The organism is Mycobacterium sp. IDUB_9 (assembly GCF_055419505.1).
The window spans coordinates 172,485-229,060 of the sequence record NZ_JBVAXU010000007.1; the positions used below are offsets into that span (position 1 = coordinate 172,485).

The window sequence follows — 56,576 nt, forward strand, 5'->3', positions numbered from 1 at the left end:
GGGCCAGCGAGTCTGCCAGCGGGAACTGGATGCCCTGGTTCATGCCGATCGGCCGGTCGAATACCACCCGTTCGTTGGCGTACTTGACCGCACGGTCCAACGCCACCCGACCGATGCCCAGCGCCTCGGCGGCGATCAGCATCCGCTCCGGGTTGAGGCCGTGCAGGATGTACTTGAAGCCCTTGCCCTCCTCGCCGATCAAGTGCTCGGCCGGCACCCGCAGATCGTCGATGAACAATTCGTTGGAGCTCACCGCGTTTCGTCCCATCTTGTTGATGGGACGAATCTCGACGCGTTCGCGGTCGAGATCGGTCAGGAACAGCGAGAGTCCGTCGGTCGGCTTTCCTCCGCGCTTCTCGACGTCCTCGCGGGACTCGGTGCGCGTGAGCAGCAGAATCTTCTCGGACTCGAGAGCTTTGGAGATCCACACCTTACGGCCGTTGACCACATAACTGTCGCCGTCTTTCTTGGCGAACGTGGTGATGCGCGAAGTATCCAGGCCCGCACCGGGTTCGGTGACTCCGAAGCACACATGCAGATCACCGTTGACGATGCGCGGCAGCGTCTCCTTCTTCATTTCCTCAGAGCCGTACACCACCACCGGCTGCATGCCGAATATGGACATGTGGATCGCGCTGGCCGCGTTCATGGCGCCCCCGGACCGGGCCACCTCCTCGGCCAGGATGGTGGCTTCGGTGATTCCCAGCCCGTGGCCGCCGTACTCCTCGGGGATCGTCATCCCGAGCCAGCCCCCGCCGGCGACGGCGTCGTAGAACTCCTGAGGGAACTCGTGGGCCTGGTCCTTGGTCATCCAATAGTGATCGTCGAACTTGCCCGCCAGCTCCGCAACGGATTTGCGGATCAGCTGCTGGTCCTCGGTCAGTTCGAAATTCATACCGCCCGACACTGTGTGCTCTCCTAGCTGTTCTGGTGGATCAGTCCTGTGCGCCGGCAACAACTTTGGCGTTGGCCTGAAAATCGGCGAAGCTGACTTTGTCACCACTTCGCTCATGGCTCAGGGCGCGGATCTCCACATCATGACCTTCGGCCTGCTTACGCAGCGCACCGACGGTCGCCTGCTCCTTGGGGAAGTGCACGAACGGATCGAAGTGGTACAGCCGCATGGCGTTCTCGTGAGTCATCTTGTTGATCTCGTCGTCGGGAACGTCGTAGGTGTCGAACACCGCGCTCAATTCCTCGGGGGCGCCCGGCCACATCGAGTCACTGTGCGGGTAGTCCATCTCCCAGCAGATGTTGTCCACGCCGATCTCGTGGCGGTTCTTCACCCCGACGGGGTCGGAGATGAAGCAGGTCATGAAGTGCTCGCGGAACACCTCTGAGGGCAGCTTGTCACCGAAGTCCTGGTGCGTCCACGTCGAGTGCATTTCATAGGTGCGGTCCACCCGGTCCAAGAAGTACGGAATCCAGCCCGTGCCACCCTCGGACAACGCGATCTTGAGGTCCGGGTAGGCCTTGATCGGCGCCGACCACAACAGGTCCGCGGCGGCCTGCACGATATTCATCGGCTGCAACGTGATCATCACGTCCATCGGCGCATCCGGGGCGGTGATCGCGAGCTTGCCCGACGACCCGATATGCACGTTCATCACGGTGTCGGTGTCGACGAGGGCCTCCCACAACGGCTTCCAGTACTCCAGGTCGTGGAAGGACGGGTAGCCCAGCGTCGACGGGTTCTCGGTGAAGGTCAGCGAGTGCACGCCCTTCTTCGATACCCGCCGGATCTCGGCGGCACACAGCTGTGGATCCCAGATCGCGGGAATCGCCATCGGAATGAAGCGCCCCGGGTTGGACCCACACCACTCGTCGATGTGCCAGTCGTTGTAGGCCTGGACCAACGCCAGCGAGAACTCGGCATCCTCGGTGGCGAACAACCGCGCGGCGAAACCCGGGAATGACGGGAAGTTCATCGTCGCCAGCACGCCGCCGGCATTCATGTCCTTGACCCGCTCGTTCGGGTCATAACACCCCTTGCGGATCTCATCCAGCCCCTGAGGCTCAAGGCCGTACTCCTCCTTGGGCCGCCCCGCCACGGCGTTGAGCGCCACATTCGGGATCACGGTGTCACGGAACTGCCAGGTGTCGCTGCCGTCCGGGTTGTGCACCAGACGAGGCGCCTCATCTCGGTACTTGGCCGGCAGATGGTTCTTGAACATGTTGGGCGGTTCGATGATGTGGTCATCGACGCTGATCAGGATCATGTCGTCTTTGTTCACTGCCTCGCTCCGTTCACCCGCGGTCACATTGATTCTCTATGAGAGGAAACTAGCTTCTCATCTGGAGAGAATCAATGTCTGACGGGGCTGACAAGGAGATTTGGCCAGGTCGCGGCACAACCTGAGGCGTTCTTGTTGACCATCGGCACAAAAGGTGGAAACCTGTTAGTCGGAAATGAGAACCTGATTCTCGTCACCGAGAGTCACTGACGGGTCAATCGAGAGGAGAACCACCCCGTGCGCTTGGCCCCCTTGCCCGCCGAGGAGTGGGATGACGACGTGCGACGAGCACTGTCGGTCATGCTTCCGGAAGAGCGGCTGAATCCTGAGGGAGCGGGCACCGCACTGTCGACACTGGCCCGCCATCCGGCGCTGACCAAGGCTTTCCTGCGGTTCAGCAATCACCTGCTGTTCCGCTCGACCCTGGAACCGCAGATGCGTGAATTGGCCATCCTGCGGATCGCCCACCGTAAGCAATGCGAGTACGAATGGACGCACCACGCCTTCATCGGTAAGGCCGAGGGGCTCACCGATGAACAGATCGCCAGCTCCACGAGCGGCCAAGGCTCCACTCCCCTGGATCAACTCGTGCTCGACTCTGTCGACGAACTCGACGGCCAGTCCGAGATATCGGACGTCACCTGGGCTGCACTGAGCGAGCACCTCTCCGAACGTCAGCGCATGGACCTGGTTTTCACAATCGGCGGTTATGGCGTGATGGCCATGGCCTACAACACCTTTGGAATCGCGCCGGAATCCGGCCACTAACCTGAAAGAAAGAGGAGACAATGGCGCACTTCCCGAAGCCGGCTGTCGGTAGCTGGACCGAGAACTGGCCCGAATTGGGCACCGCCCCGGTCGATTACACCGATTCGATCGATCCCGAGCACTGGAAACTGGAGCAGCAAGCCATCTTCCGCAAGACCTGGCTGCACGTAGGGCGTGTCGAACGGCTGCCCAAGGCCGGTAGCTACTTCACGCGTGAAATGCCGTCGGTGGGTACGGGCACGTCCATCATCATCAACAAGGACAAGGAAGGCGTGATCCATGCCTTCTACAATCTGTGCCGGCATCGCGGCAACAAGCTGGTCTGGAACGACTACCCGGGCGAGGAAGTCTCGGGCAGCTGCCGTCAGTTCACCTGCAAGTACCACGCGTGGCGCTATGACCTGAAGGGTGATCTGACCTTCATCCAGCAGGAGCAGGAGTTCTTCGACGTCGACAAGGCGGACTACCCGCTCAAGCCGGTCCGCTGCGAGGTGTGGGAAGGCTTCATCTTCGTCAACTTCGACGATGACGCCAAGCCGCTGGTCGAGTCGATGGGCGATTTCGGGAAGGGTCTCGAGGGCTACCCGTTCCACGAGATGACCGAGGTCTACAGCTACAAGTCCGAGATCAAGGCGAACTGGAAGCTGTTCATCGACGCGTTCATCGAGTTCTATCACGCGCCGATCCTGCACATGAAGCAGGCGACCAAGGAGGAAGCCGAGAAGCTCGCCAAGGTCGGCTTCGAGGCGCTGCACTACGACATCAAGGGCGATCACTCGATGATCTCCTCCTGGGGTGGCATGTCCCCGCCCAAGGACCTCAACATGGTCAAGCCCATCGAGCGGATCCTGCACAGCGGTCTGTTCGGCCCTTGGGACCGCCCCGATATCAAGGGCATCCTGCCCGACGAGCTCCCGCCGGCCGTCAACCCGGCGCGCCAGCCCACCTGGGGCCAGGACTCCTTCGAGTTCTTCCCCAACTTCACTCTGCTGCTGTGGGTTCCGGGCTGGTACCTCACCTACAACTACTGGCCGACAGGCGTGGACAGCCACGTCTTCGAGGCCAACCTGTACTTCGTACCGCCGAAGAACACCCGTCAGCGCCTGAGCCAGGAGCTGGCCGCGGTGACCTTCAAGGAGTACGCGCTGCAGGACGCCAACACTCTGGAGGCCACCCAGACCCAGATCGGGACCCGGGCGGTCACCGAGTTCCCGCTGTGTGACCAGGAGGTCCTGCTGCGCCACCTGCACCACACCGCGCACAAGTACGTTGACGAGTACAAAGCAGCCCAAGCCGAGAAGGCCGCCGCCAAGACCAACGGGAGCGTTGCCCATGTCTGAGACCAAAGAAGCCCTGCTGCCGGCCGAATTCGCCGACCTCGAGCGCTTCAGCGATTGGATCCTGGCCACCGAGCCGGAGCGCTACGCCAAGCGGCTGGCCTCGACCATGGAGGAGATGCAAGATCTCTACGACGTCGGCCTGGCTCGGCTCGAGGAGGTCATGGTCTACCTGGACGCCCGTTTCCCGTTGCACGACATGCCCGATGACGCCAAGCGGCTCATGCATCTGATGCAGTCGGTCGTGATGGTGAGTTTCCCGGTGGAGGCCTGGAAGCAACCGCGCGTGCTCGACAGCGGTGCGGCCTGGGTCGAGATCACCCGGGAGCCGGTGGTCTGAGGATGCTGACCCTCAAGGCTGCGGGTCTGCTCGACGTCGATGCCGGGGCGATCATCCGCCCCGGCATTGTCCGTGTCGACGGTGACCGAATCGTTGGTGTCGGAGGCGAGATTCCGACCGGCTCCGAGGTGATCGATCTGGGTGACTCGATCCTGCTGCCCGGCCTGATGGACATGGAAGTCAATCTGCTGATGGGCGGCCGGGGCGAGAACCCGGGCCTTTCCCAGGTGCAGGACGATCCTCCGACGCGCGTGCTGCGCGCGGTGGGCAACGCTCGCCGCACCCTGCGCGCCGGATTCACCACGGTGCGCAACCTCGGATTGTTCGTCAAGACCGGCGGATACCTGCTCGACGTCGCCCTCGGCAAGGCTATTGACGCCGGCTGGATCGACGGTCCGCGCATCATCCCCGCCGGCCACGCCATCACCCCCACCGGCGGGCACCTGGATCCGACGATGTTCGCGGCGTTCATGCCGGGCGCCCTCGAGCTGACGGTCGAGGAAGGCATCGCCAACGGCGTCGACGAAATCCGTAAGGCGGTGCGCTACCAGATCAAGCACGGCGCCCAGCTGATCAAGGTGTGCGTGTCCGGCGGGGTCATGTCCCTCACCGGCGAGGCCGGCGCACAGCACTATTCCGACGAAGAGCTCCGGGCCATCGTCGACGAGGCGCACCGTCGCGGGTTGCGGGTCGCCGCCCACACCCACGGCGCCGAAGCCGTCAAGCATGCCGTGGACTGCGGCATCGACTGCATCGAACACGGATTCCTGATGGATGACGAGGCGATCCAGATGCTGGTCGACAACGACCGCTTCCTGGTCACCACCCGCCGACTGGCCCAGGCCATGGACGTGTCGAAAGCCCCGAAGGTGCTGCAGGACAAAGCTGCCGAGATGTTCCCGAAAGCCGAGACCTCCATCAAGGCGGCATACGAGGCCGGGGTGAAGATCGCCGTCGGCACCGATGCGCCCGCCATCCCGCACGGCAAGAACGCCGACGAGCTCGTCACGCTGGTCGAGTGGGGCATGCCGCCTGCCGCGGTACTGCGCGCCGCGACCGTGGTGGCCGCCGACTTGATCAACGTCACCGACCGCGGCCGGCTGGCCGAGGGACTACTGGCCGACATCATCGCCGTACCGGGCAATCCACTCGAAGACATCACCGTTACACAGCGTGTGGATTTTGTAATGAAAGGCGGTAAGGTCTTCCGCAATGAGCACATCAACTGATTCCCCAACGCGGACCGAGGATCTGATCGAGATCCAGCAGGTGCTCGCCAAATACGCGGTGACCATCACCCAGGGCGACATCGACGGACTCATCAGTGTTTTCACCCCCGACGGCACCTACAGCGCATTCGGCGAGACCTACACGCTGAATCGCTTCCCGGTCCTGGTCGACGCCGCCCCCAAAGGCCTGTTCATGACCGGTACCGCGCTGATCGACCTGGTGGAAGGTGCCGATACAGCTTCGGGAACCCAGCCGCTGTGCTTCATCGAGCACTCCAAGCACGACATGCGGATCGGCTACTACCGCGACACCTACGTCCGGACCGCCGAGGGCTGGCGGCTGAAGACGCGTGCGATGACCTTCATCCGGCGCAACGGCGATCACGACCACGGCCGCCCGCACGCGATCGGCAGGCCGGAAGCGGGATGAGCGAGCGTAGCGCAGATCTGAAATGCGGGATCCGAGCATGGGAGGCAACCGCATGACCGACCTGTTCGAACCGGCGAGATTCCGTACGGCGCTGCAGGATTGGCTCGCCGAAAATGATCTGACACCGCCGGATGACGATTCGCTGGAAAGTCACATGCGCCAGTACGCCCGGGTGCAGAAGGCGCTGTACGACGGCGGCTGGAGCCGTTACGGCTGGCCCGAACACGCCGGCGGTCTGGGAGGACCGGCGATGCTGCGTGCGATCGTCGGCGAGGAGGTAGTGGGGCGCCGACTGGCCGAACCCGGTCCCTACTCGATGCTCGAAGTGCTGACGCCGACGATGATCGACTATGCGCCCGAGGAACTGGCGGCCGAGATGGTGCCGAAACTCCTGTCCGGCGAAGAGCAGTGGTGCCAGGGGTTCTCCGAACCCGGCTCGGGCAGTGACCTGGCGTCGCTGACCACCCGCGCCGTCCAGCGCGAGGACGGCAAGTGGGTCATCAACGGCCAGAAGGTCTGGACCAGCTTCGCCCAGTACTCCCGCCGCTGCATCCTGCTGACCCGTACCGGCGACGCGGACACACCCAACCACCGTGCGATCACGGCCTTCTTCGTCGATACGGACGCCCCCGGCATCACCGTGCGACCGTTGCGCACCATGCACGATGTCGATGAGTTCTGTGAGGTGTACTTCGACGATGTCGAGGTCGACCCGAGCCGGATGCTGGGCAAGCCCGGCGACGGCTGGCAGCTGGCGATGGACCTTCTGCCCTACGAACGTTCGACCTGCTTCTGGCAGCGCATCGCCTACCTGTACTCACGGTTCGACGCGTTGGTGGAAGCGGTGAAACGGCAAGGGCAGGTGGTGGATCCGGACCTCGGCGAGGTCTATCTGGCCCTGCACACGCTGCGGTGCCGGTCGGCGGCAACCCAGCACCGGCTGGCCCTGGGCCACAAGCTCGGACCGGACACCTCGATCGACAAGGTCTTGTTGGCCGGTGCCGAGCAACTGCTCTACGATGCCGCCCGTAATCTGCTGCCCGGCGTGATCGAGCTCGAAGATTCCGAATGGCGCACGGAGTACCTGTATTCGCGGGCCTCGACGATCTATGGCGGCACTGCCGAAGTGCAGCGCAACATCATCGCGCGCCGACTGCTCGACCTCGGGAAGGAGTGATCTGGTGACCGAATTGGATACCGAATCACTGGGCCTGCTTGAAGACGCCCTCCGCAAGACCATGCTGTCGGTCTCGGGCGCCGAGTTGGACGCCGCCCTGGCCGAGCTCGGTTGGGCCGAGATGTTGTCGGACATGCCTGAGGTCGCCATGCCGCTGGTGTTCCGGCTGCTGGGCGAAACAGGTTCGCACGCCTCAATTCTCAACGATGTACTGCTGGAGACCATCGGCGGCCTGCCCGGCGGTACCCCGCCGATGCCCTATGCCGGTGGCACCTGGGTGGTATGGGAGCGTGCGGACGGCCAAGCCGGCAGCGCCTCGACAATGGGCGGCCTGCCGCTGCGCCCAGTACCCGACGGCCAGCTGCTCCGCATATCAGAGGCCCGCCGCGCGCTGGGCTGGTGGCTGGTGGGCTCCGCCCGTGCAATGCTCGCGCTGGCGCGACAGCACGCACTGGACCGGGTCCAGTTCGGCAAGCCGATCGCATCTTTCCAGGCGGTGCGGCACCGACTGGCCGAGACGCTGGTGGCCATCGAGGGTGCCGAGGCGACGCTGAGCCTGCCCGGCGCCGACAACGTCGACCTGAATTCGCTGCTGGCCAAGGCCGCCGCAGGCAAGGCCGCTCTGACCGCGGCCAAGCACTGCCAACAGGTGCTCGGCGGGATCGGTTTCACCGAGGAACACGAGCTGCACAACCACGTGAAGCGGGTCCTGGTGCTCGACGGATTACTGGGCAGTTCAAGAGAACTCACCCGCAAAGCCGGCGCCGGGCTGCGCGCCCGCGGGACCGTGCCGCGTCTGGCGCAGCTCTAGATCTCCTCGCCGAGCAGACGTAAACCTGCCCTTTTCGCGCGAATAGGGGCAGGTTTACTGGGGGCCCCACCCGCTTGCGGGGGACTGCTCGCGCCTAAGGGGTGACCGGTTCGGCGAAGACCGTGGCCGTCGAGCGGCCACGCAGCACGGTCGAGCCACGCACCACCCAGTGTTCGCCCTCGTCCGCGTCGGCGTGGGCCAGGGCACTGCCCGAACACAACACAGTCGACTCGCGGTCCTTGGCGTGGTCGGCCAGCCGCGCCGCTTCGTTGACCGCGTCACCGATCACCGTGTACTCGTAGCGATTCTCGGCGCCGATGTTCCCCGCGAACACCGAGCCGCACGAAATGCCCACGCCGAACTCCACATCCGGTAGATCGTGGAGCCTCGGCACCAGCGCTCGCGCGGTGGCCAGCGCCGAGGACGCCGGATTGTCCAGCCGCAGCGGTGCACCGAACACGGCAAGCACGGCGTCGCCCTCGAACTTGTTGATCAGGCCGTGATGGCGCTCGACTGTGTCCACCACGATCTTGAAGAACCCGTTGAGCAGCTGCGCCACCTCCTGCGGCGGACGCGAGGCACCCAGCGCGGTCGAGCCGACCAGATCGACGTAGAGGACGGCAGCCTCTCGGACGTCGCCGCTGACCGCCGCACCACCCTGCTCCAGCGCATGACGGGCCACGTCGACTCCGACGTACCGACCGAACAGATCACGCAACCGATTCCGCTCGGCCAAGCCGGCCAACATCCGGTTGAATCCGTACTGGAGTCGGCCTATCTCCGACGATTCGTACACCTTGATCGAGACACCGGACCAGCCTCGTTCCACGGCCTTCATGGCCAGCACGACCTCCCCGATCGGATCGGAGACAGATCGCGCCACCAGAACCATCGATCGAAGGCCGAAGACCAGCGAGACGATGGCCAGCACGAGCACCGCGGCTTCGACCGGCGCCGTCTTCTGCACGAACCAACCGTTGGAACGGGCCAACACGATCAAGGCGATCCCCACCATGGGCAGCCCGCTGAACAGGGTCCAGATCGTGATGAGCCGGGCCAGGACGCCGGGCATGCGGACCATCGTGGAGGAAGAGGCGGTCAGCGAAGCCGCGACGATCGGCCGCAACATGCGTTGGGTCACCAGGAATCCCATGCAGGCGGCCGCGATGCCGCCGAAGAGGATCGCACCGCCCATCACGTAGGCGACGCCTCCCCCGGCGTCGAGGTTCAGCAGGGTGTAGACAAGCGCGCTCACCGCCCACGTGGTGAACTGGATGATGGTCTGACGCGGCGCGATGCGCATGGCGGCGCGCTGCTGCTGCGGAGTCGGATCCTCCCCGGCTGCAAACCATTTGAACGTCGGATGGACGTTGACCCAACCGACGACGGTATCGACGATCGCGGCCGCGACCATCAGCGAGATCAGCGCGACGAGATTCGCCTGGGTCAGCAACTCACGCGCATCGCCCACGGTGTTGCGGCTCAGAGCCAGCACGACGAGCGTCACGGCGGCCGCCGCGGTGGTCTGCGCGTAGATCTGCCTGGCCGCGTAACTCACGCTGAGCCGGATCGCCCCCATCTTCAGAGGCCCAGGCCTACTTGATGTTCTGCTTCATTCCGTCGATATCCATCAGTACCGGCCATCCGCTGACGCTAAGCGCATTGCCGTGCCCAGTCTGGTGAATATCGAACACAGATTGGATGGCCGCGTAGAACCCCTGTACGTCGAGGGTCTGGTTGACTGCGCGCTTGGCCTGACGCAAGGCAAATGCCGGCATCTGAGCGATCTGCGCGGCCAGTTCCGCGGCCTGGGCGTCGAGTTCTGCGCGCGGCACCACCCGGTTCACCATGCCGGTGCGCTCCGCCTCCTCCGCCGTGAGCGCCCGGCCGGTGAACAGGATTTCCTTGGCCTTGCGGGCGCCGAGCTCCCAGGTGTGACCGTGGTATTCGACGCCGCCGATACCCATCAGCGCCACCGGGTCAGAGAACAGCGCGTCATCGGCGGCCAGGATCAGATCGCACGGCCAGCAGAGCAGCAGGCCGCCAGAGATGCAGCGCCCCTGCACTGCGGCGATCGATGGCTTGGGCACATTGCGCCACCGCAGCGTGTATTCCAGGTATCGCCGCGACTCGTGCTCGATGAGGAACTCCAGCGTGATCTTGTCGGGCACCGGGCCTCCGCCACGCAGGTCATGGCCTGCGGAGAAGTGCTTGCCGTTGGCCCGCAGCACGATCACCTTCACCTCGCGGTCGTCCGCGGCCCTGGTCCAGGCGGCGTCGAGCTCGTCGAGAAGTTCGGGGTTCTGCGCGTTGGCGGCTTCCGGCCGGTTCAGCGTGATCGTGGCGATCGAATCGGCGACGTCGTAGTCGATGTACACGTGTTTCCTTCTGCTTGCCGCTGCCAGCCGACAGCCGTCTTCGCGATGCGGCAACCGCCGGCAGAAAGCGCCCCGGTGGCGCCAATTTTGATGCGAAACCCTTCTTCTCAAAGGACTTCTATAATTCCCTTCATGAGAATACTATTCTCGCAGTACGAAAGTTACAATCTCCGACACGTTGACCGCGAGGGGGTCTGGCACCACGATGGCAAGGCGTTCTCCGGTACAGTCTGTTCATGTTCTCCCCACTCGACAAGCGTCGGAGCGGCCAGTGACCACTGCTGGCGAAGAGCCCGCTTGGAAGCAACGAGCGGTCGAACGGTCGATCAAAACCGCCAAACTGCGCGCCGCGCAGCGCGTGCAACGCTTCCTGGACGCCGCCCAGGCGATCATCATCGAAAAGGGCAGCACCGACTTCACGGTCCAGGAGGTCGTCGACCGCTCCCGCCAGTCGTTGCGGAGCTTTTACCTGCAATTCGACGGTAAGCACGAGCTTCTGCTGGCGCTGTTCGAGGACGCGCTGAGCCGCTCGGCCGAGCAGATCCGTGCGGCCACCTCCACCCAGGGCGAGCCGATCGAGCGACTCAAAGTCGCCATTCAGCTGCTCTTCGAATCTTCCAGGCCGGATCCTGCCGCCAGGCGTCCGCTGTTCACGGACTTCGCACCCCGGCTGTTGGTGTCGCACCCGTCCGAGGTGAAGGTCGCCCACGCTCCACTGTTGGCCCTGCTCACCGAGCTCATGGAGGAAGCCTCCGAGGCCGGTCAGCTGCGCTCGGGGATCAACCCGCGGCGGATGGCGGCGATGACCATGCAGACGGTGATGTTCGTCGCGCAATCGAGCGGCGGTGCCGACGAAGCATCGATGCGCCCGATCAGCGCCGACGAGGTCTGGGATTTCTGCGCGAACGGATTCGCCGCCAGCTAGTTGAGAACTTTGTTCTCGTAGAGACAGAATTCTCCTTGCATCCACGCGTGTGTCCGATCTCCGGACTCACCGATACCGCGTCGCGCAACGGGCAACCGGCACCATCGGAACCCAGCCGTCGCGCTCGATCATCGAGCATCACACCCCGCAACTGACCGCTGTTCACGTCTCTAGCGCCGACCAGGTCGGCGCTGTGCCGGCTCACTGTGCAGCCTTGGAGACCACCGGATGACGCCACCGGTGGATGGCCGATGCGCCCCCGGCATCCACTCGACGTGGATCTGCCGCTGATCGCCGTCGCCATGGTGAGCCTGAGAAGTCAATTCTCCTAAGCGAAGAGTACAAATTGCCTGAAACGTATCTGTCGTTGACATGACGGGCGACGCGGTGACAGAGTTGCTGAGCAGGTGCACAGTATTTCACCGAACCATGTGGCAGACACGAAAAACAGAACTGGGGTAATCAATGACTGGACGGGTGGAAGGCAAGGTCGCGTTCGTCACCGGCGCGGCCCGCGGCCAGGGGCGTAGCCACGCGGTACGGCTGGCGCAGGAGGGCGCCGACATCATCGCGATCGACATCTGTGGACCGATCCGACCCGGCGTGGAGACCGCCATCCCGGCCTCCACCACCGACGACCTGGCCGAGACCGCGAATCTCATCAAGGGACTCAACCGCCGTGTCGTCACCGCCGAGGTCGACGTCCGCGACGCCGATGCGATCAAGGCCGCCGTGGACAGCGGTGTCGAGCAGCTCGGTCGCCTCGACATCATCGTGGCCAACGCCGGTATCGGCAACGGCGGCGACGTCCTGCACGAGACCAGCGAGTTGGACTGGGACGAGATGATCGACATCAACTTGTCAGGCGTCTGGAAGTCGGTCAAAGCCGGTGTGCCGCACCTGATCAAGGGCGGCAACGGCGGATCGATCATCCTGACCAGCTCGGTCGGCGGACTCAAGGCCTACCCGCATTGCGGTAACTACGTTGCCGCCAAGCACGGCGTAGTCGGCCTGATGCGCGGGTTCGCCGTGGAGCTTGGTCAGCACAATATCCGTTGCAACAGCGTGCATCCCACGCATGTCGCAACTCCGATGCTCCACAATGACGGCACATTCAAGATGTTCCGGCCCGACCTGGAGAACCCGGGTCCCGACGACATGGCGCCGATCTGCCAGCTGTTCCACACGCTGCCCATCCCGTGGGTCGAGGCCGTGGACATCAGCAACGCCGTGCTGTTCCTGGCCTCCGACGAGGCCCGCTACGTCACCGGTGTGACGCTGCCGGTCGACGCGGGAAGCTGCCTCAAGTAGGTCCGGAGCCTGCGCCCGGACCGAGTGTTGCCGCACCGGTCTGCGGGTGGCGGTACCAGCCACCCGCAGCCCGAGTGCCACCGTCGACGTGAAGCGTCTGTCCGGTGACGTAGCCGGACAGGCCGGACGCCAGAAAGACTGCCGCCCCCGCGATTTCGTCGACGTGCCCGGCCCGGCCCAGCGGGATGGCATCAGCGATACCCGGCGGCGGCCCGTCTGGCGAGAGAGCCATGAGTCCCTCGGTGAGGGTGAGATCGGGTGCGATCGCGTTGACCCGGATGTTGTGCGGCGCAAGCTCGAACGACGCGGTCTGCGTGTAGTTGATGACGCCGGCCTTCGCTGCCGCGTACGCGGCATAGCCGGGGGCCGCACGCACTCCCTCGATCGACGTGAGATTGATGATGCTGCCGGGCAATTCGTCGGCCACCAGCCGACGTGCCACCCGCTGTGTGCACAACAGCACATGGCGCAGATTGCTCTTGTAGAGCGCATCCCAACCGTTCTCGCTGGTCTCCAGCAGCGACGAGGCGAAGACACCGCCGGCGTTGTTGACCAGTATGCGGACCGGCCCCAACTCGGCGGCGGTCCGCGCCAGCGCGGCATCCACCTGCTCGCCATCGCGCACGTCGGTGACAACCCCCAGTGCACCGATCGACGCCGCGGCATCAGCACAGCTCTCCTGGTTGCGTTCCCAGATCGCCACCGAGGCCCCGAACGCTGCCAGGCCGGCGGCAATACCCCGGCCGATACCGGAGCCGCCGCCGGTGACGACAGCCACCTGTCCGGTGAGCAGAATGTCAGAAGGATTGATAGCCATGGTCATTGACGTTAGCGGTGCGACGGATCGGGACGCTAGATGCAACGTTGGGTAACCGGGGACAATACCGGGCTGCGATTTCCGGCCGATCCGGACACCCTGCGCGAAACCGGCCCCGGCTTCCTGACCGCAGCACTGCATGCTTTCAACGTTCTCCCAAAAGGCGACCGGGTCAGCGCGATCACCCGCTTCGAGGACTGCTCTGGAGGAAGTACCGGGCGCAAGGCCCTACTGGATGTGTGTTACGCGGATCCGGCCAACGGACTACCCACCGAACTCTTCGTGAAGTTCTCCCGCGACTTCGACAGCCCGCGGCGCGATCGGGGCAAATCGCAAATGGAGCTCGAGGTGGCATTCGGAGCGCTGACGGCCGAAACCAAGCTGCCCATCGTGGTGCCGCTGTGTCTATTCGCCGACTACCACCAAGCCTCGTGCACCGGGATGCTGTTGACCGAGCGGATCTCATTCGGTAAGGCCGGCATTGAACCGCACTACGACAAATGCCTCGACTACCGGATGCCCGATCCCCTCGGCCACTACCGGGTTCTGCTGACATCGGTCGCCCGGTTGGCCGGCGCCCACCAAGCCGGGGTCCTTCCCGATACCACTGCCCACCGATTCCTTTACGATGCGGCCAAAGTGACGGTCGGCAGCCGGGTGCGCCACTCCCCCTCCGAACTCACCGAGCAGGTTCACCGGCTGGTCGCATTCGCCATGAGGTACCCGGCGTTGCTGCCGCCGGCAGTCGGACAGCCAGAGTTCACGGCCCGAATGCTCGCCGACGTGGCCCGGATCGCCGCGGCCGAGGACGCCATCATGTCCTGGCTGCACTCCACTGACGACCAGGTCGCGTTGTGCCACTGGAACGCCAACGTCGACAACGCCTGGTTCTGGGCCGAACCGGACGGGATGTCGGGATGCGGGCTGATGGACTGGGGTTGCGTGAGCGTGATGAATGTCGCGATGGCCCTGTGGGGTTCACTCTGTAGCGCCGAGACCGAACTCTGGGACCAGCACCTCGATGCGCTCCTGAATCATTTCGCCGCCGAGTTCATGTCCGCTGGAGGGCCGGAACTCGACCTCGTCAGGCTACGCACTCAGCTCATGCTGTACGCCGCGGTGATGGGTGTGGCCTGGTTACTCGACGCGCCCGCCCACCTTGAGCCGGCACTGCCCGAAGAACAAATTGACCGCTTCGACCCGCGGATTGCCGACAACGAGCCGGTTCGGGCGCAGCTGCTGATGCTGAGCAACGTCCTGCATCTATGGAACACAGAAGATTTCGGAGCGTTGATCGACGGGTTCCAGCGGGGTTGAGCCTGCCTCAGCGAGCCGCCTTGCGGCGTCCGCCCACCCCCGGTTCGGTCCCGATCACGCCATCGGCGGCCAGTGCGGCGATCTCGTCGTCGGACAGCCCCAGCTCGGACAGTAGTTCGTGATTGTGCTCGCCGAGCAGCGGCGCGGCCCGCCGATGCAACGCCCGTGGGCCGTTGGCCAACGAGACTGGCAGGGTGCTGTGCGGCGCGGCGTTGTTGACCGGATGCCCGACGTGTTCGAAGAACTGCCGGAACCGCAGCTGCGGCAGCTCGAGCTGACGATGCGGCTGCATCACCTTGGCCACCGGCACACCGGCCGGCCACAAGGTTTCGACGATCTCGTCGCCGCTTCGGGGTAGACACCAGGCGGCCAGCTTCTCATCGACCAGATCGTGGTGGGCCCGGCGCCCAGCAGCGGAATCCAGTCCCGGGACCATGGCCCAATCCGGCTGCCCGATCGCGGTACGCAATGCCGTCCACTGGGCATCGGTACTGACTGCGATGGCGACCCAACTGTCGGCGCGGCCGAACTCATCGATATCAGCGCTCTGGTAGATGTTCTGCGGCGCCGCGGCCGGCCCGCGATTGCCGTCTCGCTGCAGCAGAGCACCGTACGCCGAGTACTCGATGACCTGCTCGGCAGCGATGTTGAGCGCGGCGTCGACCATCGCGGCCTCCACCAGCACCGCCTCTCCTGTGCGGCGGCGGTGCTCGAGTGCGAACATCAGTGCCGACAGCGCGTGCACCCCGGCATTGGGATCGCCGATCGAATACGGTTCGAACGGAGTGCGATCCGGGTAACCGGTGAGCCAGCTCAGCCCCGAGGCGTCTTCGATGATGTACGCGAATGCCGGGTTGTCCCGCCACGGCCCATCGAGCCCGAAACCGGGCATGCGCACCATGATGATGTCCTCGCGCAACTGCCGCAGCGAATCGAAATCGAGGCCGATCTGTTCGATCACCCTCGGGGTGAAATTCTCCACCACCACGTCACAGGTGGCGATCAGCCGGCGCAACAGATCCCGGCCCTGCTCCGTCTGGAAATCCAGCGTGAGGCCCTTCTTGTTGGTGTTGAGCGCACTGAAGATCGGTGAGCGCTCCCACCACTGCTCCACGGTGGCCGGGATACCCGCGATCAACCGAGTGCCGTCCGGGCGCGGGGTCGACTCCAGATGGATCACCTCGGCGCCCAGCATGCCGAGCGGATGGGTACACGAGGGTCCGGCCCAGAACGTGGTCATGTCGAGCACCCGTAACCCGCTGAACGGCAACCGATCGCCTCTCGGCTCACCGGCCGGGACTTCGCGCGGACTCAGCTCGGCCGCCCGGATCTCCCCGGTGTGCTCGCCGAGCCGGGGAGCCGGCGCCGCCTCCCGCAGCGACACACCGGACAGCCGGTACGCCGCGGCGGGCTGGGTGAACCCGTGCTGTGGATTGCGGACAAACGCCTTCCGCTCCACGAAATGGTCCATGGCGGTGATGTTTTCACCGTTGCCGACCGGTGAGTTCGGGATCCGGAAGGCCGCTGCCAGGTCGCGGAGTTCTTCGGCCTGCTGCTCACGCACCCACGCAAAAAGCTCCTCCGCATGCAGATTGGCTTGTTCGGTGATGGTGAGTTCGGAGTTCTCGTCGATCCACTCGTCGTGGCCCGACATCGCGCACAGGTCCCACCACTGCTGGGCGGTACCGCATCCGAGCGCCACCAGGCCGTCGGCCGCCTCGGCAACCCCGGGAACAGTGGGCCTGCGCTCGCTGCGCCACGGGCGGCCCAGCATTTCGAAGTAGGTAACCGGGTAATAGGTCAGGCCCAGGATCTGCGCCTCCAACGCCGACAGGTCCACCAGCTCGCCGTGGCCGTCGCGCAGCGCACGTGCCCGGAACGCCAGGGTCATCGCTGCCGCGTAGGCACCGGCCAACCACTCGCCCACTTGGCCCCCGATGGACACGGGTGCCCGGTCCTGCACACCACGGCCGATTCCGATCGCCCCGCCCGACCATGCCTGAAGCGTGAACTCCGTGGCGGGCCGGCCGCTCCACGGACCGTCCAACCCGAACGGCGTGATCGTGGTGACGATCAGATGTGGGTAGCGCCGAAATACGTCTTCGGGCGCAACCGACTGCGCAACGACTGATTCCGGCGACCAGATCACCGCATCAGCTGCGGCCACCAACCGGTCGAGCAGCTCTCGGTCACCGGAGGCCTCCTGGTCAACGATCACACTGCGTTTACCACCGGCCAGGTAGCCGAACAACGCGCCGTCCTCGTCCGGGCCGATATGCGCGCCCGACGCCGACCAGCGACGCAGCGGGTCACCCCCGGGCGCTTCGACTTTGATCACATCCGCGCCGCCGTCGGCGAGAATCTTGGTGGCGTACGCCCCAGCGATCCCGCTGGACAGGTCGATGACGGTGTAGCCGTCAAGTGGTGGTGGTGTCATATCCGCTCTCTCGCCGAAACCGCATTCCAGCAGGCCGACACTCGGACTTTCTCTGCTGGAATGCCGTTTCGCCGCTATTCGGGTTTCGCCCGGTTCTTCTTCGACAGCCGGAAATCGGGCGGGAACTTGCTGTCGTTGTCGTTGACCGCAGCCGACAGGCCGGAATCGATCGACTCGAACATGTCAAGGTCGTCGTCGCTGTCGTTGGCCACCCCGTTGCCCATCGACTCGAAGAACGCGGACAGCAGGCTACCCATGTACTCACCCTGCTGCTGCTTGAAGATCTCGAAGAACATCTTCTGCTGAAAGACGGTGTCCACCGGCCGGTTCCGGGTACAGGCCAGCGCATACTTCTGCACTTCGACTTCCAGCTGATCGCGGGCTACCACCTTGTTCAGGAAATTGCAGTCGTACATCTCCGCCGCCGTGAACGGGCGCCCGGTGAAGACCATCTCCTGAAACTTGCGCAGGCCCATCATCTGGACCCAGGTCCACATGCGTGGCCCCCAGCCGTGGTACCGGAAAGACGGATGACCGAACAAAGCGTCGTCAGACGAGATCACCAGATCAGCATCGGCGCACTGATAGAAATGCCAGCCGTAGCAGTACCCCTTGGCCTCGACGATGCTGATCTTCTTGAAGTCCTGCAGCGCACGGTTGCCGGCCTGGGAGTTCGCATACCACGAGCTGATGGTGGCCCCGTTACGGAACGTGCCCTTCGGCGGGTACGTCACCTCGCCCACCCCATCGTCCTCCAGCCGCAACTCCGCCAGCCGCACCGCCGGATTGTCGTTGCCCTCCATGAATTCCGGAAGATCCGCCCCGCTACCCAGGTTGTCCCCGACACCCCGGATGATCACCACCTTGACGTCGTTGTCGGCGTTGGCCGCCCGCAGCACATCGGCGTAGCGCAGCCGGGCCATCGACGTAGGCGCGTTGAGGAACTCCGGCCGGTTGAACGTGATGGTGGCGATCTTGGTCCTGGGGTCCTTCTCGTAGAGGATGATCTCTTCAGGTTTGGGCCGATCTGCGGCAGAGGGCTGGAGACGCTCAGACATGTGCGACCTCGCTGTCGGACGGGGCCCGGGTGAGCACCTCGGGACCATTGGCGCCGATAACCACGGCGTCACGGGTGAACACCGCACCGACGCCCGGCTCCCAGACGTAGCCGGTGACGGCGAGGACCATCCCCTCCTCAAGGACGTCGGCCTCGGCGGTCGCCCGCAGGCTCGGGGACACCACCGGCGGGTCGAATCCCAACCCGAGCCCGTGTGCCACCGGCATCGCCGGTACCGATTCGCCGGCCTGGTTGTACGCATCGAGCAGGGCACTCGCCGGCTTACCCGCACGGCAGGCATCAAGCAGCCTGTCCCACAGCTCATCCCGTCGCCGGTACAGCGATCTGACCGCATCTGTCGGTTCACCCACGTACACGGTGCGCGCGACCTCCGCCACGTAGCCGTCTGCGAGCACACCCGCCGACAACGCCACGAGATCGCCCTCGCTCACCCGGCCGTCTCCTTCGGCACGACGCCACGGATGATCCTTCGAGGTGACCCATGCGGCATCCTGTGTGGCCGGGGTGCTCACCCCACCGGCGGCTTCGGCCTCCAATATGGCACCGGCAAGGCTCTTCTCGGTGGTTCCCGGAACCAACCCGGCCACACCTTTGGCCAACCCCTCCCCGGCGACGGCCAAAGCCCGCCGCAATGCCAGGATCTCCTCGGGCGTCTTGACTCGACGCGCGGCCCGCATCGCCTGCTCACCGTCGACCAGTTCCGCGTTCGGGAACGCCATCGGCAGCAGCTTGGCGAAGGTCGGTGTCAGAGCATCGGTTCCGATGCGCCATGCCGAATCGGCGCCCTCGATGCTCTGCAGCACCCCAACCAGAGTCATCGGGTTCCACGCGAAGCCGTACAGATTCTCGTGTGGGATCTCCTCTGGGATGCCCTCGTCCCACGTGCTGTTCAGGTGGATCGCACCCGTGGCGCGGACGAACGTGCAGATCGGCCCGAAAGGCCGGGTACCTACCACCCACAGCTGTGGGGCGCCGGAGATGTACCGGACGTTCGCCTGCCTGCCGAGCACCAGCGCGTCGAGGTCATGGGCCTCCATCTGTGCGATGGCACGCGCCCGACGGCTGACCCGCAGCGCCCGGCCGTCGGCCTCGATTTCAGTTCCCACGGGACACCTCATAGGGGTCGTACGGATATGCAGTCAGCGGCATCCAGCCGCCCTCGGTCACCACCACGATCTCCTCGCCGCGATACCCGCCGGTGCCGTCCTCCCAGACCACCGGCTCGAACACCAGCAACATGCCCTCCGGGAAGACGAAGCTGTCGTCCCACTCCTGCCCGAGATCCGTTCCGATCATCGGCATTTCAGCTGCGCTGGTGCCGATACCGTGTCCCAGGTAGAAATGCGGCAGCCAGGGCTTCTGCCCGCCGCCGGCCGCAGTTGCCGCGCGGCCGAGGTCACCACACGTGGCACCGGCCTTCGTCACCGAAAGCACTGCGTCGACAATGCGACTCCACTTGTCGAATTGCTGCTGCTGGGCCGGCGTCGGGTCCTCACCGACGATCCACGTCCGCCCATGATCGGAACAGTAGCCGTGGTAGGCGATGGACACGTCGGTCCACAGCACGTCGCCCCGCTGCAGCTCGCGCTCGGTGGTCAGCAGGGGCAGGGCCAGATCGCCGGTGGTGGTCCAGGTGCCTTCCGCCTTCGACGCGGGCATCGCCTGCCAGATCGAATCGAACATGTTGGTCGTGGCACCCAACTCGAAAGTGCGGCGCACGAATTCGGCAGACAGGTCGATCTGGCGCACACCGGGCGTCAGCGACTTGTGGATCTCGGCGATGGCCTCTTCGGTGATCTGGCAAGCTCGGCGGATGCAGGCGATCTGGTCGATCGTCTTGACGAGTTTCGCCGCACCGACCACCGGGGCGGCATCCACCGGTGTGCTGGGAAACAGTGCACTGCCGGCCAATCGCATCGCCCCGGTCAACTCGTCGGTCGCGATCGTCGCACCGGCGGGCACCAAACCGGCCAGGATCCTCGCGAATTCCGCGACACCCTCGTCGAATTCGAGGTAGACCGGCCCATGCAAGTGCCCCTCGGGCAGACCTGTTTCCATGGCCGCGCCCTCCCGGAAAGGCAGGAACAGGTGTGGGTGTTCGTCATCGGCCAGCACGACCGCGATCGGCCGCTCGACGTGCGACAGTCCCGCGTCGGCCAACGGCCAGGCGATACCGGTGGCATACATGACGTTGCTGTTGCCGAGCAGCACGAGCGCATCGACGCCCTGGTCGGCCATCGCGGCATGCAACCGGGCACCGACCTCTCGACGCATCCGGGCGACGTCGGGCTCGTCGGGAATATCGAACGGCGTGTAGCCGGTTCGGGCGATCTGAGTTACGCCCGAATTGGTGAGGGTACTCATGCTGTTGCCCCGATTGCTCCTCACGTGCGCAGCCCCAGGAACTTCTGGATGTTGGTGGACACGATCTTGACGGCGTTCTCCGGGCCGACTGCGTTCACCACCGTGGCCAGGGACTTCTCCGAGTAGCCGAAGGTGGATTCGTTGTGCGGGTAGTCACTGGACCACATCACGTTGTCGACGCCGATCTCATCGATGAGCCGCAGGCCCAGCGGATCGACCATGAACGACGCGGCCATGTGCTGGTCCCAATAGTGCCGCACCGGGTGCTGCAGTTCGTGGTTGAACATGTGCCGGTAGGAGGCCAGCATGTGCTCGGCATCCTGCAATGCGGTGGGCACCCAGGCTATTCCACCTTCGAACCAGCCGATCTTGAGGCTCGGATGCCGATCCAGAATTCCGGAGAATACGTACTTGGCGAACTGCTCACGGAAGGAGTCCACGTTGACCATCATGCCGACCACGACGCTGTTGTTCTGGCACGGAGTCTTGGGCGGGGTCTCCCCGATGTGGTGGCTGACCGGCAGGCCGGCGGCCTCGATCTCGTCCCAGACCGCGTCCATCTCGGTGCTGCCGTAATCGTAGATGTTGCCCTCGTCGTCCTTGCCCGGGTTCAGCGGCAGCAGGAACGTCTTGAGCCCCAGCGATTTCAGCTGCTCGAGGGTACTGCGAGTGCCGGCCGGATCCCACCAGTTGATCAACCCGACCCCGTAGAAATGGCCATTGCTGCTTTCCTGGAGTTCGGCCATCACCTCGTTGTAAATGCGGAACACCCGCTCACGAATCCCCTTGTCCGGGTAGTGGAAAAGGGCGAGCACAGCGTTGGGGAAGGCGAGTTCCCGGTCGATACCGTCTTCTTTGAGCTCCCGGATGCGGGCGGTGATGTTGTTGGATGCCGCACCGGCCAGGTCGTCGTACTGCATGAGCACCCGGCCGAAATCGCCACCGGTCCACGCTTTGCCCTTCATCCCGACCATGTAGGCGCCGTCCTCGTACCAGATCCGGGGGGCGGCACCTTTGAGGTCGTCGGGGAAGCGCTCGTAGAAGATGTCGTCGGCCACCGAGATGTGGTTGTCGGCCGAGAAGATCGTGGTGTCTTCAGGGAGCCCGGTCAGACCTCCCTCCGTCGCGTGGCCGCGGCGATTCTTCGGTGCGCCAAAGCCTTCCGGCGGATAGAGGGTAGTCGAAGCAGTCATCTGTGGTACTCCAATCAGGGCTGTCGGTTACCAAGTCACGGGAAGTTCGTAGACGCCGTAGGCGAGGCGGTCGTGCTTGAACGGCACCTCGTCGAGCGGAACGGCCAGGCGCAGGGTCGGGATCCGGCGCAGCAAGGTGTGGAAGACGATCTGCAGTTCGGCGCGCGCCAACTGCTGTCCGACGCACTGGTGGCGACCGTAGCCGAAGCCCAATTGCTGTCCGGCATCCCGGCTGAGGTCCAGCTTGTCGGGCTCCGGGTAGGCCTTGGCGTCCCAGTTGGCCGGAGACAGGTCGATGATGACGCCGTCACCGGCGCGGATGGTCTCGCCGCTGATCTCGATGTCCTCGAGTGCCACCCGGCGCTGGCCGGTCTGGATGATGGACAGGTAGCGCATCAGTTCCTCGACCGCGTTGGCGATCACCTTCGGATCGTCGGCCGTACGCAGGAAGTCGGCCTGCTCGGGGTTCTCGAGCAGCGCCAGGATGCCGATGCCGATCATGTTGGCGGTGGTCTCGTGCCCGGCGATCAGCAGGCCGGTGCCCAGCTGTGCGGCCTCCTTGACGCTGATCTCCCCGGCGGTCACCCGCTCGGCCAGGTCGGACACGGCGTCCTCGGACGGATTGGCCTGCTTCTCCTCGACCAGATTGATCAAGTACTGGTGCAGGCTCATCGCGCCCTTCTGCATGGCATCCGCTGCGGCGTAACGGGCCAGGCCGGCGTTGGCGTGCTCCTGGAAGAACTCGTGGTCTTCGTAGGGGACACCGAGCATCTCGCTGATCACCACGGTGGGCACCGGCAGAGCCAGCTTGGCGACCAGGTCGGCGGGCTGCGGACCGGCCAGGATCTCGTCGATGCACTCGTCGGTGATCTTCTGGATGGCCGCGCGCAACGCCTCGACCCGACGGAACGTGAACGGCTTGGACAGCATCCGGCGGAAACGGGTGTGCTCCTCGGCGTCGGAGGTGAACACCGAGCGCGGCCGTTTGTCCACGGTGGAGAGCATGTGCTCATTCCAGTGCGGGAAGCCCGAGATCCGGTCGTCCACGCTGATCCGGGCGTCGGCGAAGAGGGTCCGGGCCTCTTCGTGGCCGGTGATCAACCATGGCGTGCTGCCGTTCCAGATCTTCACGCGGAACAGGCCTTTGGGGTTGCCCAGCATGGGTGGCGGCGGCGCGAACGGGCACCGCACGTCGCGCTCCATCGGGTAGTCGGGGATGTCGGTGGTGGTCACGGAGTCGGCAAGGGTTTCAGACATTCGGTGTCATTCCTCGATCTCGATGGCTAGGGCTGGGCAGGCCGCTGCGGCGCGGCGGGCATTGTCGGTTTGGTCCGGGTCGGGAGCAGGTTCGAGTAGGACCACTACGCCGTCTTCGTCGCGCTGGTCGAACACCTCGCCGGCGTTGAGCACGCACTGCCCCGACGAGACGCACTTGTCCTGGTCGACAGTGACTTTCATATGAGGTCGCTTTCTTGAGTAACCGGCGCCATCCAGAGGCCGACGATCGCGTCGATCAGTCCCGATGCCGCGCCCTGCCAGGACGCCCGCGGTACGTTGCCGCCCTGCGCCATCGCACGTTCACGATCAGCGGCACTGTGCATCAACAGGTTGCGCGCCATGATGTTGCGTTCGGCCCGGATCTCGTCGGGCAGATCGGGCAGGCAGTTCTTCATCCCGTCGATAACCTGCACCAGCGACTCCGAACTCAGGGCGTCGCGGACCACGATGTTGTGGTAGGCGGGGTCGGTCATAACCTGCGCGGCGAACCTGGCGTACCAGGTCGGGTTCCCGAGCGCTGCAAGGTGATCGGTGAGTGGCTGCACCAGGCAGGCGACCCAGTCCCGTAGCCCCGACGCGTCACCGATGTCGGCGACCATCTGCTCACGCAGGTACTCGATCGGGCCGCGGTGCTTGTGCTCGATCGCGCGGACCAGATCGGTCTTGGTGCCGAAGTGGTAGCCGACCGCGGCGTTGTTGCCCTGCCCGGCGGCCTCGCTCACCTGCCGGTTGGACACCGCGAACACACCGTGCTCGGCATAGAGCCGCTCGGCCGCCTTGAGGATCGCCTCCTGGGTGCTGCTGGCCCGGTCGGCGCGAGCGGTCCGGTTGGCTGCTGTCACCGTTACAGTCAACGCTCCCCCTGTAATTAAGTCAAGCAGTTGATTTAAACTCGTCGGACGCTGGTCGGCGGCCGTTCCGCCGCCTCGCCGGAGCTACGCTTTTGGCTGGATAACCGGGTTTTCGACCAGAACCGTAGCGTCGGCGCCGGAGTTCAGGACTTAGGCTTGCGGACGAGGACCTTGCCCGCGACCGTGCCCCCGTCGATCGGCAACACGGTCCCGGTCACGTACCGCGACCGGTCGGTGGCGAAGTACAGGGCCGCCTCGGCCACGTCCTCGACTGTGCCCTCCCGCTTGAGCGGGCGGTCGTTGCGCATCTGGGCACGGATCCCGGCCTCGAACTCCTCGATGCGCTCGCGCTCGTCAGGGGAAGCCGACTTGGCCACGATCGCCGTGCGGATATTTCCCGGCGCGATGGCGTTGACCCGGATCTCGTAGTGGGCCAACTCGATCGCCGCGGACTTGGTGAACTGGATGACCGCCGCCTTGGACGCGCGATACGTCATCACCCCGCCGCCGGCCTGGATCCCCCCGATCGAGGTCAGGTTGAGGATCGATCCGCCTCCGTGCTCGGCCATGTACCGCGCGGCATCACGGGTGCCGGCCATGACAGCACGGACATTGACCCGCATCACGGTGTCGAAATCGGCGAGATCGTCGTCGAGGAAACGACGGTGCATCCGGCCCGAGACCCCGGCGTTGTTGACCATGACGTCCAGGCCGCCGAAGGTCTCCACCGCTGTCGACACCAGACGCCCCACCTGCTCGACGTCGCCCACGTCGGTGAACAGGAACGCGGCGTTGTCACCGAGTTCGGCGGCCAGCGCCTTGCCGCGATCCTCGTCGATGTCACCGATCACCACCTGGGCACCCTCGGCCGCGAAGCGGCGCACCAGACCTTCACCGAGACCTGACGCCCCGCCGGTGACGACCGTGACTTTTCCGGCCAGCTCGTTCATTGCACCTCTTTCAGGAATTCCAGCAGCACCGCGGTGAGCGCGGCCGGCTGTTCGATCTGCGGGCAGTGCCCGGCGCCGGGAATCACCGCACTACGGGCACCGGCGATCTGGCCGGCGATTTCGGCGGCCCAACCGGACGGCAGCAGCTTGTCACGCTCCCCCTCGACGATCATGGTCGGCACCCCGATGCGGTCATAGGCCCGTTGCGACGAAGGCATCGCCGGCGCCTCGAGTCCGGGCCGCCGAAATCGAGCCGCGGCCAGGCTTTCCCAGGCCCCCGGCGCAATGCTCGACTCGTATCTCCGCTGCACATAAGCCTCGTCGGCCGGATAGGCCAGATCGGCGAACAGTGCGGTGACGATGCGACGCATCCCGTCGATGGTCGCGTCGTAGTCGTACAACGCCGCCGAGAACTCGTTGCGCTGAATCTCCCCTCCCCCGCAGATCGCGGTGAGCGATCGCACGGGGAGCCGCGGGGCATCCGAGGTGGCATCGACCAGCAGGTTGATCGCCCCCATCGAGTTGCCGACGAAATGGGCTTGAGCGACGTCGAGTTCGGCGCAGAATCGGGCAATGTGCCGGATCCGCATTCCCCGACCGTCATTGAAATCGATGACCTTGGCACTCTCACCGAAACCCAGCATGTCGGGTGCCAGCACGCGGTAATGCTCGGAGAGTGCGCCGATGGCGTGCTCCCAACCCAGTTCGGCACCGGCGCCGAACTCGCCGCCGTGCAGCAGCACGACGGGGTCACCTTGCCCGGCTTCCAGGTAGCTGGTGGTCAGACCGTCGACGTCAATGGTCTTGCGTACGAATGTGCGCTGGGCCGTCATTGGGCGACTCCGTCGGACCGGCCGAACGTCAACAGCTGGGTGGCCAGCATGTCGAGTTGGCCGCGTACCGGCCCGTCGGCCAATTCGCCTGCCTCGTCCCAGATCTGATCGGCCGAGTTGATCGCCACCCCCAACGGTGTGGGCCAGGCCCGCAACGCATGACCGATCGAACGCAACTGCCCCAGCGTTCCTACCGCGGCCTGCCAACCGTAGGCGCAACTGATGCAACCCCACGGGGTGTTGTCCAGGTATACCCGTGGATCCTCCCGCAGGTCCTCAATGTAGTCGAGGGCGTTCTTGACCAGACCGGAGATCGCGCCGTGGTAACCGGGTGAGCCCACCACCACGGCGTCGGCGTCTCGCAGCGCGGAGACGAACTCCAGCGCCGCGGGTGTGCGCTCCAACGAGTGCGGCGCATACATCGGCAGCTCCAGATCAGGTCCCGCGAACATCCGGGTCCGGCCGCCCTGGCGCTCCACCGATTCCAGGCAATAGCGCACCACCCGCTCGGTCGACGAATCGGCGCGCAGCGTACCGCCGAGCCCGACGACGAACGGGACTTTCTCGGCTGACGTCATGTCTTCCTCATTTGATCGCAATGGGATTCACCGGTGACCCGACCGCACCGGTCACCCGCAGCGGAGGCGCAATCAGCTGGAATTCGTACACACCATCGGCGGCACAATCGGCGGCCAGTGCGCCCAGATCCCAGTATTCACCGAGCATCAGGCCCATGTCGCGCAGACAGAGCATGTGCATCGGCAAGAAGGTCCCCTCGACACCGTTGGCGGGGTCAGGATCCTCGACCATCAGGTTGTCGGCGGCCACCGCGGCCACCTGATGGTCGTGCAGCCAGGAGGCGCAGCGCCAATCCAGCCCGGAGCCAGGCTCGGTGCCGTCGCCGCTGGCCAAAAACCTCGTCCACCAACCGGTGTGCACCACAACGATGTCTCCGGGGGTGATGGTGACCCCTTGGGCTGCGGCCACGTCGTCGAGCTCAGCCGCGCCGATCGGGTTGCCGGGTTCCAGGAATTGGCCGGCACCTCGGTGACGGACCACGTCAAGCAGCACCCCGCGCGAGGTGATGCCCTTACCGTCCACCTTGTCGATACCGCAGTGGAAGGCACCGAAGCTGGTGACCGAATCGGCGGGGAATCCGTTGTAGAGCTTGTCCTCGTAATAGACATGCGACAGCGCGTCCCATTGTGTGGCGGCCTGCAGCGGCATGACGATCATGTCGTCGTTGAAGCGGAACGGATTGTCCACGAAGAACTCGCTGACCTGGTGGGCCACCGAATTACGCAGCCATTGCGGGCCGTACTGAGTCAACGTGTTGGCGTCCCCGCCGTCGACCGTCATCACGTGCGTCGGGTTCTGCCGGAACTGGAACGCCCCCTGTGGACCGGCCGAGGAGAAGTCACCGCCGAGCGCGAACACCTTGCCCTGCTTCACCAGTGAGGCACCATGGGCGACTTTGTCCGGGGTGATCAGGTTCAGGGTGCCGAGCTCGTCGGCATCCCCCCAGCGTCCCCAGTTGCGCACATCGTCGGCGACCTTGCGGAAGTCGCTCATCGTCCCGGACATGGTCAGCTCCTGTCGTCTGCGGCATCGAGCAGGGCCGACTCGCGCTGGGCGAGGATTCCGCCGTCCGCCCAGATCACCTGCCCGGTCACATAACTGGCTGCCGCGCTGCCGAGGAATGCCAGCACCGAAGCCTGCTCGGCAGCCTCGGATTTGCGGCCCAACGGTGTCGTGAACGAATCGAGAAACTGCTGCCCATAGGCGGTGCGCAGCTGGTCGAGGATCGGTGTCTCGGTAACCCCCGGCGCGCTGCAGTTGATCCGGATCCCGCGAGCCCCGAGTTCGGTGGCCCGCCACATCGCGTAGAGAATCATCGCCTCCTTGGACAACCGGTAGCCCCCGTCAGCAAGAGCATCGGGGTGGTCGGCGCACCATTGCAACCCCGCATCGACCGATCGGGTCTTGAGTAATCCCACTGTGGTCGCGCGGTTCTCGCGGTAACCCGAAGCCGCCAGCGAGGACACCGAGGTGATCGAACCACCCGCTGGGATCCGGTCCACCAACGCCTCGGTGAACTGCCGAGTGCCCAGAAAGTTGATCCGAACCACCAGAAGCGGGTTGCCGATGCCCGAGGACACGCCGGCCACATTGAAGAGGGCGTCCACCGGTCCGTCGATCGCGCCGGATGCACGATCGACGGACTCCGGGTCCGCAAGGTCCAGTTCGATGAACCTGTCGGGTAGGCGCTCGGGTGGCCGGACGTCCAGGCCCGTCACCCGGGCGCCGAGCTCACCCAGCGCGCGGGTCACCTCGGCGCCGATGCCCGACCCACAGCCGGTGACCACAACGTGCTTGCCGTCGTAGCGCACCAACTCGCTGATTGGGGTCACGTGTGCGGGTTCCTCTCAGCCGGCGGATTCGCGGGCTGACTTCTCGGCCTGAGCCGCCTTGACCCGACCCTCGTTGATCTCGGCCATCGCCTCGGGGATCTCGCCGGCGGTGAACTTGTCGCGGCCGGTGGGCAGGCCACCGAAGGCGTAGGTCTCGTCGAACAGTGGGGCCTCCGACGGGCGTCGACGCGCCTCGACCTTCTCGATGACCGGTTCCAGGCGCTTGGCCTTGTCCGCCACCGCTTTTGCGTCCCGCTCAATGAACTCGGGAAGGATCTCCTTGCCCATCAGCTCGATGGACTCCATGGTGCCTTCGTGGCTGCGCGGGTTGAGCAGCAGGATGATCTCGTCGACCCCGCTCGCCTCGTAGCTGCGCAGGAATTCGCGCACGGTGTCGGGCGAACCGATCGCACCGCGGCCGGGGCCGTACGCCAGTGTCGGATCCTCCTTGACCGCCTGCTCGTAACGCTCCCACACCTTGGTGCGGCCGGGGGTGTGCATCCCCGTCAGGTAGTAGTGCATGATCCCGAACGAGAAGAAGCCACCGCCGATTCCCAGACGCTTGAGTGCCTCGTCGTCCGACTTCGCCACCATCATCGACAGGTCACCGCCGATGGCAAGTACGTTGGGGTTGATCGCCGGGGTGATGGGTGCACCCTGCTCTTCGAATTCCTTGTAGTAACCGTCGACCCGTTCCTTGAGCGCCTCGGGACCGGTGTAGGCGAAGCTCAGCGCACCGATGGCCTTCTGGGCCGCCATCTGCACCGACGACGGGCGGGTGCAGGCGACCCACACCGGCGGGTGCGGTTTCTGCAGCGGCTTGGGAATGACGTTGCGGGCAGGCATCTCGACGTGCTCGCCTTTGAAGCCCGTGAAGGGGGCTTCCGTCATACAGCGGATCGAAACCTCAAGGGCCTCTTCCCACATGGTGCGCTTGTCGGCTGGGTCGATGTCGAAACCGCCCAGCTCGGCGACCGAGGAGCCCTCACCGGTGCCGAACTCGACCCGCCCGTTGGACAGGTGATCCAGGGTGGCGACCCGCTCGGCGATCCGGGCCGGGTGGTTGATCGGCGGGGGCAGGTGCATGACACCGAAACCCAACCGGATGTCCTTGGTGCGCTGGCTGGCCGCGGCCAGGAACATCTCCGGCGCGGTGGAGTGGCAGTACTCCTCGAGGAAGTGGTGCTCGGTCAGCCAGACGGTGGAGAAACCGGCCTTGTCGGCCGCCTCGACCTCGGTCAGCCCGTGCTGGAACAGCTGATGTTCGTCATCCTCCGACCACGGCCGGGGCAGTGGGAACTCGTAGAACAGCGAAATCTTCATCGGTTTCCTCCTGGGGTGTTGCTGACGTTGTCCTGGACTGTTTGATTGGCGGCGGGTGAAATAGGTTGTGCAACAAGCTGTTCGGCTTGGAGGTCGGCAATGTGTCTGGCTGCCACATACCCGAAGGTCATCGCAGGCCCGATGGTCGCGCCCGCACCGGCGTAGCTTCGGCCCATGACGGCGGCCGAGGCGTTGCCCACCGCGTAGAGCCCGTCCACGGCGGAATCGTCGGCACGCAGGACGCGCCCGTTCTCGTCGGTGCGCAGCCCGCCCGAGGTGCCCAGGTCGCCGAGGATGATCTGGAACGCGTAGTACGGCGGTTTACCGAGTGGACGCAGATTCGGGTTGGGCAGGGTCGGGTCTCCGTAATAGTTGTCGTATGCGCTGTCGCCGCGGTTGAAGTCGTCGTCGTGACCGGTCTGAGCCAACTGGTTGAACCGCTCGGCGGTGGCCTGAAGATTCTGTGCGGGTACACCGATCTTTCCGGCCAACTCCGCCCAGCTCTGCGCTTCGACCACCACACCGGAGTCCAGCCAGGCTCGCGGCACCTTGCGCCCGGTGGGAACGGGGGCGAACGGGATCTTCGGGATGGGCAGGTGCCCGCCCACCACGTACCGGTGGAACGAGTCGATGTCGGTGACCAGCCAACATGGGATATGGCCCACCCCTGATTGCTGGCCCTCGATCATCGCGTGGGCGAAATCCATATAGGGCGCGGCCTCGTTGATGAACCGCTTGCCCTCGCCGTTGACCACGAACTGTGACGGCATCATCCGCTCGTTGAGCATGAACTGCAGCCGCCCGTCGGGCCAGCAGATGGCCGGGAACCACCACGCCTCGTCGAGCAGTTCGGTGGCACCGCCGGCCTTCTCGCCGGCCCTGATACCGTCGCCGGTGGCGGCCGGATTGCCGAAGCTCCAGTCCTTCTCGAGTACCGGGAGGTGCTCCTTGCGCCAGGCGATGTCATGGTCGAAGCCGCCGGAGGCCAGGACCACGCCACCGGTGGCCCGGATCCGCAGCGGCTTGCCGTCACGTTCCACCACCGCGCCGAGCACCTCGCCGTCCGCACCGGTGATCAGCGAAGTCATCGGTGCATCCAGCCACAGCGGGACGTCGTGCTGCTTGAGTGCCAGCCGCATTCGGGCGGCCAGCGACTGTCCGATGGCCGCCATCCGGTCACCGAAAACCCGTGCCCGCACCATCCGCCAGATCAGCTTCAGCAGCACCGCCTTGCCGCGCCAGTTCTGTCGGATCTGGTAGAACAGCCGAAGATCCTTGGGCGCGAACCAGATTCCCTTGGGTGCCAGGGCCAGCGGGGCGAGCAACTCCTGCTCGTGTTCGCCGAGCTTGCGTAGATCGATGGCCGGGACGTTGATGGTGCTGCCCAGTGCCGAGCCGCCGGGCAGTTCCGGGTAGTAGTCGGCGTAGCCGGGCTTCCAGACGAACTCGAACCAGCCGCTGTTGCGCTCCAGGAAGTCCATCATCTCCGGCGCCGCCTCGACGTACTTTCGCAGCCTGGCATCGCTGACGGTGCCCTCGGTGATCTGCTTCAGGTAGTCGAACACCCCGTCGGGTGAGGGCACATAGCCGGCCCGGCGTTGCGACGGCGCTCCCGGCACCCAGATGCCGCCGCCGGAAAGGGCGGTGGAACCGCCGAAGTGGGAGGACTTTTCGACCACGAGGGTTTTGAGGCCGGCCGCGTCAGCCGTCAGCGCCGCCGTCATGCCGCCGCCCCCGGAACCGATGACAAGCACGTCGACCGTTTCGTCGAAGCCTTCATCGGCGGTCTGTGCAGTGGTGTCTGAATTCATGCTGCGATTCCTACCGCCGTCCTGATTGCGAATCCTGCGATCAATTCCGGTGCCGCCCGGTAAAAATGGTTCTCGGTCTGGTACCGCCCGTTGGCTGCCATCGCCGCGAATGCAGCCACCCAGGTGCGGATTTCATGCGCCGAGTTGCCCCCCTCGGTAGCGATGAAGTCGTTGGACCACTGGTCCAGATCGGTCAACCGACCTTGGTCGAAGATCTCCAGCAGGCTGTGGTCCCACTCGGGGTTCAGCGGCCGTAACGCACTGTCACCGTGGGCAAAGTCGTGTGCAGCCTGGCTCACTGCGCTCTGCCGGGCCAGCCGTTGTTCGTCGGTCATCGGGGCCCCGTGCACGATCCGGTCCAGCGCGGCCGGCGGGGCCGTCGCCAGCGTCGGGACCGGCGGATCATGCGACAGTCCACCGGAACCCAGTACCAGCACCCGCTTGTCGAGGGTGGCCAGAAAGGCACCGACCGCCGCACCGAGTGCTCGGGTCCGCGACAGCGGACCCAGCGGGGTGGCGACGGAATTGACGAAGATCGGCACGATGGGACGCGCTGTCGCTTCGCCGAATAACGCCTGCAGCGGCTGCACGGTGCCATGGTCGACGTCCATGCTCGTCGAGATGGCGACGTCGACGCCGGATTCCCAGGCCGCCTCGGCACATTGCCGGGCGATGTCGCCCGCGACGTCCAGCGCACCCCGATACGTCCCGTAGTCACCCACTCCGGCCGCGGCGGTGCCGATGCAGAAGGGGGGCATCAGCCGGTAGAAGAATCCGTTGTAGTGATCCGGCGAGAACGTCACGACGAGTTCGGGGTCGTAGTCGGCAACAAACTCGCGAGCACTCCCGACCGCTGCCCCGATCTCGTCGAGGAGGTCAGCCGACGGTCCCGGAAGATTCAGCAGTGGGCTGTGGGACATACAACACAGGGCTACTGGCACCGTTCACTCCTCCCTCCGTCAGATGGAGTACGTCGAACAGGGCTTTACTCAGTTCGGGGGCACGCTGGGCGATGTCGGCCCCGGCAATGCACCGATCCGGGCGCAGTACCAGCACCGATTCGGCGTGCACGTCGAACCAGGATTTGAGTGCACCCGTACGGTCACCGACGATCACCACGGATCCGTCGTCGTGGTCGGCGTCGTGGCCCGTCCAGAACAACTGGGTCTGCGGCCTGGCGGCGATGAACTTCGCGCCCAGGGCTTTCCAACGTGCGTAGGCCTGCTCGCCGAGCAATGCGCGCGGACTGTTGTTCCAGCACAGCACTGCGAAGTTGAGCCCGATCACATCGTCGAGCAGAACGTTCGACTGCTCGCGGGTGTCGACCCGGGGTTGGATGAACAACGTGCCCACGGGCGAGTCTGCCGTCGGCGGCTGCGGGTGGTAAACCGCGCCCTGGTCATAACGTGGCATCGGCTTGAACCGCATCTCCAACACGTAGCGCTTGAGCGCCGGAACTACCGATGCACCGCGAATCAGCTTGTCCCGCAACATCGCAACCTTGCGATTGGTGGGCGAGATGACCCGCCCCACCAGGGTGGAGAGATCGATCATGGCTCGGGCGTGCTTGCGGCGCTCGGTGTCGTAGCTGTCCAGCAACTCCTCGGCTGCCTGGCCCTTGGCGACCGCGGCCAGCTTCCAGCCGAGGTTGGCGGCATCCCGGATACCGCTGTTGTATCCCTGCCCCTGCCACACCGGCATCAGGTGCGCGGCGTCGCCGGCCAACAGGAATCGGCCCTTACGGAAGTTGCCGGCGATACGGGAATGGTGGGTGTAGACCCGGCGACGGATCACGTCCACCTGATCCGGATGCGGGACGAAGGGGGCCAGCAGCCGTGCCACGAAGTCGGGATCTTCGGCCTGCTCATCAGTTTCGTCGGCATGGATCATGAACTCGAACCGCCGGATGCCATGGGCGATCGAGATCGAGGCGTACGGCCTGTCCGGGTCGGCGCCGACCTCACTGTTCGGGTGTCCCAGTGGGTCATTTTCCAAATCGACCACCACCCAGCGGGTCGCTGAGGTGGTGCCCTCGAACGACACCCCCATCATGCCGCGGGTGGCGCTGCGCCCGCCGTCACAGCCGACCACGTAGCGCGCACGCACCGCGGGCAGGTCCGGTCCGAATTCGACCTTGACACCATCGGCGGTCTCGACGGCCGATTCCATCCGGCGTCCCCAAGCCACCTCCACGTGAGGGAACCGGTCCAGACCGACCAGCAGCTGTGCGTCGACGAGTGGCTGAACGAACCCGTTGCGCTTGGGCCAGCCGAATCGTGCGTCCGGGGGCGCCATTTCGGCCAGCAACCGGCGGCTGCCGTCGTAGAACCGCAGGATCTGATTGGGCACGGTGTGCGGCAGGACCGCCTCCACCAACCCGATGGACTGGAAGGTGCGCAGCGATTCGTCGTCGAGCCCGACGCCACGGGGGTAGTCGATGAGGGTGTCGCGTTCCTCCACCACGAGCGTCCGGACGCCCTGGATTCCGAGGACATTCGCCAGGGTCAGGCCGACCGGCCCGGCCCCGACGATGAGGACGTCCACCTCCTGGTCGGTCACGCCGGCCTGCTGTTCTTCGCGCGAGCGCTCATCGCCGGTCTGCCCAGCAGGAAGTCGAGATGCAGGCGGTTGAACGTCTCGGGGTCTTCGTATTGCGGCCAGTGCCCGCAGTCGGCCATCACCTCGAACACCGCACCCGGGATCATCTCCGAGATGCGTCTGCCCTCACTGACGTCGGCGGTAGGGTCATCGCTGGTCCACAAGACCAGAGTCGGCGCGGTGATCGAGCCGTATTCCTTCTCCCCCAGCAGGTTCCGAGCACGGATCTCGGGATCCTGCAGTGCCATGATGTCGCTCATCGCGGCGACGAAACCAGGCTGGCGGTACACCGCCTGACGACTCGCCACAATGTCGTCGTAACCCTTTGACTTGTCGGCCATCAACCACTTGATCCGGGCCTGCACGGTCTCCCAGCTCGGGTTCTCCGCGGCCGCCATCGACAGCGTGATGATCCGCTTCATCACCTCGGGGTCGGCTTGTGATCCACCGGCGGTGTTGAGTACCAACCGGTCGATGCGACCCGGATGATCGGCAGCGGCCCGCGCGGCCACCCAGCCGCCCAGCGATTCACCGGAGATGTGGGCACGGTCAGCGCCGATCGTGTCGAGGAAGCCGATCAGGTGATCGACATAGTGCGACACCTCCAGGGGATGTCCCGGCTTGTCGGTGTAGCCGTGCCCGAGCATGTCGATCGACCACGTCGAGAAATGCTCGGCGTGGGATTCCAGGTTGCGCACATAGGCCTCGGCATGTCCGCCCGACCCGTGCAGCAGAACGAGCACAGGCAGTTTCGGGTCGCCGGCATGCAGGTAGCGGGTACGGATGCCGCCGACATCGAGGTAGCCCTGCGAGAACGCCACGCCTTGGAGGTCAGCCCAGACGCTCTCGTGCTCGGTGGCCGAAACGGAACCGGATGCCGGCCCGGCGGCAGTGCTGGTCATGTTCCCCTCTCCGGAGATCGGGAGAATGATATTCTCCGAATTTGTAAGCACTTTGCTCATATAGCGCACACCAGAGTGCATTATTATCAGAGCATCACTCTCGCGGTTCTATCTGTCAAGGAGGGCGCGATGTCGGCCAAGGCAACCCAGCCGCAGCCACAATCGAAGACCGACGGCTCCCCCACCGGTGTGCCCGGTTCGCAGACGCTGGCGCGCGGGCTGAGCGCGCTCGCGGCCATCGCCGCAGCCCCGACCGGGCTCACCGTGCAACAGGTCGCCGACCACGTCGGAGCCCATCGCACGATCGTCTACCGGCTATTGGCCACCCTGAGCCAATTCCGTTATGTGACAAAGGGTGAAGATGGCCGCTACCGGCCCGGCGCCGGGCTGGCGGCCCTGGGCTCGTCGTTCGACAACAACATGCGCCAGCTCAGCGTCCCGACCTTGCGCGCACTTGCCGACGAACTCGGCAGCACGGTGTCCCTACTGGTGGCCGAGGGCGATCAGCAGGTGGCCGTGGCGGTGATCGTCCCGACGCAGGTGTTCTACCAACTGTCCTTCCATGAGGGCAGCCGCCACCCGCTCGACCGGGGTGCGGCCGGGGTGGCGTTGTTGGCGAGCATGCCGCCGCGGCCCGGCGAACGTGAACTGGTGCGCCAGACCCGCGAACAGGGCTGGGTGATCACCCACGGCGAGATCGAACCGGACACCTATGGCCTTGCTGTCCCCGTACGTCGACGCCTGCCGTCACCGCCCACCTGCATCAACCTCATCTCGCACCGCGAAGACGTCGTGCTGGGTGGCAAGGACGCGGTGGTGCGAGCAGCAAACGAATTATCGACAATCCTGTACTGAGAAGGGAATGACAGTGACCCGTAACGAAATTCGCTGGGACGACGAAGTCGACGTCGTAGTGCTGGGCAGCGGTGGCGCCGGGCTCACCGCGGCGTTGACCGCATCGGTCGGCGGCGCGTCGGTCGCAATCTACGAGAAAGCACCCACGGTCGGCGGTACAACGGCGGTTTCCGGCGGCATCGTGTGGATCCCCGCCCATGACCGCAGCGCCGACGGGCCGTTGCCGGTCTCCGATGCGGTGGACTACCTACAGGCCCAATCACTTGGCTACATGGACGCCGATCTGGTGGACACCTTCGTGCGCACCGGCCCGGCGATGCTCGATTTCGTCGAGGAACACAGTGAGCTGCGCTTCGCGGTCGCCGAAGGCTTCCCCGATTACAAGCCCGAACTGCCGGGCGGGCGCCCGGGCGGCGGCCGCTCCCTGAGCGCAGGTCCGGTGGATCAGGGCAAGCTCGGTGTCTGGCGGGACCGGATCACCTCCTTCCCTGCGGATTTCAGCAATGTCGGCATCGACGCGGAAACCCGGGCCCGCATTCACGCCGTGTCCGACGACCCGGACGCCGACCTGTGTGTGGCCGGCACCGCCTTGATCGCCGGTCTACTGCGCGGCCTGCTCGACCGTGGCATCCAACCGGTCACCGAAGCCCGCGCCGTCGAACTGATCGGTGACCACACCGGCATCACGGGGGTACGCATCAACGTCAGCAGCACCGACGGTGCCGACGTTCGTATCCGCGCCCGCAGCGGCATCGTGCTGGCCACCGGCGGCTTCGAATGGGACACCAAACTGGTCGAGGCCTACCTGCGCGGCCCCATGCGCGGCGCGGTATCCCCGCCGAACAACACCGGCGACGGGCTGCGGATGGCCATGGCACACGGCGCCGACCTGGCCAACATGGGTGAAGCGTGGTGGGTTCCGATCGTGCAGCTCCCCGGAGACACCATCGACGGCCACCCGCGCAGCCGCAGCGTCCGGCTGGAACGCACCCGGCCACGCAGCATCATCGTCAGCCGGGCCGGCAAGCGCTTCCTCAACGAGGCAGGCGAGTACAACTCGATGGCTGGGGCCTTCCAGTACCTCGACCCCAAACTCGGCTACGCCAACGATCCGGCCTGGATCGTGTTCGACTCCGGGCACCTGCAGCGCTACGGCTTCCTCGGCGTCGAGCCAGGCGACGCGGCGCCGGACTGGTTTTGCGAATCGGCCACTCTTGCCGAACTCGGCGCCAAGACCGGAATCGATCCCGAAGGTCTGGCCGCGACCCTGGCCCGGTGGAATGCCAACGTCGCCAACGAGATCGACCCCGACTTCGGCCGCGGATCCAGCGCCTACGACGGGTACTGGGGCGACAATTCGGCCGCCACTCCGGCGGGCCAGACGCTCGGGCCGCTCGATACCGCACCGTACTACGCGGTACCGGTCAAGATCGGTGCCATGGGCACCAAAGGTGGACCACGCACCGACCGAGACGGCCGTGTCCTGCACGTCAACGGCGCGCCGATCCCGGGCCTGTTCGCCGCGGGCAACGCGATGGGCGGCGTGACCGGGAAGGCGTACGGCGGTGCGGGCGGCACCCTTGGGCCGGCCATGGTATTCGGGTACCGCGCGGGACAGGCCGCCGCCGAGAACTCAAGAACAGCTATGGATGCAGCCTCGGCCGACCTACTCGCCTGAGCTCGCGCAGGCCTGCGTTTGCCACGGCAGGCTAAAGTTATAACACCGTTGCACTTTTGTTCGGGTTGTGGTTAGCATCACATCGCCCATTGCCCGCCGGTCTCAGGTCGCGGTCGCGACCGCGTCCAGCCAATCGAGAAAGGCACTCCGTGACTGAACTTCGGTTCGACGGCCGCACCGCGATCGTCACCGGCGCAGGCGGTAATCCCAGCATCGGCCGCTCCCACGCATTGCTGCTGGCCCAGCGCGGCGCGAACGTCGTCGTCAACGACATCGGCAGGAGCGCCGCACCGGGCTATGAGGGAACCGCGTCGGCCGACGCGGTGGTCGAAGAGATCCGCCGCGCGGGCGGAAGCGCTGTCGCAGACCATAATTCGATCGCGACAGAGGAGGGCGCGGCCGCGCTGATCCACACGGCGATCGACGCGTTCGGCCGGGTGGATGTCCTCGTCAACAACGCCGGCATCTCGATCGCCGCGGCGTTCGACGAAATGACTTCGCACGATATCCGCCAGCACATCGACATCAACCTGATGGGTACCATCTGGACGTGCCGCGCGGCGTGGCCGCACATGAAAGCCAACGGCTATGGACGTATCGTCAATACCGGCTCGGGGGCGTTCGCCGGCGCGCCGCTCCTGGTGGCGTACAGCACGAGCAAAGGCGGAATATTCTCGTTCACCCGCGCGCTCGCCGGCGAGGGCGCGGCATATGGCATAAAGGTCAACAATCTCAATCCCGGTGCGTTCACCCGCATGGTGGCCGCCCAACAGGATGAGAGCTCCCCGATGTACCAGATGGCGAAGACCGCGCTGCCGCCGGAATTGGTGGCCCCGGTCGCTGCGTTTCTGTCGCATGAGAGTTGCCCGGTGAATGGCGACACCGTCAACGGTGCCGGCGGGCTCGTGAATCGGGTGTACCTGGCCGAAACCGCCGGCTTCACCCAGAGACCGTTGACGATCGAAACCGTCGCCGAGCGCTGGGCTGAAGTAATCGAGGGGACGCCCGAGCGCGCTGTACCGATCGCCGCACACGATCCCCGGGATTGGAACGTCAAGCAGTATGTCGCAGCCGAGCGTGGTTGAGGCGAAACATGTTGCACTCCTGGCTGTTCCAGTATTTCGACTACGGCTCGTCGACGCGCTTTTAACACTTTGAGCTACAAGTACAACGGTGTTGCATTTTAGTTCAGATGTGGTTAGCATCACAATGTCGCAGCCGAAAGGTCATCAGCCCGCCTTGGTCGGCAAGCGCTTGACGGACCAGGAAATCCGGTGCCCTGCAAAGAAATCGACGGAGAGGCCGACATGCTCGACGAACGCCTGACATTTGAGAATCCGCTGACAGCCGAAGCCGGCATGATCGTTGACCGGACCAGCCAACCCCGAGAGGCCGCGAAGCTACCTCAAGACCTCGTCCTGGTTTCGGCCGACAACCACATCGAACTCACCGAGGACATCTTCTACGAGCACTTTCCGGCGGACCGCCGCGAAGCCGCGCCCCGTGTGTGGTTCGACCGCTATTGGCGCGTCGGCTTCCCGGATTCCATGCAGGCATATCCGGAAAGTGCCGACGTCGACACCGCACTGGCCCGCTCCGTCCTCAACGATGGATTCGAATTCGGTGTTCGCAACCGCCATCTCGACGCCGAGGGCATCGACAAGGAAATCGTCTATCCGCAAAGCCTGCTGGCCTTCATCCGCTACCCGGACCAAGAGATGCAAGAGCTCATGTACCGGACCTACAACGAGTACATAGCCGAGCTGGACAAGAAGAATCCCGGCCGCTTCTACGGCGTCGGCATCTGCAGCAATTGGTGGGACCCCGATCATGCGGAGAAAGCAATTCAGCAGATCGTGGACCTCGGACTCAAGAGCTTCATGCTTCCCTTCAGCCCGGGCAAGAATGCGCACGGCGAGGCCATCGACTACGACAGCCCTGACATGGACCGCTTCTGGGCGTGCGTGGCCGAGGCGAACCTGCCGGTCAACTTCCACATCGGAGAAGTGCCGTCCTCTGGCGGCCGGGGCGGGTTCGGAACGTTCTTCCTGATGCAGGCCGCACCCTTCCGTCGCGCCTTCGGCGCCCTCATCTTCGGTGGCATCTTCGACCGCCATCCGAACCTGCAGGTCGTTTTCGCCGAGGGGGGCATCAACTGGATCGCCGGCGCGCTCCAGGACGCCGAGCTCACCTACGGTGCCCATCGCGAACTCTTCGACTGGCCGATGAAACACCGCCCGAGCCACTACTGGCAGAACAACATGTTCGCGACGTTCCAGACCGACACGATCGGCCTCAAGCTGCTGGACTATCTGGGCGCCGACCGCGTCATGTGGGCCCAGGACTATCCGCACAGTGAAGGCACATTCGGATACTCCGCGAGCGCGATCAACGAGGTCATCGCGGCAACCTCACCTGAGAACGCACGAAAGATCCTCAGCGAGAACGCGATCAACCTGTACAAGCTCAGTTGAGCATCGGCAGGTGGGCGGCGGATACGCCGCGATGACAACAGAGTGGTGAGCGTCACCGTCGGAATATGTCTAGTGCGCTAGACAGTTGTACGCTACGGAATAGTTGTTACACGTAGCGCCGACGCCCAGAAGGTCACCCATGCATCACGTTGAAACCCGCCATAGCACCCCGGCCCACGGCGCCAAGCCCGATCTGGGACGATTTGGCGCCTGGACGGGAGACCCGGTCTCCCCACCTGTCGCTCGAGAAATTGAGAAACTGGGTTATGGCGCCGTATGGGTCAACAGCACAGCTCCCAGTGACTTGTCATGGGTTGAACCCATCTTCGAGCAGACCACCACGCTGAAAGCCGCTACCGGCATCATCAACATCTGGGCCTCGCCTGCCGGACCCGTCGCCGAGGCATTTCACCGTGTCGACCAAAAGTATCCGGGCCGGTTCCTGCTCGGAATCGGTGCGGGCCACCGCGAACACATTTCGCAGTGGGAGAAGCCGTACGACGCGCTCAACAAGTATCTCGGCGAACTCGACCGCTACGGCGTACCGGCAGACCGCCGCATCCTCGCCGCGCTCGGCGACCGAGTGCTGCAGCTATCCGCGGCACGCGGCGCGGGGGCGCACCCGTACCTCACCACGCCGGAACACACCGCCCGGGCGCGCGAAGTGATGGGGCCGGCAGCCTTTCTCGCTCCGGAGCAGAAGGTGGTGCTGTCGTCAGATGCCGGATCGGCCCGAGCTATCGGGCGCGAAGCCGTCGGCCTCTATCTCGGGCTCAACAACTACCTCAACAGCTGGAAACGAATGGGGTTCTCCGACAAGGACATCACCAAGCCAGGTAGTGACGACCTGATCGATGCCGTCATCGCGTACGGCACCGCGCCCCAAATCGCCCGGCGCCTGCACCAACACCTCACTGCCGGGGCTGACCACGTCGCCATCCAAGTCATCGAAGCCGACAAACTGCTGCCCGTGCTCACGGCTCTGGCACCCGCACTGGGCTCTGGACCGCTGTGAATTCGTCCGCCAGAAAATCAGCAGCGGCGCCGCCCGAACGCCTGAAACTGGGCCAGCAGTTGTCATTTGCCCTGTACGGCGCTGCGAACCGGATGGTCCGCCAGCACAAACCGTTTCTGGAGCCATTGGGTCTGACGTTCCCCCAGTATCTCGTCATATTGGCGCTGCTCGACGGCGCGCCGCTTTCGGTCGGCGCACTGGGTGCTCGGCTGGATATGGATACGGGCACGATCACACCACTCGTGAAGAGACTCGAGACCACCGGAATGGTTACGCGGACTCGAGACCGCGCCGACGAGCGGCGAGTGCTGGTCGACCTGACGCCGCGCGGCCGTGCGCTCGAACCCGACATCCGCGGAATCACCGACCAGATCAAGTCAGCATGCCAGCTCACCGAGAGCGGTTTGGACGACCTTCGGCGCACGCTCGAAGGCCTCGCCCATCCCGCCGAGTAGTGAGTGGCGCATCGAGACATCCCAGACATCTAGAAAGGCAAAATCGCAATGAAAATAGGAATTGTAGGTACTGGGCACATCGGCAAGACGCTCACTCAGAAGTTGGCCGCCGCCGGACACGACGTGAAGGTCGCCAACTCGCGTGGTCCGGAAACGATCGAGCCCGACGTACTGAAGTCGGGCGCCCGTCCGGTCGTCGCGGCCCAGGCAGTCAACGACGTCGACGTCGTGATCCTCTCCATCCCGTTCAACACACTTCCCGAGTTCGCTCCCGTACTTGCGGGGGTGCCCGCAGAGACGGTCATCATCGACACGTCCAACTACTATCCCTCTCGGGATTCGCAGATCGAGGCAGTGGAAGCGGGCCAGGTCGAGAGTCTGTGGGTTGCCGAACAGCTCGGGCGGCCGATTGTGAAGGCGTGGAACGCAATCGGATCCCATTCACTCGCAGAAAAGGGCGCCCCGGCCAAAACCGCGGGCCGCATTGCCATCCCGGTCGCCGCCGAGGACGACGAACAACGTGCGGTGGGCATCGCACTGGTCGACGACACCGGATTCGATGGATTCGATGCAGGCACATTGGCGGAGTCATGGCGCCAGCAGCCCGGGACTCCGTGCTATTGCACCGACCTCGCCCTTGACGAAATGCCTGCTGCGTCAGCATCCGCCGACTCCACCAGATCGCCGCGACGCCGGGAACTGGCAGCCGCCGCCATCGCAGAACGGTTCGGTGACGTCACCAATCCGAAGAACCCGGACCCGGAGTGGGCGGTGCGACTGAATCGCGCCCTCTTCTTGTGAAAACGCAGGCCGACTGCGGTCACCAGCCGGCGGCTTGACCGCCGTCGACAAAATGGTCCCCGCCGGTGATGAAAGAGGCTGCGTCAGAGGCGAGAAACGCCACCATGTTCGAGACCTCGCGTGGCTCGGCGCAGCGATCCATCGCCGCGCCGCTGCCCGCTAGTCTGCGCACATCCTCCATGCCGGAGTTGAGCATCATCGGCGTAGCGACCGGTCCCGGCATCACGCAGTTGACCCGGATTCCCTTCTTCGCGTACTCGACAGCGGCCGCCCGGGTGAGACCGCGCACCGCGAATTTGGCTGCGGTGTAGCCGGCGTTCGGAACATGCCGGACGTGTGCGAATCCCGCCACGGAGGCGATGTTGACAATCGAACCGCCGCCGGCGTCGGTCATGCCCGGAATCACCGCCCGCATGCCGTAGAACACCCCGTGCTGATCGACCGCAATCGTTCTCAGATAGTCGTCGACGGTCAGTTCCGCGGTGTGGGCGAATGGACCGGGGACTCCAGCGTTGTTCACGAGGACTGTCACGGGCCCCCACTTTTTGGTGACACGGTCGACCACATCAGTCCACTGTTCCGGCTCGGTCACGTCCAGATCGAAAAACTCTCCCCCGGAGCCAAGCTCTTTCGCAACAGCCCGCCCCTCGTCCCCCAATACATCGGCAATTGCGACTTTCGCGCCGAGTTCGGCGAGCGTCCGGGCGTGCTCGGCGCCCATGCCCTGGGCGCCTCCGGTGACGATCGCCACCTTGCCTGCCAATGTCAGCACGAGCTCCTCCTCTAGTCGGTGTGGTCAAGATGTAGATCTGGTCGAACGGCCGTCACACCAAGCGGTTCCGGACCGCGGTCAGACCATCGCGATAGGTGGTGGAGACCGACTCCGCGATAAGACTCCCGTGCGCCGGCTCGACGGCGTCGAACCGCCCACTCCACTCCATCCGTGCACCACCGCCGTCGATACCCAGCACTTGGATACGTGATCGATAGTCGACCATTCCGAACTGGCTGCCCACTACCGCGTAGACGTAATAGCGCTCGCGGTCGCAGTGCTCGACAATCTGCTCAGCGACCTCTCCCCCGCCCATCAGCGTGCAATGACGCACGCCGTGCATCATCGATGAGGCCTCAATGTCCGGGTGCCAATCGCAGATCGCCGCCGGATCACCTACCAGCGACCAGACCACCTCCGGTGCTGATGCGATGTCGATGCTCTCCTCAACGTTGAACAACTGGACCTCCCACTAATTCGCGCTACCTCAGTCGGTTTCAGGCAAGGAAGCCGGATCGTACGACCGCCGGACGCGGACGAACGCCACACCGAAACGATTCTTTTGGCTCGACCACTCGATCGAAGCGGCCGGCCGCCGCAAGTGCGTACTTCTTGAATACTTGCGCGGCAGTGGTGGGTTCATAGTCCACCGGAAGCAGGCTTGTCCTGAACTCGGCCGGACACGCATCTCCCCACACGGTCAACTCGGTCGCACCGCTCTCCATCACGCATCGAATGAGTTCGCGGGTCCGATGATCGCTCAAATAGTGTTGACCAACAATAGAAATAGTATCTGCTGGCAACGCGGGAGCATTCGTCGACAACACGGAGTCCAGTTCCGCCGCACCAACACCGAGGATGCGTAACGGGCGCACATCGGAATCTTCGTCGACAAGCGCGGTGACTTCCCATCCCGCCATTACCCGATCGAAGAGCCAGCCACCGATAACGGTCACGAGCTCGCCGATGTCGGACGCGACAACCATCAGTCGATAGCACTCCCGATCTTCCTCTGCTCCTACACCTTCCGCACGGCAGGGTCTTTGGCGTCGCACGCGTCAGCTGGCGATCTGGACAGCGCGGCCGCGACATTGGCGAACCGCTTCACGAATGACAGGGTCTCGCGCTCGGTGAGCCGAGCGACCATTCCAGCACATCATGCTCAGGAAACCCCGGCCGAACCATATCCGGGATCGCCGTCCGCCGGCCAGAAGTACTCCCGCCAGGCCACGATCTTGCCGTCTCGGACCTGATAGGAACCCATCACCGGCCAGCTCAGCGGAGTGCCTTCCATAACCCAGTGATCGAAGCGCTCCATCAACACAACATCGCCATCGACGGCCAGGTGGCGGATCTCGAGATCTACGACCTTGCCGCGGCCGAAGAACACTTTCATCAAGTCGTAGATCGCCTCGTGCCCAGCCAGTTTCGGCCAGTCAGGCCCGATGTCGAAGGTGGCGTCGTCGGCGAAATGGCTCATCACTTCGTCGACATCGTTGGTCGCCCACGCGGCAATCTCCGTGCGTACGACATCCTCAGGGCTCATCGGCAACTCCGCCTTTCCTTGCTATTTCTTCCGGACCCGCATGGCAGCGGATTCGGCACTACCGCAGAACGACAGGCATGGATTCCCAGCCACGCACGGCCGAGGTTGACGTCAACGTCGCTTGCGCGAGATCGACGTCCCACTCGGGGAAACGTTTCAGAATCTCCTCCAGGGCGACCCGTCCCTCCAGGCGGGCCAGCGCAGAGCCGAGGCAATAGTGGACACCGCGGCCGAACCCCAGGTGCTGAGGGGAACGGCGATGGATGTCGAAAACATCGCCGTCGGGCGGGAAGTGGCGACGATCGCGGTTGGCCGCAGCGAGCATCAACAGCATCACACTGCCGGCCGGCACCGTCTGTCCGTAGTAGCTGACATTCCGCGTGACATATCTGGCCATGTTCGGACCCGACGGCTCGAAGCGCACCAGCTCTTCAATCGCCTTGGGTATCAGTGAATGGTCTTCGACGAGCTGGCGCCGCTGGTCCGGATATTCGGCCAGCACCTTGCCCGCCCATCCGATCAGCCGGTTGGTCGTTTCGTTTCCTGCGCCGACGACCAAGCTCGCGTAAGCACGGAGTTCGTCGCGTCGCAGTCGCCGGGTGGTACCGGTCTCGTCGACGAACTCGACGTTGGCCAACTCGGAGATGATGTCGTCCGATGGATGCTCGACGCGCCACTCGACGTACTCGGCGAAGAGTTCGCCCGCGTCGATCGCCTCGGGGGCGACCTCCATCGGTTTACCGGCCTCGGTTCGCAGGTTGTCGTCCCATCGTTTGCGGACGGCCTCGAGATGCTCGTCGGGCATTCCCAACAGCATTCCGATCACCCGCATGGGCATCCGAGCGCCCAGATCAGCCACGAAGTCCAACCGCTCGCCGCCGACGAAAGGATCCAGACATTCAGCACAGAATTCCCGGATCTTGGGTTCGAGGGCGCTGATCTTGCGCGGGGTGAACATCCTGGCCAGGAGCTTGCGATGGATGTCGTGGATCGGCGGATCCTCGAAAATGATGAAGCCCGGCGGGATGTCGATATTGGCCTTCACCGTTTCCAGCACGTCACCCCGCGCCGAGCTGAACGTCTCGACGTCGACAGATGCACTGTCGACGTCTGCGAATCGGCTCAACGCATAGAAGTCGTACTCGCTGTTGTAGTACAGCGGCGCTTCTTCCCGGAGACGCGCATACGTCTCGTACGGACTGACATTCAGCTCGACGTCGTAGGGGTCATAACAGACATCGCTCACAGCTCCAACTGTCACGGATTCCGCCTCTCAGAACGATTCGTGCCGGTCTAGGAAATTTGTTGCCGGAGGTCTTCTGCTCGAGTCAGGTGCCGCACTCAGGCCCGCCAGAAACGTGGCAGTCAGGAATGATCCAGTCACTCATCGGGTCGTCCGGATTGACGCGTACGGAGCCGACCGGCAGTTCGACTGCGCTGCCCGGCTCCAGCTTGAAGGTGTCGGAGATGAACGCCGGCATGGATTTTGACAACCGTTCCAGGACGCCGCCCTTCCTGGCGCACACGGTTCCGAACTCGTCTGGACGAGGCATTGCCTGTGACGTCGGCCAGATCGAGTTGCACAGATCTTGCGCGCTCCGAATGTGATAGGGCCCTTCGTCACCGAACGCGTTTGGCGACAATCCAATTCCAGTACATATCATGCCGAGCCAGGCACCTGCGGCCACGATTCCGCGGGCTCGGCGGGGGTGACTGTTCGCGACCAGGGCGACACGATGTTGCACGATTCTTGCCACGCTTCCTCGTCAGTTGTTCGTCGGACGGCCTTCGCCGGGTTATCGCAGCGCAAGCTCTCGTTGCAGGACATTGGATTCCGAAGTTCCTTCGGCGCCAACGGCACCCATTCGGTCGATCACGAACACACCGTCGCGGATGACCGCTCTGAGCGCTTCTGCCGGACGGGACAACAACGAAAGATCGGCAAGCGGATCGCCATCGACGACGATGAGATCCGCCAAGGCGCCAGGCTCTATCACACCCAGCCGCTCTGGTCCTTCGGCCAAGAACTGGCCGGCGTTGCAGGTGCCCCAGCTCAGCACCTCGGCTGCCGAGAGCCCGTCGATCGCTCCGTAGTAGGCGAACTCGCGACCATAGTTGCCGACCTGGTGGTCGAGCGGATCGTCGTCGAGCAGATCGCGGAAGATGCCGCTGTAATCGTCGCCGATCAGGATCCGGACCCCGGCTGCCTGCGCGACCGGCAGCATTGCCCGGGTGTGCTCGTATTGCTCGGGCGTCACCCCGAATTCAGCGGCGTAGCCGAGTTCGAGCAGGCTCCACGGGTAGATGAGGCTCGGCACCCAGAACGTTCCCGCCTCCACCATGGCGGCGATCACTTCCTCATCGATCTCGTCGCCGTGGTCGATCAGATCCAGTCCGAGCTCGATGCACTCCAGCATCATCGCCTTGTCGGAGACGTGGGCACGTACCTTCGCGCCCCGCTCATGAGCCGTGCTGATGATCGTGGCGATTTCGTCGCGCGACATGTTGCGTGTCGTGCTGTGCAGCTGGCCGTGGCCGGCGCTGGCGAAGATCTTGATCGTCTCGACACCCCGATTGATCTCTTCGCGGACCAGCGAACGCATGGCGTCGGGCCCGTCAGCGCAGACGTCGGTGCCCGGTGTCTCGTACCGCTTCCACCAGCGCCCACTGTTGTTCATGTCGCCGGTGGTGCCGAGATGGTGCCCGCAGGCACGAATCCGCGGTCCGGGGATGATGTCCTCGGCGATGGCCATCTTGAGCTGCGCATCGATGTCGTGCGCGCACGAGGCACCGGAGTAGCCGGTGAACCCGCTCTCCAGCAGCACGCGGCAGGTACGCACTCCGATCGCCATCATGACGCCGGGTGGCAACTCCTTTCCGGGCCGCTCGGTCGCGGCGATGGCGATGCTGAATTTGTAGAAGTCAGGATGCAGATGTGACGTGATCAGGCCCGGCATCAATGTCATTCCGGCGACATCGACTGCCCCATCGGGAACCGGCCCGGAGTGCGAATGGATGGCGGAGATCCGATTCCCTTCGACGGTCACCGTCTGACTGCCGGGCAGCATCCTGCGGCCATCGAACACTCGGGCATTGGCGAGTACCGGCATTTGTCATCCCTCCGTAGATGTTTCGGCCATGTCAGAACGTGACGACCGGATCGCTGCCATCCCATTTCTCAGCAGCAGCCCGCATGGCGGCGAACCCCGCATCCCGTGCCGCGCTCGGCTCGAGCAGCTCGACCATGAAGCCGAGCGTGGAAGTGGTGTCGACCCAGCACGTGCGGATGCCGTCGAGCTTGCCCTCGAATGCCAGCTGCGCGCCCGCATCGATGTAGGCGTCGCGCTCGACTTCGTAGTCGTTGCAGTACAACGCCATATGGTGCAATCCGAAGTCGCCGTCTCCGAAGAGATCCCGGAAGACGCCGGGCTCGTCGTTGGCCTGGCAGACCAGTTCGATCTGCACCTCACCGGCGTAGGCGATCGCCGCCTGAACCTTCGGGAAGGCGGCGGGAATCCCCCGGTGTCTCCCATCGGTGAAATCGACCCCGTCGAACCAGAAGAACGGTCCCACACCGGCGTTGCGAACCCAGGAATCGATCGCACTCCGAAGATCGGGCACTGTCCAGCACATCTGCATGAAGTTCCGGTTCGGGAAGGGTGTTGCCGCCATGTCTCTGCTCTCCTTGCATCCCTGCCTCAGCCGATCAGCGGAAACCGCTCGTCATCGAGCGGTTGCCATTGCGTCATTCGGCTGGAATCGAAGTTGGGCGTGGCGGATCCGTTCCAGCACACGTCGGCGGGCTGAGTGACCAGTAGGTAAGCCCAACGCGGTCGATCCATCGCGTTCGCGCCCGCACCGTGGATCGTGAGGTGCGTATGGACCGAGATGTCACCGAGCTCGTACGTCAGCTGCTGGCTCATCTCCAGATCGCGAAGCTCGGGAAATGCATCCAGAGCGTCACCGACACCGTAGGTGGTGTAATCACCCATCACCCCGGCGCGGTGCGATCGGTTCACGAACGACATCGTCCCGGCGTCAGGTCCGTACGCCTCCAACGGAAACCAGAAGGTCATGCCCCCGGACCTGTCGACGGAGAAGGTGATGAAGTCCTGATGGAACGCGGTGGGTCCGTTCCCGCCGTGCCGTGCAGTCTTGGTGCTGGGCAGTTTTGGTGCAAAGAAGTCCGCGTAGTACCGCGTACCCACGGCCGCACCGTCGGGACCTCTCCGCCGTTGCAGCACGCTTGCACTCTTGCCCACTTCATCGATCAACGGCCGCATCACCGGGTCCGTCAGGCCGGCGCTCTGCCCCACGTTGAAGTACGCCAGACCGCCTTGCTCCTCACCGTCGGCTTCGGCCGGCGCCTCGGCCTGCCGCGGGTTGCTGTCCGCATCGTCGCCCATCTCGTCGCGAGCGATCGCAAGCATCTTGCGGACCACGTCAGGGTCCACGAAGCCTTTCAGCTGCACCCAGCCGAATTCGTGCAAATGGTCGACTTCGTCATCCGTCACCGACCGGCACGGGGACGTCACAGCCGTTGGCTCTCCCACGATCTCAATGTCTCCTCGTCGCTGTCGACAGATTGGCTAGATGAAGCGGCCGGGGCCGGTGCGGAACGCGTAGAGCCCCATGACGGCATCCTCGGGAACCGTGTAGGGCGTTGCCACCTCGTCGACCGTGGGGCCGATCTTGGCTGCCACCTCGGCCAATTTCGTGCGATCGAGACCGTAAACGTCGATTGCGTTGCCACCGATGTACTTGCGCACATTCTCGGGCTCAATGTCGTTGAATGTGAAGCGAATAGCTTCCCGGGTATCGGGCCAGGTGCCCTCCGCGTGCGGATAGTCGTCGCCCCACATGACCTTGCCGGTGAGGCCCTTCTCGACTCCGAGCTTCGCCTCCCAATTGGACATGAAGCTGGCACCGATGAAGCAGTTGCGTTTGAAGTACTCCGACGGCGGCATCGACAGCGCCGCACGAACCCATTCACCGGTTCGCGAGTGGTAGAGCCCGTCCATGTCGTCCATGACTTCCGGGGCCCAATCCATCCATTGTTCGGTGAGCACCATCTTCAGTTTGGGATGGCGCTCGAACACTCCGCCGAGGATCATCACCCATACGCCGCGACGGGTCCGGAACAGCGTTTCCATCATGTACATCGCCTGGGCGCCCTCGCCCTCGTACGGATAGTGCTCACCCCCACCCCCGTGCGTGTTGAGCGTCATTCCGGTCTCTTCGCAAATCGACCAAAGCGGCTCCCACACCTGGTCGTTCAACATCGGAATGTCATTGCGGGGAGCGGGCAGGTTGATACCTCGCAACCCCGCCTCGGCCGCCCACTTGACCTCGCGCACGCAGGCAGCCGGGTCGGAGATCGGAATATGGGCGATGCCGGCGCTGCGCTCGGGCGCCGTCGACACGAAATCGGCCAGCCACCGGTTGTAGATGCGCACCCCGAGATCCTCGAGACGGTCATATTTCGAGTCACCCCAGCTGATGAGGCCCGTCGTCGAGAACGGAATCGACTCACCGTTGAGCCCGCCGTGATAGATCACCGATGCCGCAACGCCTTGTTCGTCCATGTCGGCAAGCCGGGCCGCCGGGTCCTGAAGGCCGGGAACGAAACTGTGTTCGTAGCTGCGGTTCAGAAAACCCAGGTCCATCTGGTCCGGATTGCGAATGCCCGCGGTCTTGGCGAAATCCTCGGCCTGAGACTGATCCAGTGACCAGTTCTCGTCGTAGCCCTTGTCGCCGGCTTTGGACGAGCGCAACGAGAACATCCCGTGCTTTTCCATCTCTGCGACGAACTCGTCGAATTCTTCGAGGTATTTCGGTTCGCAGTACTGCCGCAGCTGGTTCTTGAGCGACGGTCCGACGTGGCTGTCCGTCGAGACCACGATGTAGGGGGCCTCCGCCACACCATCGGTACCGGAGTCGGGCTGTTGCTGCACCATGCTTGTCCCTCGCAAGTTCGAGATCGTCTGATGTGGGCGCTGTGATGCTAACCACACTCGGCTTCAAAGTGCAACGGTGTTATACATTTGAATCGCCGTGGCAAATATCGCTCACTGTGGCATAACTGAGTACAGTGACACCCATGGCCTCACGCGCCCTGCAGCGAACCCGCGCGCACGTACTCGATGCTGCCCGCGACTTCGTCGAACAACACGGTGTCGAACAGCTGTCCATGCGTCGCCTCGCCGACGAAGCCGGCGTCAGCGTCCGCACTCTCTACAACCACTTCGGCGACAAAGAAGGCCTACTGGCCGCCCTCATCCAGCGCTCACTCGACTCGATGGACGTTGCCGTACACCAACTCTCGGCGACCGACCCGATCGAACGGATTTGGGAGGCCATCACTTTGTCGATCGACAAAGTGGTCGCCGACATTCCGAAAGCTGTCGTCCGTGCCGTGCTCATGGACGACCGGCTGCTCGACCAGGTAAATCTGCGCTGGAGCGGCTGGGATCTCATCGTCACCGAACTCAAAGCCGCGACCCGCCGGGGCGCACTCCGCGACGACATCGACCCCGACGTCCTCGCCGACCATGCCGCGATGGTCCTGTTCCACCTTCAACGCCGATGGACCGCCGGCGACATCACCGCCGAGCAGCTACGCGCCGGCGCTCTGCACGCTTTCGACATCTGCCTACTGGCCATCGCCCGTCCACGCGCGCGCACCGACATCCTCGCCCACGCCAACTCGATGCTCTCAACCGAGCAAGCCGCTGCAGAAGCCTGATCGGCCAGACGAAGCGGCCGATTCTGGCCCTACCCGGCTGAATCAGCGATCAGATTCGCCGCAGCGCTGTACGGATCGCTGGTGCCGTCGGCCACGGCGGCGGCCAAACGATCCAACTCGGCGTGGTTGCGCAGCAATGTCTGCGCCAGCGACAGAATCTGAGTGCGGGCCCGTGCCGTACGGCGCGCGGGGGTGTCAGCCCGATGGTGGGCATCGATGGCCTCCACCAGAGCTGCCAAACCCTCCCCTTGTGCCGCAACGAGTTTGAGCACCGGCACGGTGGCCTCGGCCCTCAGATCGCGAGCGGTCTGGTCGGCACCCTCGCGGTCGGCCTTGTTCACCACCACCAGATCGGCGACCTCCAGCAGACCAGCCTTGGCGGCCTGCACGGCATCTCCCGCACCGGGATTGAGGATCACCACGGTCGGGTCGGCGATCGCGGCGATCTCGATCTCCGATTGCCCCACACCCACGGTCTCCAGCACGATCAGGTCGTAGGACAGAGCGGCAAGCAGCCGGATCGCCGCAGGCACGGCGGCAGCCAGTCCGCCGAGGTGCCCCCGGGTGGCCACCGAGCGAATCAATACGTCTGGGTCGTTGATGTGGGCGGCCATTCGGATCCGGTCCCCGAGGAGTGCTCCGCCGCTGTACGGAGACGACGGATCGACGGCGAGCACCGCCACCCTCAGGCCACGCTCGCGGTAGGCACCCACGAGTGCGCCCACTGTCGTCGACTTTCCGGCCCCGGGCGGTCCGGTGATGCCGATGACGCGCGGAGATGCCGGGCCGAGTACCGCGAGAACCTCGTCGCGACGGTTGCTTTCGACCAAGCTCAGCAACCGCCCGACGGCGCGCTGGGAACCGCCGCGCGCGGCGGCGATGAGTTCTTCGATATCTGCCATCACCGGTGAGCCTACTGAGCAGGCACCTCGATGACCGTCGCCGAGCCCATCCCCCCTCCGGCGCACATCGCGGCCACGCCGATGCCTCCACCGCGCCGACGCAATTCGTGGACCATCGTGGTCAGCATGCGCGCCCCGGTGGCAGCCACCGGATGTCCGAGCGAGCAGCCGCTGCCGCTGACGTTGACGATCTCCGGATTGAGGTCGAGCAGCTTGACGGTGGCAACGCACATCGCCGCGAAGGCTTCGTTGATCTCGAACAGGTCCACATCGGACAGTGAAAGCCCGGCCCGACCAAGGGCTTTGGTGATCGCCTCGACCGGGGCCAGCCCGGTCGAGGCCGGGTCCACCCCCACCGAGGCCCATGACTTGATCGTGGCCAGGGCCGGCAGGCCGAGTTTGTCACTGGCGATCGCCAGCAGCGCAGCCGCATCGTTGGCGCCGCACGCATTGCCCGCGGTGATGGAGAATCCCTCGATCTCAGGATGCAGCGGCTTGAGCGCTGCCAGCTTCTCCAAGGTCGTGTCACGGCGCGGATGCTCGTCGGTGTCGAAGAATTCGTCGGGTCCCTCTCCGATTCTCACGGGGACGATCTCTTCCTTGAAACGGCCCTCGTCGATCGCCGCAATGGCCTTGAGGTGTGAGCCCAGCGCCCACTCGTCCATCTCCTCGCGGCTCACCCCGGCCTTCACCGCGGCGTTCCAGCCGACCGTGATCGACATGTCCATGTTCGGTGCGTCCGGCCGGTCCGGATGCGTGGGCGGGAACCAGTTCACCCACTCGGCATCCTTGGCACTGCCGGCCGCGCGGATGAACCGGGGCGAGGTCGAGGCCGAATTGACGCCGCCGGCCAGGATCAGCCGGTCCATCCCGGCGCGAATGCTGGCGGCGGCACTCTGCACAGCCGCCTGACCGGCGGCGCAGTGCCGATTGATGGACGCGCCGGGGACCGTGGTGAGGCCGGCGGTGATGGCGGCATGACGGGCGATGACACCGCCGCCGTAGAGGCCTTCGCCCAGGATCACGTCATCCACTGATGCGCTGAGGCCGGCAGGAAGGTCCTCCGACACCGCCCGCACCACGTGGTCCGCCAGCGCGTAGGCGTCGGTGTCGCGCAGCGTGCCCTTCTTGGCGGTGCCGATGGGGGTACGCAATGCGGACACGATGACAGCTTCAGGCATTGATCTGCTCCCTGGTTCACCCGGTAAGAGAATGCTATTCTCGCAGTCAGAGAGTGTCAGTTGCAAGAAGGGGAACCGTATGCAAATCGCCGGTAGTTCTGCGATCGTCGTCGGCGGTGCCGGCGGCCTGGGTGAAGCGACCGTCCGCCGCCTGCAGGCAGCGGGTGCAAAAGTCGTCGTCGCAGACCTGGCCGACGAGAAGGGCGCCAAGCTGGAGAAAGAGCTGGGTGTGCGCTATGTACCCACCGACGCCACCTCCGAGGCATCGGTGCTCGCAGCCATCGCCGAGGCTGAAGCCCTTGCCCCGCTCCGCATCTCGGTAGACACCCACGGCGGGCCGGCCGCCGGCGGCCGTCTTGTCGGCAAGGACGGGTCCCCGCTGGACCTCGACGGCTTCAAGAAGACCATCGAGTTCTATCTGACCGCGGTGTTCAACGTCATGCGACTGTCGGCCGCAGCGATCGCCAAGACCGAACCGCTGGAGGAAGGCGGCCGCGGCGTCATCGTCAACACCGCATCGATCGCCGGGTACGAAGGCCAGATCGGTCAGCTGCCCTACTCGGCCGCCAAGGGCGGCGTGCTCGGAATGACGCTCGTCGCCGCGCGCGACCTGTCGCCGCTGGGTATCCGGGTCTGCACCATCGCCCCCGGCACCATCAACACCCCGGCCTACGGCAAGGCCGCCGATCAGCTCGAGCAGTACTGGGGCCCGCAGGTGCCGTTCCCCAAGCGCATGGGCCGCTCGACCGAGTACGCCCAGTTGGCGCAGAGCATCATCGAAAACGACTACCTCAACGGCGAAATCATCCGTCTCGATGGGGCATTGCGCTTCCCTCCCAAGTAATACCGCCCCCGTGCTCCGCGAGCGTGCGTGTCTGTTGGCGAAAATGCCGGTGCGGCGCAACGTTTCGTGCACACTCAGGACATGACCGCTATGCACGAAACCTCGGTTCAGCCCGATGAGGGGGCGGCCGGCCTCCGCGGCAAAGTCGCCTTCGTCGCCGGCGCCAGCCGCGGCATCGGGGCGACGATCGCTCGAGCATTGGCTGACGCAGGCGCCGCGGTAGCCGTGGCCGCCCGCTCCGAAGAACCGGGCAAGCTGCCCGGCACCATCGGCTCGGTGGCCGCAGCCATCAATGACGCGGGCGGGCACGCAATGCCAGTCGCCTGCGACGTCACCGACGAGGAATCGGTGAACAAGGCCGTCGGCAAGGCGGTTTCAGAGTTCGGCGGCATCGACATCCTGGTGGCGAACGCCGGTGTGCTGTGGCTCGGCCCGGTAGAGAGCACGCCGCTCAAGCGCTGGCAACTGTGTCTCGACGTCAACCTCACCGGCGTGTTCCTGGTGACCAAGGCCGTCATCCCCGAGGTGCGCAAGCGTGGCGGCGGGTCACTCATCGCGATCACCACCACCGGAGTCGACATGGTCGAGCACGGTGCCAATGCCTACTGGGTGTCCAAGGCCGCCGCCGAACGTCTCTACCTCGGCCTGGCCGCCGACCTGCGCGAGGACAACATCGCGGTCAACTGCCTGAGCCCGTCACGGGTGGTGCTGACCGAAGGCTGGCAGGCCGGGGGCAGCGGGCTGCAGATCCCGCCGGAGATGGTCGAGCCGCCCGAAGCGATAGGACGCGCGGCCGTGCTGCTGGCCGGTCAGGATGCCGGCGGTGTGACCGGCACCGTCCAGCGCTCCGAAGCCCTCACCATCTGATCCACCGCGAGCGTGCGTGGAATGCCGCCCCGACACGGAGTGTCGGGCGGCAGACACGCACGCTCGCGGTGATGGGTGATCAGTTCTTGGCGATCAGCCCGTCCACGATCCGATTGAAATCAGCGGTGCCGAACGATACGTACTCGGCGAGATTAGCGTAATCCAGCGACGCCATCACCTGCTGCTCAAGCTGGATGTTCATCAACCGCTTGGTGGCCTCGACCGCCTGCTTGGGCAGATCGATGAGCTTCTTGGCGCACGCGATCGCCTCGGCAAGCGGATCCTCGACCACATGGTTGGCCAGCCCGAGTTCGAGGGCCCGCTGGGCCTTGATCCGAACCCCGGTCAGCGCAAACTCCTTGGCCTGCAACAACGAAATCTGTGAGCCCCAGACCAGCGGACCACCGTCGGCAGCCACCAGGCCGATCTGCACGTGCGGATCGGCGAAGTGCGCGGTCTCGGCCATGTAGACGACGTCGGACAGCGCGGCCAGGCTGCAGCCCAGCCCGACGGCAGGCCCGTTCACCGCGGCTACCACCGGGATGCGGCAGCGCACCATCCCGATGACCAGGTCGCGGCCGTGCTTGATCGTCTTCTGACGCAAGGCTTCATCGCGCCGCAACTCGTCGAGGTAGTTGAAGTCGCCGCCGGCCGAGAACGCCCGTCCCGCACCGGTGATCACCGCGGCCCGCGCGTCGGCATCCTCGTTCAACGCTTCCCACAACCGAGCCAGTCCGACGTGCAGGTTGTCGTTGACCGCATTCAAGGCATCGGGGCGGTTCAGCGTGATGATGCGCAGGGCACCGTCGGCCTGCACATCGATTTCGTCTGGCATTCCGTACATCTGGCTAAACTCCCAGTCCGAGGATTCGTGACGCGATGATGTTCTTCTGGATCTGCGACGTGCCACCCATGACGCTCTGCGCGCGGCTGTAGAGATAGGCGCTCAGCAGTTCGGGATCCTTGGTTCCGGTCACCGCGAGCGCGGCATGCCCGACCGACTGCTCGACCCACGTCATCAGCAACTTGTCCAGCGAGCCCTCGGGGCCGTGCTTGAGCCCATCGAGCTGTTCGGACAGCCGCCTGCGCACATGCAGGCGCAGCATCTCGGCCTGCACACCGGCCCAGGCGAGGTCTTCGGGGGTCTTACCAGATACGCGAGACGCCATCTCACGCACCAGCTTTCCGTACCGCGCCGAGTATCCGAGGGTCGACGGCTCACGCTCGTGGCTGACCACCGTCATCGCCAGGCGCCAACCATCACCGGGTTCACCGACCATGTGCGAGGCCGGCACCACTGCACCGTCGAACGCCACCTGGCCGAACTCCGTGGTGACA

57 protein-coding genes (2 of these 57 cut by a window edge) are annotated in these 56,576 nt (G+C 64.8%); 20 read left to right on the top strand and 37 right to left on the bottom strand.

Translation table 11 applies throughout. The annotated features are described in order from the left end of the window. Both ACZY08_RS25465 and ACZY08_RS25470 read right to left on the bottom strand, forming a co-directional pair. Nucleotides 1-895 carry the 5' portion of an acyl-CoA dehydrogenase family protein gene (locus tag ACZY08_RS25465; protein WP_463747385.1) on the bottom strand. Its footprint begins 284 nt before the window's first position, so only the first 895 of its 1,179 coding nucleotides appear in the window; it begins with the start codon at nt 893-895; its stop codon lies beyond the left edge, outside the window. A gap of 40 nt (nt 896-935) precedes the next feature. After that, nucleotides 936-2,234: an amidohydrolase family protein gene (locus ACZY08_RS25470; RefSeq protein WP_463747386.1), complete on the bottom strand. Its 1,299-nt coding sequence runs from the start codon at nt 2,232-2,234 to the stop codon at nt 936-938. Nucleotides 2,235-2,471: 237 nt separating this feature from the next. Here ACZY08_RS25470 and ACZY08_RS25475 point away from each other — a divergent pair, with 237 nt between their 5' ends. The 7 genes from ACZY08_RS25475 (at nt 2,472) to ACZY08_RS25505 (ending at nt 8,326) form a co-directional block, all read left to right on the top strand. Further along, nucleotides 2,472-3,002, top strand: a complete 531-nt coding sequence (locus ACZY08_RS25475) for a carboxymuconolactone decarboxylase family protein (RefSeq protein ID WP_463747387.1) — start codon at nt 2,472-2,474, stop codon at nt 3,000-3,002. 20 nt (nt 3,003-3,022) lie between these two features. Then, on the top strand, nt 3,023-4,342 hold the full coding sequence (locus ACZY08_RS25480) for an aromatic ring-hydroxylating oxygenase subunit alpha (protein WP_463747388.1): 1,320 nt from the start codon (nt 3,023-3,025) through the stop codon (nt 4,340-4,342). Beyond that, nucleotides 4,335-4,679, top strand: coding sequence for a hypothetical protein (locus tag ACZY08_RS25485; RefSeq protein WP_463747389.1), 345 nt, complete (start codon nt 4,335-4,337; stop codon nt 4,677-4,679). Before ACZY08_RS25480 ends, ACZY08_RS25485 begins: the two co-directional genes overlap by 8 nt. A gap of 2 nt (nt 4,680-4,681) precedes the next feature. Next, nucleotides 4,682-5,908 carry a metal-dependent hydrolase family protein gene (locus ACZY08_RS25490; protein ID WP_463747390.1) on the top strand — a complete coding sequence of 409 codons (1,227 nt, stop codon included), beginning with the start codon at nt 4,682-4,684 and terminating at the stop codon, nt 5,906-5,908. Next, nucleotides 5,892-6,338, top strand: coding sequence for a nuclear transport factor 2 family protein (locus tag ACZY08_RS25495; RefSeq protein ID WP_463747391.1), 447 nt, complete (start codon nt 5,892-5,894; stop codon nt 6,336-6,338). The genes ACZY08_RS25490 and ACZY08_RS25495 overlap by 17 nt, the downstream gene beginning before the upstream one ends. Nucleotides 6,339-6,390: 52 nt before the next feature. Continuing rightward, on the top strand, nt 6,391-7,515 hold the full coding sequence (locus tag ACZY08_RS25500) for an acyl-CoA dehydrogenase family protein (RefSeq protein ID WP_463747392.1): 1,125 nt from the start codon (nt 6,391-6,393) through the stop codon (nt 7,513-7,515). Between the two features lie 61 nt (nt 7,516-7,576). After that, a complete protein-coding gene (locus ACZY08_RS25505) occupies nt 7,577-8,326 on the top strand; it encodes an acyl-CoA dehydrogenase family protein (RefSeq protein WP_463747509.1) in 750 nt (249 codons plus the stop codon). A 94-nt stretch (nt 8,327-8,420) separates the two neighbouring features. On the opposite strand, the gene ACZY08_RS25510 is transcribed toward ACZY08_RS25505, so the two are convergent. Then, on the bottom strand, nt 8,421-9,905 hold the full coding sequence (locus ACZY08_RS25510; protein ID WP_463747393.1) for an adenylate/guanylate cyclase domain-containing protein: 1,485 nt from the start codon (nt 9,903-9,905) through the stop codon (nt 8,421-8,423). 16 nt (nt 9,906-9,921) lie between these two features. Next, a complete protein-coding gene (locus ACZY08_RS25515) occupies nt 9,922-10,704 on the bottom strand; it encodes an enoyl-CoA hydratase (protein WP_166905631.1) in 783 nt (260 codons plus the stop codon). A 205-nt stretch (nt 10,705-10,909) separates the two neighbouring features. Here ACZY08_RS25515 and ACZY08_RS25520 point away from each other — a divergent pair, with 205 nt between their 5' ends. Together ACZY08_RS25520 and ACZY08_RS25525 are read left to right on the top strand one after the other, a co-directional pair. After that, nucleotides 10,910-11,629, top strand: a complete 720-nt coding sequence (locus ACZY08_RS25520; protein ID WP_463747394.1) for a TetR/AcrR family transcriptional regulator — start codon at nt 10,910-10,912, stop codon at nt 11,627-11,629. A 465-nt stretch (nt 11,630-12,094) separates the two neighbouring features. Then, complete coding sequence (locus ACZY08_RS25525) at nt 12,095-12,940, top strand: mycofactocin-coupled SDR family oxidoreductase (RefSeq protein ID WP_463747395.1); 846 nt, start codon at nt 12,095-12,097, stop codon at nt 12,938-12,940. Here the strand turns inward: ACZY08_RS25525 and ACZY08_RS25530 are convergent. Next, on the bottom strand, nt 12,933-13,757 hold the full coding sequence (locus ACZY08_RS25530) for an SDR family NAD(P)-dependent oxidoreductase (protein ID WP_463747396.1): 825 nt from the start codon (nt 13,755-13,757) through the stop codon (nt 12,933-12,935). The two genes, ACZY08_RS25525 and ACZY08_RS25530, sit on opposite strands and share 8 nt — an antisense overlap. 39 nt (nt 13,758-13,796) lie before the next feature. Between ACZY08_RS25530 and ACZY08_RS25535 the strand changes: the two genes are divergently transcribed. Next, a complete protein-coding gene (locus ACZY08_RS25535; RefSeq protein ID WP_463747397.1) occupies nt 13,797-15,074 on the top strand; it encodes a hypothetical protein in 1,278 nt (425 codons plus the stop codon). A gap of 7 nt (nt 15,075-15,081) precedes the next feature. Here the strand turns inward: ACZY08_RS25535 and ACZY08_RS25540 are convergent, their stop codons facing one another. From ACZY08_RS25540 to ACZY08_RS25625, 18 genes are all read right to left on the bottom strand, one after another. Beyond that, entirely contained in the window at nt 15,082-17,511 is a 2,430-nt protein-coding gene (locus ACZY08_RS25540) for a CaiB/BaiF CoA transferase family protein (RefSeq protein WP_463747398.1), read from the bottom strand. 74 nt (nt 17,512-17,585) lie between these two features. Further along, nucleotides 17,586-18,569 carry an enoyl-CoA hydratase/isomerase family protein gene (locus ACZY08_RS25545; RefSeq protein WP_463747399.1) on the bottom strand — a complete coding sequence of 328 codons (984 nt, stop codon included), beginning with the start codon at nt 18,567-18,569 and terminating at the stop codon, nt 17,586-17,588. After that, entirely contained in the window at nt 18,562-19,695 is a 1,134-nt protein-coding gene (locus ACZY08_RS25550) for a M24 family metallopeptidase (protein ID WP_463747400.1), read from the bottom strand. Before ACZY08_RS25550 ends, ACZY08_RS25545 begins: the two co-directional genes overlap by 8 nt. Next, the gene (locus tag ACZY08_RS25555) at nt 19,685-20,953 is read right to left on the bottom strand and encodes a M24 family metallopeptidase (RefSeq protein ID WP_463747401.1); all 1,269 of its coding nucleotides are present in this window, start codon (nt 20,951-20,953) and stop codon (nt 19,685-19,687) included. Before ACZY08_RS25555 ends, ACZY08_RS25550 begins: the two co-directional genes overlap by 11 nt. 20 nt (nt 20,954-20,973) lie before the next feature. After that, nucleotides 20,974-22,146 (bottom strand): amidohydrolase family protein, encoded by a 1,173-nt coding sequence (locus ACZY08_RS25560; RefSeq protein WP_463747402.1) that lies wholly within the window; start codon nt 22,144-22,146, stop codon nt 20,974-20,976. 27 nt (nt 22,147-22,173) lie between these two features. Further along, nucleotides 22,174-23,403: a cytochrome P450 gene (locus tag ACZY08_RS25565; RefSeq protein WP_463747403.1), complete on the bottom strand. Its 1,230-nt coding sequence runs from the start codon at nt 23,401-23,403 to the stop codon at nt 22,174-22,176. Between the two features lie 6 nt (nt 23,404-23,409). Then, entirely contained in the window at nt 23,410-23,604 is a 195-nt protein-coding gene (locus tag ACZY08_RS25570) for a ferredoxin (protein ID WP_463747404.1), read from the bottom strand. Continuing rightward, on the bottom strand, nt 23,601-24,266 hold the full coding sequence (locus ACZY08_RS25575) for a TetR/AcrR family transcriptional regulator (protein WP_463747405.1): 666 nt from the start codon (nt 24,264-24,266) through the stop codon (nt 23,601-23,603). Before ACZY08_RS25575 ends, ACZY08_RS25570 begins: the two co-directional genes overlap by 4 nt. A 152-nt stretch (nt 24,267-24,418) precedes the next feature. After that, nucleotides 24,419-25,225 (bottom strand): SDR family NAD(P)-dependent oxidoreductase, encoded by an 807-nt coding sequence (locus tag ACZY08_RS25580; RefSeq protein ID WP_463747406.1) that lies wholly within the window; start codon nt 25,223-25,225, stop codon nt 24,419-24,421. After that, the gene (locus tag ACZY08_RS25585; RefSeq protein ID WP_463747407.1) at nt 25,222-26,058 is read right to left on the bottom strand and encodes an alpha/beta fold hydrolase; all 837 of its coding nucleotides are present in this window, start codon (nt 26,056-26,058) and stop codon (nt 25,222-25,224) included. The genes ACZY08_RS25580 and ACZY08_RS25585 overlap by 4 nt, the downstream gene beginning before the upstream one ends. Further along, complete coding sequence (locus ACZY08_RS25590; protein WP_463747408.1) at nt 26,055-26,636, bottom strand: NADPH-dependent FMN reductase; 582 nt, start codon at nt 26,634-26,636, stop codon at nt 26,055-26,057. Before ACZY08_RS25590 ends, ACZY08_RS25585 begins: the two co-directional genes overlap by 4 nt. Nucleotides 26,637-26,643: 7 nt before the next feature. After that, complete coding sequence (locus ACZY08_RS25595; protein WP_463747409.1) at nt 26,644-27,642, bottom strand: cyclase family protein; 999 nt, start codon at nt 27,640-27,642, stop codon at nt 26,644-26,646. A 2-nt stretch (nt 27,643-27,644) separates the two neighbouring features. Beyond that, entirely contained in the window at nt 27,645-28,469 is an 825-nt protein-coding gene (locus tag ACZY08_RS25600; protein WP_463747410.1) for a coniferyl-alcohol dehydrogenase, read from the bottom strand. A 15-nt stretch (nt 28,470-28,484) separates the two neighbouring features. Then, nucleotides 28,485-29,792 (bottom strand): LLM class flavin-dependent oxidoreductase, encoded by a 1,308-nt coding sequence (locus tag ACZY08_RS25605; protein ID WP_463747411.1) that lies wholly within the window; start codon nt 29,790-29,792, stop codon nt 28,485-28,487. Then, a complete protein-coding gene (locus tag ACZY08_RS25610) occupies nt 29,789-31,603 on the bottom strand; it encodes an FAD-binding protein (RefSeq protein WP_463747412.1) in 1,815 nt (604 codons plus the stop codon). The genes ACZY08_RS25605 and ACZY08_RS25610 overlap by 4 nt, the downstream gene beginning before the upstream one ends. Further along, on the bottom strand, nt 31,600-32,523 hold the full coding sequence (locus ACZY08_RS25615; RefSeq protein ID WP_463747413.1) for a 3-carboxyethylcatechol 2,3-dioxygenase: 924 nt from the start codon (nt 32,521-32,523) through the stop codon (nt 31,600-31,602). Before ACZY08_RS25615 ends, ACZY08_RS25610 begins: the two co-directional genes overlap by 4 nt. Continuing rightward, nucleotides 32,480-34,162: a bifunctional 3-(3-hydroxy-phenyl)propionate/3-hydroxycinnamic acid hydroxylase gene (locus ACZY08_RS25620; RefSeq protein ID WP_463747414.1), complete on the bottom strand. Its 1,683-nt coding sequence runs from the start codon at nt 34,160-34,162 to the stop codon at nt 32,480-32,482. Before ACZY08_RS25620 ends, ACZY08_RS25615 begins: the two co-directional genes overlap by 44 nt. Next, nucleotides 34,159-35,103 (bottom strand): alpha/beta fold hydrolase, encoded by a 945-nt coding sequence (locus ACZY08_RS25625; RefSeq protein WP_463747415.1) that lies wholly within the window; start codon nt 35,101-35,103, stop codon nt 34,159-34,161. The genes ACZY08_RS25620 and ACZY08_RS25625 overlap by 4 nt, the downstream gene beginning before the upstream one ends. Nucleotides 35,104-35,232: 129 nt before the next feature. Here ACZY08_RS25625 and ACZY08_RS25630 point away from each other — a divergent pair, with 129 nt between their 5' ends. The 7 genes from ACZY08_RS25630 to ACZY08_RS25660 all read left to right on the top strand — a co-directional run bounded on the left by ACZY08_RS25630 (nt 35,233) and on the right by ACZY08_RS25660 (nt 42,381). After that, nucleotides 35,233-35,958 (top strand): IclR family transcriptional regulator, encoded by a 726-nt coding sequence (locus ACZY08_RS25630; RefSeq protein ID WP_463747416.1) that lies wholly within the window; start codon nt 35,233-35,235, stop codon nt 35,956-35,958. Between the two features lie 7 nt (nt 35,959-35,965). Next, the gene (locus tag ACZY08_RS25635) at nt 35,966-37,636 is read left to right on the top strand and encodes an FAD-dependent oxidoreductase (protein WP_463747417.1); all 1,671 of its coding nucleotides are present in this window, start codon (nt 35,966-35,968) and stop codon (nt 37,634-37,636) included. A 149-nt stretch (nt 37,637-37,785) separates the two neighbouring features. Beyond that, complete coding sequence (locus ACZY08_RS25640) at nt 37,786-38,721, top strand: SDR family NAD(P)-dependent oxidoreductase (protein WP_463747510.1); 936 nt, start codon at nt 37,786-37,788, stop codon at nt 38,719-38,721. Between the two features lie 189 nt (nt 38,722-38,910). Then, nucleotides 38,911-40,110 (top strand): amidohydrolase family protein, encoded by a 1,200-nt coding sequence (locus ACZY08_RS25645; protein ID WP_463747418.1) that lies wholly within the window; start codon nt 38,911-38,913, stop codon nt 40,108-40,110. Nucleotides 40,111-40,249: 139 nt separating this feature from the next. Then, a complete protein-coding gene (locus ACZY08_RS25650) occupies nt 40,250-41,125 on the top strand; it encodes an LLM class F420-dependent oxidoreductase (RefSeq protein ID WP_463747419.1) in 876 nt (291 codons plus the stop codon). Continuing rightward, nucleotides 41,122-41,580: a MarR family winged helix-turn-helix transcriptional regulator gene (locus ACZY08_RS25655; RefSeq protein WP_463747420.1), complete on the top strand. Its 459-nt coding sequence runs from the start codon at nt 41,122-41,124 to the stop codon at nt 41,578-41,580. Before ACZY08_RS25650 ends, ACZY08_RS25655 begins: the two co-directional genes overlap by 4 nt. Before the next feature lie 48 nt (nt 41,581-41,628). After that, the gene (locus ACZY08_RS25660) at nt 41,629-42,381 is read left to right on the top strand and encodes an NADPH-dependent F420 reductase (protein ID WP_463747421.1); all 753 of its coding nucleotides are present in this window, start codon (nt 41,629-41,631) and stop codon (nt 42,379-42,381) included. 19 nt (nt 42,382-42,400) lie between these two features. On the opposite strand, the gene ACZY08_RS25665 is transcribed toward ACZY08_RS25660, so the two are convergent. From ACZY08_RS25665 to ACZY08_RS25710, 10 genes are all read right to left on the bottom strand, one after another. Then, nucleotides 42,401-43,153, bottom strand: a complete 753-nt coding sequence (locus tag ACZY08_RS25665; RefSeq protein ID WP_463747422.1) for an SDR family oxidoreductase — start codon at nt 43,151-43,153, stop codon at nt 42,401-42,403. Nucleotides 43,154-43,205: 52 nt separating this feature from the next. Then, nucleotides 43,206-43,613 carry an SRPBCC family protein gene (locus tag ACZY08_RS25670; RefSeq protein ID WP_463747423.1) on the bottom strand — a complete coding sequence of 136 codons (408 nt, stop codon included), beginning with the start codon at nt 43,611-43,613 and terminating at the stop codon, nt 43,206-43,208. 37 nt (nt 43,614-43,650) lie between these two features. Beyond that, complete coding sequence (locus ACZY08_RS25675) at nt 43,651-44,139, bottom strand: hypothetical protein (protein ID WP_463747424.1); 489 nt, start codon at nt 44,137-44,139, stop codon at nt 43,651-43,653. 176 nt (nt 44,140-44,315) lie between these two features. After that, complete coding sequence (locus ACZY08_RS25680) at nt 44,316-44,699, bottom strand: nuclear transport factor 2 family protein (RefSeq protein ID WP_463747425.1); 384 nt, start codon at nt 44,697-44,699, stop codon at nt 44,316-44,318. Between the two features lie 58 nt (nt 44,700-44,757). Beyond that, nucleotides 44,758-45,960, bottom strand: a complete 1,203-nt coding sequence (locus ACZY08_RS25685; RefSeq protein WP_463747426.1) for a cytochrome P450 — start codon at nt 45,958-45,960, stop codon at nt 44,758-44,760. A gap of 67 nt (nt 45,961-46,027) precedes the next feature. Further along, a complete protein-coding gene (locus ACZY08_RS25690) occupies nt 46,028-46,180 on the bottom strand; it encodes a hypothetical protein (protein WP_463747427.1) in 153 nt (50 codons plus the stop codon). 315 nt (nt 46,181-46,495) lie between these two features. Continuing rightward, nucleotides 46,496-47,809 (bottom strand): amidohydrolase family protein, encoded by a 1,314-nt coding sequence (locus ACZY08_RS25695; protein ID WP_463747428.1) that lies wholly within the window; start codon nt 47,807-47,809, stop codon nt 46,496-46,498. A gap of 31 nt (nt 47,810-47,840) precedes the next feature. Continuing rightward, entirely contained in the window at nt 47,841-48,371 is a 531-nt protein-coding gene (locus ACZY08_RS25700; protein WP_463747429.1) for a VOC family protein, read from the bottom strand. Nucleotides 48,372-48,397: 26 nt separating this feature from the next. Further along, nucleotides 48,398-49,213 carry a phytanoyl-CoA dioxygenase family protein gene (locus ACZY08_RS25705; protein WP_463747430.1) on the bottom strand — a complete coding sequence of 272 codons (816 nt, stop codon included), beginning with the start codon at nt 49,211-49,213 and terminating at the stop codon, nt 48,398-48,400. A gap of 75 nt (nt 49,214-49,288) precedes the next feature. Then, on the bottom strand, nt 49,289-50,656 hold the full coding sequence (locus tag ACZY08_RS25710) for an amidohydrolase family protein (protein WP_463747431.1): 1,368 nt from the start codon (nt 50,654-50,656) through the stop codon (nt 49,289-49,291). Between the two features lie 143 nt (nt 50,657-50,799). On the opposite strand from ACZY08_RS25710, the gene ACZY08_RS25715 reads away from it, so the two are divergent. Beyond that, a complete protein-coding gene (locus tag ACZY08_RS25715) occupies nt 50,800-51,444 on the top strand; it encodes a TetR/AcrR family transcriptional regulator (RefSeq protein WP_463747432.1) in 645 nt (214 codons plus the stop codon). A 29-nt stretch (nt 51,445-51,473) separates the two neighbouring features. Here the strand turns inward: ACZY08_RS25715 and meaB are convergent, their stop codons facing one another. Continuing rightward, nucleotides 51,474-52,346 carry a methylmalonyl Co-A mutase-associated GTPase MeaB gene (meaB, locus tag ACZY08_RS25720; RefSeq protein ID WP_463747433.1) on the bottom strand — a complete coding sequence of 291 codons (873 nt, stop codon included), beginning with the start codon at nt 52,344-52,346 and terminating at the stop codon, nt 51,474-51,476. Between the two features lie 11 nt (nt 52,347-52,357). Next, nucleotides 52,358-53,527 (bottom strand): thiolase family protein, encoded by a 1,170-nt coding sequence (locus ACZY08_RS25725; protein WP_463747434.1) that lies wholly within the window; start codon nt 53,525-53,527, stop codon nt 52,358-52,360. 79 nt (nt 53,528-53,606) lie between these two features. On the opposite strand from ACZY08_RS25725, the gene ACZY08_RS25730 reads away from it, so the two are divergent. Both ACZY08_RS25730 and ACZY08_RS25735 read left to right on the top strand, forming a co-directional pair. After that, complete coding sequence (locus tag ACZY08_RS25730) at nt 53,607-54,371, top strand: SDR family NAD(P)-dependent oxidoreductase (protein ID WP_463747435.1); 765 nt, start codon at nt 53,607-53,609, stop codon at nt 54,369-54,371. Nucleotides 54,372-54,461: 90 nt separating this feature from the next. After that, the gene (locus tag ACZY08_RS25735; RefSeq protein WP_463747511.1) at nt 54,462-55,238 is read left to right on the top strand and encodes an SDR family NAD(P)-dependent oxidoreductase; all 777 of its coding nucleotides are present in this window, start codon (nt 54,462-54,464) and stop codon (nt 55,236-55,238) included. Nucleotides 55,239-55,317: 79 nt separating this feature from the next. Here ACZY08_RS25735 and ACZY08_RS25740 read toward each other — a convergent pair whose 3' ends face one another. Next, nucleotides 55,318-56,082: an enoyl-CoA hydratase/isomerase family protein gene (locus ACZY08_RS25740; protein WP_463747436.1), complete on the bottom strand. Its 765-nt coding sequence runs from the start codon at nt 56,080-56,082 to the stop codon at nt 55,318-55,320. A gap of 4 nt (nt 56,083-56,086) precedes the next feature. Continuing rightward, nucleotides 56,087-56,576 carry the 3' end of an acyl-CoA dehydrogenase family protein gene (locus ACZY08_RS25745; protein ID WP_463747437.1) on the bottom strand. The gene runs 599 nt beyond the window's last position, so the window shows 490 of its 1,089 coding nt (coding positions 600-1,089); its start codon lies beyond the right edge, outside the window; it ends in the stop codon at nt 56,087-56,089.

What these genes read in the sequence shown, in the direction of transcription:
- ACZY08_RS25480 (WP_463747388.1), top strand. Translation starts at nt 3,023, where the DNA reads ATGGCGCACTTCCCGAAGCCGGCTGTCGGTAGCTGGACCGAGAACTGG.
- ACZY08_RS25485 (WP_463747389.1), top strand. Translation starts at nt 4,335, where the DNA reads ATGTCTGAGACCAAAGAAGCCCTGCTGCCGGCCGAATTCGCCGACCTC.
- ACZY08_RS25490 (WP_463747390.1), top strand. Translation starts at nt 4,682, where the DNA reads ATGCTGACCCTCAAGGCTGCGGGTCTGCTCGACGTCGATGCCGGGGCG.
- ACZY08_RS25495 (WP_463747391.1), top strand. Translation starts at nt 5,892, where the DNA reads ATGAGCACATCAACTGATTCCCCAACGCGGACCGAGGATCTGATCGAG.
- ACZY08_RS25500 (WP_463747392.1), top strand. Translation starts at nt 6,391, where the DNA reads ATGACCGACCTGTTCGAACCGGCGAGATTCCGTACGGCGCTGCAGGAT.
- ACZY08_RS25505 (WP_463747509.1), top strand. Translation starts at nt 7,577, where the DNA reads ATGCTGTCGGTCTCGGGCGCCGAGTTGGACGCCGCCCTGGCCGAGCTC.
- ACZY08_RS25510 (WP_463747393.1), bottom strand. Translation starts at nt 9,905, where the DNA reads ATGGGGGCGATCCGGCTCAGCGTGAGTTACGCGGCCAGGCAGATCTAC.
- ACZY08_RS25520 (WP_463747394.1), top strand. Translation starts at nt 10,910, where the DNA reads ATGGCAAGGCGTTCTCCGGTACAGTCTGTTCATGTTCTCCCCACTCGA.
- ACZY08_RS25525 (WP_463747395.1), top strand. Translation starts at nt 12,095, where the DNA reads ATGACTGGACGGGTGGAAGGCAAGGTCGCGTTCGTCACCGGCGCGGCC.
- ACZY08_RS25530 (WP_463747396.1), bottom strand. Translation starts at nt 13,757, where the DNA reads ATGGCTATCAATCCTTCTGACATTCTGCTCACCGGACAGGTGGCTGTC.
- ACZY08_RS25535 (WP_463747397.1), top strand. Translation starts at nt 13,797, where the DNA reads ATGCAACGTTGGGTAACCGGGGACAATACCGGGCTGCGATTTCCGGCC.
- ACZY08_RS25540 (WP_463747398.1), bottom strand. Translation starts at nt 17,511, where the DNA reads ATGACACCACCACCACTTGACGGCTACACCGTCATCGACCTGTCCAGC.
- ACZY08_RS25545 (WP_463747399.1), bottom strand. Translation starts at nt 18,569, where the DNA reads ATGTCTGAGCGTCTCCAGCCCTCTGCCGCAGATCGGCCCAAACCTGAA.
- ACZY08_RS25555 (WP_463747401.1), bottom strand. Translation starts at nt 20,953, where the DNA reads ATGAGTACCCTCACCAATTCGGGCGTAACTCAGATCGCCCGAACCGGC.
- ACZY08_RS25560 (WP_463747402.1), bottom strand. Translation starts at nt 22,146, where the DNA reads ATGACTGCTTCGACTACCCTCTATCCGCCGGAAGGCTTTGGCGCACCG.
- ACZY08_RS25565 (WP_463747403.1), bottom strand. Translation starts at nt 23,403, where the DNA reads ATGTCTGAAACCCTTGCCGACTCCGTGACCACCACCGACATCCCCGAC.
- ACZY08_RS25570 (WP_463747404.1), bottom strand. Translation starts at nt 23,604, where the DNA reads ATGAAAGTCACTGTCGACCAGGACAAGTGCGTCTCGTCGGGGCAGTGC.
- ACZY08_RS25580 (WP_463747406.1), bottom strand. Translation starts at nt 25,225, where the DNA reads ATGAACGAGCTGGCCGGAAAAGTCACGGTCGTCACCGGCGGGGCGTCA.
- ACZY08_RS25585 (WP_463747407.1), bottom strand. Translation starts at nt 26,058, where the DNA reads ATGACGGCCCAGCGCACATTCGTACGCAAGACCATTGACGTCGACGGT.
- ACZY08_RS25590 (WP_463747408.1), bottom strand. Translation starts at nt 26,636, where the DNA reads ATGACGTCAGCCGAGAAAGTCCCGTTCGTCGTCGGGCTCGGCGGTACG.
- ACZY08_RS25595 (WP_463747409.1), bottom strand. Translation starts at nt 27,642, where the DNA reads ATGTCCGGGACGATGAGCGACTTCCGCAAGGTCGCCGACGATGTGCGC.
- ACZY08_RS25605 (WP_463747411.1), bottom strand. Translation starts at nt 29,792, where the DNA reads ATGAAGATTTCGCTGTTCTACGAGTTCCCACTGCCCCGGCCGTGGTCG.
- ACZY08_RS25610 (WP_463747412.1), bottom strand. Translation starts at nt 31,603, where the DNA reads ATGAATTCAGACACCACTGCACAGACCGCCGATGAAGGCTTCGACGAA.
- ACZY08_RS25615 (WP_463747413.1), bottom strand. Translation starts at nt 32,523, where the DNA reads ATGTCCCACAGCCCACTGCTGAATCTTCCGGGACCGTCGGCTGACCTC.
- ACZY08_RS25625 (WP_463747415.1), bottom strand. Translation starts at nt 35,103, where the DNA reads ATGACCAGCACTGCCGCCGGGCCGGCATCCGGTTCCGTTTCGGCCACC.
- ACZY08_RS25630 (WP_463747416.1), top strand. Translation starts at nt 35,233, where the DNA reads ATGTCGGCCAAGGCAACCCAGCCGCAGCCACAATCGAAGACCGACGGC.
- ACZY08_RS25635 (WP_463747417.1), top strand. Translation starts at nt 35,966, where the DNA reads ATGACAGTGACCCGTAACGAAATTCGCTGGGACGACGAAGTCGACGTC.
- ACZY08_RS25650 (WP_463747419.1), top strand. Translation starts at nt 40,250, where the DNA reads ATGCATCACGTTGAAACCCGCCATAGCACCCCGGCCCACGGCGCCAAG.
- ACZY08_RS25660 (WP_463747421.1), top strand. Translation starts at nt 41,629, where the DNA reads ATGAAAATAGGAATTGTAGGTACTGGGCACATCGGCAAGACGCTCACT.
- ACZY08_RS25675 (WP_463747424.1), bottom strand. Translation starts at nt 44,139, where the DNA reads ATGGTTGTCGCGTCCGACATCGGCGAGCTCGTGACCGTTATCGGTGGC.
- ACZY08_RS25680 (WP_463747425.1), bottom strand. Translation starts at nt 44,699, where the DNA reads ATGAGCCCTGAGGATGTCGTACGCACGGAGATTGCCGCGTGGGCGACC.
- ACZY08_RS25690 (WP_463747427.1), bottom strand. Translation starts at nt 46,180, where the DNA reads ATGCCGGCGTTCATCTCCGACACCTTCAAGCTGGAGCCGGGCAGCGCA.
- ACZY08_RS25695 (WP_463747428.1), bottom strand. Translation starts at nt 47,809, where the DNA reads ATGCCGGTACTCGCCAATGCCCGAGTGTTCGATGGCCGCAGGATGCTG.
- ACZY08_RS25700 (WP_463747429.1), bottom strand. Translation starts at nt 48,371, where the DNA reads ATGGCGGCAACACCCTTCCCGAACCGGAACTTCATGCAGATGTGCTGG.
- ACZY08_RS25710 (WP_463747431.1), bottom strand. Translation starts at nt 50,656, where the DNA reads ATGGTGCAGCAACAGCCCGACTCCGGTACCGATGGTGTGGCGGAGGCC.
- ACZY08_RS25715 (WP_463747432.1), top strand. Translation starts at nt 50,800, where the DNA reads ATGGCCTCACGCGCCCTGCAGCGAACCCGCGCGCACGTACTCGATGCT.
- meaB (WP_463747433.1), bottom strand. Translation starts at nt 52,346, where the DNA reads ATGGCAGATATCGAAGAACTCATCGCCGCCGCGCGCGGCGGTTCCCAG.
- ACZY08_RS25725 (WP_463747434.1), bottom strand. Translation starts at nt 53,527, where the DNA reads ATGCCTGAAGCTGTCATCGTGTCCGCATTGCGTACCCCCATCGGCACC.
- ACZY08_RS25730 (WP_463747435.1), top strand. Translation starts at nt 53,607, where the DNA reads ATGCAAATCGCCGGTAGTTCTGCGATCGTCGTCGGCGGTGCCGGCGGC.
- ACZY08_RS25735 (WP_463747511.1), top strand. Translation starts at nt 54,462, where the DNA reads ATGCACGAAACCTCGGTTCAGCCCGATGAGGGGGCGGCCGGCCTCCGC.
- ACZY08_RS25740 (WP_463747436.1), bottom strand. Translation starts at nt 56,082, where the DNA reads ATGTACGGAATGCCAGACGAAATCGATGTGCAGGCCGACGGTGCCCTG.